Below are 56138 nucleotides of genomic sequence, written 5' to 3'. Positions count from 1 at the left end.
GTGAACCCTGCGCCGAAATCGCGGTGCCAGTGCCGAGCACTGCCCACATGCCGTAGTCGGCCAGCTTTTCAACGGGTACAAAACCCGTCGGGTGCTGGTGGTTGATAACGCCGTCGGGCAGGTTGCAACTCTTGGCAAAAACGCAGCCTGTGGGCGTGGGCCGGGCTTGCGACTCGTCGGCAAGGTCGGGGTATTGCGCCCAGTACAAGGCGTGGAGGTCGACAGGTTCTACACCGCTATTGCGGGTTGTGGTGCTCGCGTTGGGACGTGCCGGCTTGGGGACATAACCGCTCATGCGGCATCCTTGTTCGTTCTTTTTGGTGCAAGAACGCTACCGGGTAGTTACTGAGCTATCTGTCGGAAGGGTTGTTAGTTCAAGTGGGAAAGTTCGCGTTTTTTAAGCTGTTGCGGATCGAAACCCGTACTCTCCTGAGATGAATTTTCTTCAGACTGTGCTAAAAAGGCTCCCATGACACATAAGCCTATGCACCATGGGGTTTTTGCTGCACACCCGGTACAACATCAGGCAGTACACACCGAAAACCGATTCGCTGTGGCGATGGTAGAGCAGATATGGAACAGCATTCCAACGCCTTGAGAGTGATGGTGATCGACGATTCGAAAACCATCCGCCGCACGGCTGAAACCTTGTTGAAGAACGCAGGCTGCGATGTGATCACGGCCATCGACGGTTTCGATGCACTGGCGCGGATTGTTGATCATCACCCGCACATTATTTTTGTCGACATCATGATGCCGCGCCTTGATGGTTATCAGACGTGCGCGTTGGTGAAGAACAACCCGGCGTTCAAGTCGATTCCGGTGATCATGCTGTCTTCCAAAGACGGTTTGTTTGACAAGGCCAAGGGGCGCATCGTCGGTGTCGATCAGTTTTTGACCAAACCTTTCAGCAAGGAAGAACTGCTGAGCGCGATCAAGGCCTACGTGCCCGGCTTCGCCGCAGTAGAACAACAAGCACACTGACGGTGCCCCACAGGGGCCTGCGTCTACCAATGTAGTGGGGAAAACCATGGCACGCGTTCTGATCGTCGACGATTCGCCGACTGAAATGTACAAACTCACTGGCATGCTCGAAAAGCACGGCCACCAGGTTCTCAAGGCTGAAAACGGCGCGGACGGCGTGGCCCTGGCGCGCCAGGAAAAACCCGATGCGGTGCTGATGGACATTGTTATGCCGGGCCTTAACGGTTTTCAGGCGACCCGCCAGTTGTCCAAGGAGCCTGAAACCAACGGCATTCCAATCATCATCATCACCACCAAAGATCAGGAAACCGACAAAATCTGGGGCGCGCGCCAGGGCGCCAAGGACTACCTGACCAAACCTGTGGACGAAGAAACCCTGATCGCCACCCTGAACAAGGTGCTGGCCGGCTGACGGCACGCCATCATGACCGAGTCGCAAACCGCCTTCGAGCTGCTGCTGGGCATCGACAACCGCTGCCGCCTGTTGGCTGCCGACCTGCCGTCCCAGGAAGCCCGCTTGCAGCGTTGGAGCGGGATCGGCTTTCGCCTGGGGTCGCATGCGTACGTGGCGCCCATGGGTGAAGTCGCCGAGGTGCTGCATGAGCCGCGCTGCACTGTGATGCCGGGGGTAAAACCCTGGGTCAAGGGCGTGGCGAACCTGCGCGGGCGCCTGCTGCCGGTGATGGACTTGGGCGGTTTTCTCGGCCTTGAGCTGTCCAGGGCGCGCAAGCAACGGCGCGTGCTGGTGGTGGAATTCAATGACCTGTTTGTCGGGCTGCTGGTGGACGAGGTGGTGGGCATGCAGCATTTTGCACAAGACGCATTGTTAACGAGCGCCAGCCCCGGCGCGCCATTTATCCAGGGCCAGTTCGACAGCGACCGGCTCTGGCAGGTTTTCAGCCCGTTTGCTTTGGCTCAGGCGCCAGGCTTCATGGATGTCGCCGCATGAGCACCGCTACCACGCCCAAACCGCAAGCCGCGTCGCGCAGCCGTTCGCAGATCATCGTGCTGTTTATCGCGCTGATCGTGTTCATCATGCTGTTGTTCGCCAACTTCGCGTACCTCAACACCCAGTCCACCTACGACAAGCAGTACATCGGCCACGCCGGTGAGCTGCGCGTGTTGTCCCAACGCATCGCCAAAAACGCCACCGAAGCCGCTGCCGGCAAGGCTGCCGCGTTCAAACTGCTGGGCGATGCGCGCAACGACTTCGCCCAGCGCTGGGGCTACCTGAAAAAAGGTGACACCGAGACCGGGCTGCCCGCCGCGCCCAACGCGGTGCGCGCAGAAATGCGCGCGGTGCAGACCGACTGGGAAGCCCTGCTGAAAAACACCGACGCGATTCTTGCCAGCGAGCAGACCGTGTTGTCGTTGCACCAAGTGGCCGCAACCCTGGCCGAGACCGTGCCGCAATTGCAGATGGAGTCGGAAAAAGTCGTCGACATCCTGCTGCAACGCGGCGCCCCGGCCAGCCAAGTGGTACTGGCCCAGCGCCAATCGTTGCTCGCTGAGCGAATTCTGGGCGCGGTCAACACTGTGCTGGCCGGCGACGAAACCTCGGTGCAGGCCGCCGATGCGTTCGGCCGCGACGCCAACCGTTTTGGTCAGGTGCTTAACGGCATGCTGCAGGGTAACGCCGGGTTGCGCATCAGCCAGGTCGAAGACCGCGATGCGCGTGCGCGACTGGCCGAAATCGCCGAGCTGTTTGAGTTTGTCTCAGGCTCCGTGGATGAAATTCTCGAGACCTCGCCGCAGCTGTTTCAGGTGCGTGCGTCGGCGAGCAATATTTTCAACCTGTCGCAAACCTTGCTTGATGAAGCCTCGCACTTGGCCACCGGCTTCGAAAACCTCGCCAGCGGGCGCAGCTTCGACACCATCGGCGGCTACGTGCTGGGCCTGTTGGCGCTGACCTCGATCATCCTGATCGGTTTGGTGATGGTGCGCGAAACCAATCGCCAATTGCATGAAACCGCCGAGAAAAACGAGCGCAACCAGAACGCGATCATGCGCCTGCTGGATGAGATCGAAGACCTGGCCGACGGTGACCTCACCGTGACGGCCTCGGTGACCGAAGACTTCACCGGCACCATCGCCGACTCCATCAACTATTCCGTGGACCAGTTGCGCGACCTGGTCGCGACCATCAACCTGACGGCCGGGCAGGTCGCGGGTGCGGTGCAAGACACCCAGGCCACTGCGATGCATTTGGCCCAAGCCTCAGAGCATCAGGCCCAGCAAATTGCCGAGGCGTCGACCGCGATCAACCAGATGGCCCAGTCCATCGACCAAGTGTCGGCCAACGCTGCGGAGTCCTCGGCGGTGGCCGAGCGTTCGGTAGAAATTGCCAACAAGGGCAACGAGGTGGTGCACAACACCATCCACGGCATGGACAACATTCGCGAGCAGATTCAGGACACCGCTAAACGCATCAAGCGCTTGGGCGAGTCGTCTCAGGAAATCGGCGACATCGTCAGCCTGATCGACGACATTGCCGACCAAACCAACATCCTCGCCCTCAACGCCGCGATTCAGGCAAGCATGGCCGGTGACGCCGGGCGCGGCTTTGCCGTGGTGGCCGATGAAGTGCAGCGGCTGGCCGAGCGTTCGTCGGCCGCCACGCGGCAGATTGAAACGCTGGTGCGGGCGATTCAGACCGACACCAATGAAGCGGTTATCTCCATGGAGCAGACCACCACCGAAGTGGTGCGCGGCGCACGGCTGGCCCAGGATGCCGGGGTGGCGCTGGAAGAGATTGAAGGCGTGTCGAAAACCCTGGCAGCGTTGATTCAGAGTATTTCCAATGCGGCGCAGCAACAGACGTCGTCGGCCGGGCAGATCTCCCTGACCATGAACGTGATCCAGCAGATCACCACGCAAACGTCATCGGGCTCTACCGCCACCGCTGAAAGCATCGGCAACCTGGCAAAAATGGCCAGCCAGTTGCGCCGCTCGGTGTCGGGCTTCACCTTGCCGCCGGCGCGACCGGTGGATGAGTGAAATGCCATCCAAATGTGGCAGGGGGCTTGCTCCCGATGGCGGTGTATCAGCCAATCGATCAGGTGACTGACCCACTGCTATCGGGAGCAAGCCCCCTCCCAGAGTAGATCTGCGTTTACCTGGAAGTATCTGCAGGGCACGAACACACGCAACCCACGAATTTTAAGCGGAGCAGTTATGGTTGATCGGCACGACTACGTGGCCCTCGAATGGGTCAAGGGCGACATTGCCGAAACCCTGAAACAGGCCCGTTCGGCGCTCGACGCATCCGTTGAAACAGGCGACGGCGACGCCCTCGGCGAGTGCCTGGCTGGCATCCACCAGGTGCATGGCGCGTTGCAAATGGTCGAGTTCTACGGCGCGGCGCTGTTGGCCGAAGAGATCGAAGAGCTGGCCTTGGCCCTGCAGGCCGAGCGCGTCAGCCAGCGCGACGAAAGCATCCGCCTGTTGCAACAAGCCCTCAGCCAATTGCCGTTGTACCTGGACCGCGTGCACAGCGCCCGCCGCGACCTGCCGCTGGTGGTGTTGCCGCTGCTCAATGACCTGCGCAGCGCCCGCGGTGAAAGCCTGCTGTCGGAGACCAGCCTGTTCAGCCCGCAACTGCTGTCGATTGCGCCATTACCCGATGAGGCGCTGGCGCAACGCATGGCGCCCGACCTGAGCAGTCAACTGCGCCAGTGGCATCAATTGCTGCAACAGGCCTTGGCCGGTTTGCTGCGCGAAGACCACGGCCCGAGCAACCTGGAAGACATGGCGCGGGTTTTCGCGCGGCTGGAGGCGCTGTGCCAGGGCGCGCCGCTGTTGCCGCTGTGGCAAGTCACCTCGGCGCTGGTCGAAGGCATGCTCACCGGCGTGATCGCCAACAGCCCGGCGCTGCGCAGCCTGCTCAAGGCCTGCGACAAGCAACTCAAGCGCCTGCTGGCCCAAGGCATCGGCGGCATCAACCAACCGGCGCCGGATGAGTTACTCAAAAGCCTGTTGTTCTATGTGGCCAAGGTCACCCGGCCGACGCCGCGCATGCAAAGCCTCAAGGAGCGCTACGGCCTCGATGAGGCCTTGCCCGACAGCGCCGTGGTCGATGCCGAACGCGCGCGGCTGGCCGGGCCGGATCGCAATGCCATGAGCTCGGTGCTCGGCGCTTTGTGCGAGGAACTGGTGCGGGTCAAGGAGCGCCTCGACCTGTTCGTGCGCAGCGACCGCCAACACACCAGCGACCTTGAGGCGCTGCTGGCGCCGTTACGCCAAATCGCCGACACCCTGGCAGTACTCGGCTTCGGCCAGCCGCGCAAGGTCATCATCGACCAGCTTGCGGTGGTGCTGAGCCTGGCCCAGGGCCAGCGCGAACCCAACGATGCTGTGCTGATGGACGTCGCCGGCGCGTTGCTCTACGTCGAAGCCACGCTGGCGGGCATGGTCGGCACGGTGGAGCCGGAAAGCCGCGAAGAAAGCCGTTTGCCCACCACCGACCTGACCCAGATTCACCAGTTGGTGATCCGCGAATCCTGCCAATGCCTGCGCCAAGCCAAAGAGCTGGTGATTGATTGCGTTGAAGCCCACTGGGACCGCCAACGCCTGGAGTCGCTGCCGGAGCTGCTAAGCCAGGTGCGCGGTGCGTTGGCGATGATTCCGCTGCCGCGTGCAGCGAGCCTGATGCGCGGCTGCAGCGCTTACGTCGATGAACAATTAATGCTCAACGATGCCGCGCCTGCGCCGGCGCAGCTGGCGCATTTTGCCGACGTGGTCAGCGGTCTGGAGTATTACCTGGAACGCATGCTTCAAGACCCCGACGCCAGTGGCGAACGGGTGCTGGAACTGGCGACTCAAGGCTTGGCCGCCCTCGGCTACCTGCCCGCGCAAAAACCGTGGCGTCAGGCACTGGCCGCACCGGAGGGCGCGCTGGCAGCCGAGGGCGCACCGAGCCAATCGCAGTTCGACGCACTGGCCAGCCCCACGTCGCGCCTGAACCCACCGGCGTTGCAGCGCCCCGGTAGCCTGTTGCCGCCGCCAGCCGGTGAAGAACCGATTGACGATGAGCTGCGCGAAGTCTTCCTCGAAGAAACCGACGAAGTGCTTGAGGCGCTGCACCGCCATTTACCGAACAGCGCCGACAAAACCGCCCAAGGTGAAATGCGTCGCGCGTTCCACACCTTGAAAGGCAGTGGCCGCATGGTGCGCGCGCTGGTGCTGGCGGAGCTCGCCTGGGCCGTCGAGAACCTGCTCAACCGCGTGCTGGAGCGCAGCGTAACGCTGAGCCCCGAGGTGCAACGGGTGTTGGATGAAACGGTGGCCTTGCTGCCGGAATTGATCGCCGATTTTGCCACCGACGATCAGCGGCAACGCGACGAGGTCGATACCCTGGCCGCGCGCGCCCACGCTTTGGCCAGCGGCGCTGAACCCTCGGCTGGCGAAGCGCACGACCCGATGTTGCTGGAGATTTTTCGCAACGAAGCGCAGAGCCATCTCGATAGCCTCAACCACTTTTTGCAACAGGCCGCCGAACACGTACCGCTGCAAGTCAGTGATGAACTGCAACGCGCGCTGCACACGCTTAAGGGCAGCGCCTACATGGCGGGCGTGCTGCCGATTGCCGAGCTGACACGGCCGCTCGATCACCTCACCCGCGAGTACAAGGCCCACCGCTTGCCGCTGGACCTGGACGAAGTGGCGTTGCTGCTGGAAGCCGAAAACCTGTTCCAGCTCGGGCTGCGCCAACTGGGCAATGACCCGCTGGTGCCGATCAGGGGCGCTGCCGACCTGATCAACCGCACGCAGAGCCTGCTCGATCAAAAGCTTGAAGCGCTGCTCGATGCACCCAACACCGGGCTGCGCATCAAGCGCGACCCGCAGTTGATCACAGGCTTTTTGGCCCAAGGCATGGACATTTTGCTGGATGCTGAAAGCCTGCTGCGCCGCTGGCAACAACACCCCGGCGAGCGCCAGGAGCTGACCGCGCTGCTGGATGAGCTGACCACGTTGGGGCAGGGCGCGCACGTCGCCGACCTGCACGCCATCGACGAAGTGTGCGAGGCCTTGCTCGACCTCTATGGCGCCGTGGAAGAAAGCAGCCTGGCGGTCAGCGAACGGTTCTTTCAGGAAGCCGAACAGGCGCATGAAGCGCTGATCAACATGCTCGACCAACTCGCGGCCGGCCAGGAAATCAGCCCCGCGCCGGCGCGTGTGCGGGCCTTGCGTGAATTGCTCGATGAAGCCCTCGACCCGTCCGCCACCGGCCTGATCAAAAGCGACGGCAGCCGCGCGCTGAGCATCTCCGAACTGGGCGCTGCCACCGCGCAGTTGGACCAGAGCATGGCGATTGACGACGAGATCGTTGAGATCTTCCTGGAAGAGGCGGTCGACATCCTCGACAGCGCCGGGCAATCACTTAAACGCTGGTTGCTGGAGCCCGACAGCGTGGCGCCGTTGTCGTCGTTGCAACGCGATTTGCACACGCTCAAAGGCGGCGCGCGCATGGCTGAAATAGGCCCGGTGGGTGACCTGGCCCAAGAGCTGGAATGCCTGTATGAGGGCTTGGTCGACCGCCGCTTCAGCTACTCTGCAGAACTGTCCCAACTACTGATGGCCAGCCATGAGCGGCTGGCGTTGCAGTTGGACCAACTGCAAGACCACCAGGCCTTGAGCGACTCCAGCGAGTTGGTCGGCCAACTGCGCGCGTTCCGCCAGAGCAACACGCCGGTTGCTCCTGCGGTTGCCACTGAGGCGCCAGGGGCTGATCCCGAGCTGCTGGAAATTTTCCTGGAAGAAGCCGCCGATATTCTCGACAGCTCAAACAGCGCGTTGCTGCGCTGGCAGGCCGAGCCGAACAATCGCCAAGAGGTGGAAACCCTGCTGCGCGACCTGCACACCCTGAAAGGTGGCGCGCGCATGGTCGAGATCGGGCCGATTGGCGACCTGGCCCATGAGCTGGAGTTTCTGTACGAAGGCCTGTCTGCCGGTTTGCTCGCGCCCTCGCTTGAACTGTTCGCGTTGCTGCAAGATTGCCATGACCGCCTGGCGCAGATGATCGATGCGGTGGCGGGTGGTTTGCCGGTAGGCCCGGTGGATCAACTGATCGAGCGCATCAAAAGCCTGCTGCACCCGAGCGATGAGCCGTTAGCCCCGGTAGCGTTGCCGGCGGGCAAGGCCGAAGCGCCGGTTGATCCTGCGGCCGACATGGTAAAAATATCCGCCGACTTGCTCGATGACCTGGTCAACCTGGCCGGTGAAACGTCGATTTTTCGTGGCCGCATCGAGCAGCAGGTCAACGACGCGAGCACCGCCCTCAATGAGGTCGAAACCACCATCGAGCGCATGCGCGACCAACTGCGCCGCCTCGACACCGAAACCCAGGGGCGCATCCTCAGCCGCCAACAGGCCGAGGCCGAGCGCTTGGGTTATGAAGAATTCGACCCGCTGGAAATGGACCGCCACTCACAGTTGCAGCAGTTGTCGCGCGCACTGTCCGAGTCGGCCTCAGACCTTTTGGACCTCAAGGAAACCCTCGACCGGCGCAACGCGGACGCGCATAACCTGTTGCAGCAACAGGCGCGCATCAACACCCAATTGCAGGAAGGCCTGATGCGCACGCGCATGGTGCCGTTTGAGCGCATGGTGCCGCGCCTCAAGCGCATCGTGCGCCAAGTGGCGCAAGAGCTGGGCAAGGACGTGGATTTCGTGGTCGGCAACGCCGAGGGCGAGATGGACCGCAACGTGCTGGAACGCATGGTCGCGCCGCTCGAACATATGCTGCGCAACGCCGTCGACCATGGCCTGGAGCCTCGCGAGGCGCGGTTGCTGGCCGGTAAGCCGGCGAAGGGGCGCATCACGCTGGACCTGACCCACGAAGGCGGCGATATCGTTTTCGACATGCGCGACGACGGTGCCGGCGTGCCCCTCGACGCGGTGCGGCGCAAGGCGATCAAGCGCGGCTTGCTCAGCCCTGATCAAGAGATCAGTGACCGCGATGTGCTGCAGTTCATTCTGCAGCCGGGGTTTTCCACCGCCGAAAAAATTACGCAAATTTCCGGGCGCGGCGTGGGCATGGACGTGGTGCACGAAGAAGTGCGCCAGTTGGGTGGCTCAATGTTCATTGATTCGACATCGGGCGTGGGCGTGCACTTTCGCGTGCGCCTGCCGTTTACCGTGTCGGTCAACCGGGCGCTGATGGTGCACTGCGCAGACGATCAATACGCGATCCCGATCAACACCATCGAAGGCTTGGTGCGTGTGCTGCCCCACGAACTGGCCGGGCACTATCAGCAAGACCCGCCGCGTTATGAATACGCCGGCCAGCGCTACGAGTTGTTTTACCTCGGCGACCTGCTGCACACCGTCGCCCGCCCCACGCTACTCGGCCAATACCAGGCCGTGCCGGTGCTGCTGGTGCACTGCAATGAACGGCGTGTGGCGGTGCACGTGGACGCCATGGCCGATACCCGAGAAATCGTGGTCAAGGGCCTGGGGCCGCAGTTCGCAGGCGTGCAGGGGTTGTCCGGCGCGACCATTCTGGGTGATGGCCGCGTGGTGCTGATCATCGATTTGCTCGCGCACATTCGCGCGCGGCAACCGGCCTTGCCGGCCCAAACGGTCGACGCAGCGCTGGCGCTCAACGACCCGCTGAAAAAGCGCCCGCTGCTGGTGCTGGTGGTGGACGACTCGGTCACCGTGCGCAAAGTCACCAGCCGCCTGCTGGAGCGCAACGGCATGAACGTGCTCACCGCCAAAGACGGCATCGACGCCATCGCCCTGCTTGAAGAACACACGCCGGACCTGATGCTGCTCGACATCGAAATGCCGCGCATGGACGGTTTTGAGGTGGCGATCCAGGTGCGCAACGACCCGCGGCTGATGCGCCTGCCGATCATCATGATCACCTCGCGCACTGGCCAAAAACACCGCGACCGCGCCATGGCCATCGGCGTCAACGACTACCTTGGCAAGCCGTATCAAGAGTCGGTGCTGCTCGAAAGCATCGCCTATTGGAGCAAGGCCCATGCTTGACCACCGCTCCCGCCAACTCACCGGCCTGCTGCTGCCCCTGGCTGATCGCAACCTGGTACTGCCCAACGTCGCCATCGCCGAGCTGATCGACTTCCAGCGCGGCGAACCGGCCAGCGACGCGCCGCCATGGTATTTGCGGCAAGTGACCTGGCGCGATCGGCAATTGCCGCTGATCAGCTTTGAAGCGGCGTGCGGCGAAGCGATCATGACCGGCGAGCGCTCGCGCATCGTCGTGCTGAACGCTCTGGGCGGGCGGCCGACGCTGAAATTTATCGCGCTGGTGATACAAGGGATTCCACGCTCATACAAGCTCGACAGCCAGTTGAGTTACGTCGACGTGCCACTGTGCCCGCTGGAGCTTGCGGCAGTGCAAGTGGGCGAACACGTGGCGAAAATACCCGACCTCATGGGCTTGGAAGCGCTGCTGGTCGAGTCTGGCCTGGCCTGACCCGCCATTCTCTAGTGTGGGAGGGGGCTTGCTCCCGATAGCGACCTGTCAGTTGATACAGATGCAGCTGACCCACCTCCATCGGGAGCAAGCCCCCTCCCACATTTATTTCCTGTGCCTGGCAGACAATGCCCGCTACTCAATGCGCGCAAACCGCTCAATCACCGGCTGCTCCCGATGTTCGGCCTGCCATAAGTCATAGGCACTTTGCATGGCCAGCCACAACTGCCCAGTACTCACACCTGCGCGTTCAAGCCGCACAGCCAAGTCCGGGCTGACAGGCGCATGACCATGCAAGATCCGTGAAAACGTCTCACGGGCAAACCCAAGGCGTCGAGCCATTTCAGTGATGGTGATACCCAAAGCAGGGATCACATCCTCAAGCAAGATTTCGCCTGGATGGGGTGGGTTGTGCATACCCATATCGATACCTCTACTCAGTGGTAATCAAGATAATCAACCAGTTCGATCTGGTCGCCAAACATTCGAAAAATGATGCGCCAGTTACCACTAATGCTGACTGACCAGTAGTTGATCAGATCGCCTGTCAGGCGATGGAAGCGCCAACCGGGCAAGTTCAGTGCATCCGGGCGTTCAGCTTTATCCAGAATGAACAGAACGCGGCGCAAGCGCTTTGTATGGTTCGTGTTGATGCCTTTGGTTGACCCGGTCTCATAGAAGGCTCTTAGCCCCTTGTGTTTCCAGCTGACGATCATGGTGTGATTGTGATGTGATGCATCACGCTCTGCAATGGCCTTGCGTCCGGTTTAACGGTCGGATTCATGATGCTTACCCATGGCACGATTCGGACTGAAAAGGCTAGAGAGGTGGGTTCCGAGCAACAACCTGAAAAGGCTGTAAGAGCAGTCCTCGCTATCTGTCGGGATAATCATTGCGGGTAAGGCCATCGTTCCCACGCTCCGCGTGGGAATGCATCCCGTGACGCTCCGCGTCACCAGTGCGCAGGACTTGAACACAGCCTGGCTGGCGGGACGCAGAGCGTCCCAGACGGCATTCCCACGCAGAGCGTGGGAACGATCATGGTGGTTGGGCTATCGGAATTTTCCTGCAAGATTTTGGGCGGTGCATGAACTTGTTGTGGGTAGCCATGGCGGCTAGTCTTCGTTCCGTCATCGAAAAGCGGTGACACGGACGTGCAAGTCCGAAAATCTGTTTAGGCGCAAAAGACGCCTAGCTCTCCAGGCGTTCCTTTTTGATCAATTAGGAACCTTAGCCGATGTCAAAATTTTCCTCGTTCAATCTCTTCACCGTAAACCCCCATCAAAACACCGAAACCGTGCTGGTCAACGCCAGCGAGACCTTGTCTTCCCTCAACGCAATGACCTGCAATCTAGCCTTCAACCTGGACACCGCCCAGCGCGCGACGATGCTGGCGATTCAGCAAATGGCAGAGTTGGCGCAGTTACTGGTCGACAGAGCGCTTGAGCAAGTCAGCCCTTCACCCACATCAAAAAATGGTCCCCTATAGGGACTGATCGGTCGCTATAGGGGACTGATACCTGGCAAATGCCACAGATCAACATGTGGGAGGGGGCTTGCTCCCGATAGCGGTGGGTCAGCTGCACTGTATCAACTGGCAGCCTGCTATCGGGAGCAAGCCCCCTCCCACATTCATTTCCTGTTTCTGGCACACCGAGCCGGCTACTCGATCCGCGCAAATGGTTGATTGATCGTTCCCACGCTCCGCGTGGGAATGATCATGGTGGTTGGGCTATCGGAATTTTCCTGCAAGATTTTGGGCTGTGCATGAACTTGTTGTGGGTAGCCATGGCGGCTAGTCTTCGTCCCGTCATCGAAAAGCGGTGACACGGACGTGCAAGTCCGGTTACATATCGGCGCACAAGCGCCCATAGCCATTCAACGGGCGTTTTTTATGCCCGCTGTATTTGTTATGGCGGCTGTGCGTGGGAGATCCCTTGGGGTCTGCCGGGGTCCGATATGCCCGGTCTTGCACACCTGCGCACAGCTGCCACCTTATTTGCGTGCAAGCGGATGAGGGCAGCTTCCATCACATATCGGAGCTGTAAATCATGGTCAAACCCACTCCAAATCCGCCCGTCCAACTGTTCACCGTAAACCCCCATCAAAACACCGAAACCGTGCTGGTCAACGCCAGCGAAACCTTGTCTTCCCTCAACGCAATGACCTGCAATCTAGCCTTCAACCTGGACACCACCCAGCGCGCAACGATGCTGGCGATTCAGCAAATGGCAGAGCTGGCGCAGTTACTGGTCGACAGGGCGCTTGAGCAAGTCAGCCCTTCACCCACATCAAAAAATGGTCCCCTATAGGGACTGATCGGTCGCTATAGGGGACTGATACCTGGCAAATGCCACAGATCAACTGTGGGAGGGGGCTTGCTCCCGATGGCTACCTGGCCGTTGACACCATTCAACTGACCCACCTGATCGCACCGCGCGCGGTAAAGATCCTCGACACACTGCCGATAGCCAAGGGAGTTTTTCGATGGAAGTATCGACGCAATGTGGCTATTGGATGGGTTCGCCTGGCTGTACAACCTCAATCGGTTTACCGGTGCCTTGCTCATGTGGTTTGTGGTGCTGGTGCTGACGGCCGCCGTGACCATGAACGTTCAGTCCAACCGCGGCAAGCTGTGGGGGTTCATGGTTTCGTGCGCCGGCGCGGTGTTTATTCTGGTGTACCTGGAGAGCCTCAAGCTCATCGGTGCCGACAACGCGATCAAAGGGGTTGTGAGCAATTTTGTGGTCATGACGCTGGGTGGCCTCGGCTCGGGCTTGCTGGCGGTGGCTATATCCCAAGGCCCAAGCAACGATGAAGACGAGCAGGCGCGGGGTTTCATCCGTAACCGCCTGTTGGACGCCCTCGAATATGCCTTTGTGTTTGTCGGAATTTGCTCATTCACCGTGTTTGCGATCGGCCTGCCACTCAGTTTGCTGGAGTGGCCTCCCGTCGCAGAGCAGGACCTGTTAAGCCTGCTGATCGTGTGCCTGGGCGCTTTGCTTGGTTACGCGATCGTCTCCCGTCCAAGTCGCCTGCAACACTGGGAACAACTGGGTGCAGGCGCGCTGGTGGCATTGCTCGTGCTGCTGTTGCCGGTGTACGGCCAGGCACTGTCGGGCCTTTGGCAGTGGAGTGCGGCGGCGGTAGTGGGGCTGCACATCTTCGCCGCCGTGGCGTTGTTCAGGACGTTATGGTTCCATCGCACTGAATGGCGAAGAAGATAAAGCCCGTATTCATTGAGTTATCATTAACCCTGCCGTAACGATCCAGCGCTGAGCTTGATTGATAGCCCCGCCGTTCACTCCTAAGGTACAGCCCACGACAGCAAACCCGTGGAGCGACCATGACAACAACCCTCACCCCCGACTCGCGCTGGACGCGGCGGCGCGACGAGAAGCAGCGGCGCCTTGGGCTGGTCAAGCAGTTTGCCGACGGGGCGGTGTTGCCCAGTGACAAGATCGTCGAAGCCCTTGAGGCGCTGATCCTTCCCGGCGACCGCGTGGTGCTCGAAGGCAACAACCAGAAGCAGGCCGACTTTCTGTCGCGCTCTCTGGCCAAGGCCGACCCGGCCAAGCTCCACGATTTGCACATGATCATGCCCAGCGTGGGCCGTTCCGAGCACCTCGACCTGTTTGAAAAAGGCATCGCGCGCAAACTGGATTTCTCGTTTGCCGGCACCCAATCCCTGCGCATCAGCCAGTTGCTCGAAGACGGCTTGCTGGAAATCGGCGCGATCCACACGTACATTGAACTCTACGCACGGCTGGTAGTGGACCTGATCCCCAACGTGGTGCTTTCTGCCGGGTTCATGGCCGACCGCGCGGGCAATATCTACACCGGTGCCAGCACCGAAGACACGCCTGCGCTGATCGAGCCCGCCGCGTTCAGCGATGGCATCGTGATCGTGCAGGTTAACCAGTTGGTGGACGACGTCAGCGAGTTGCCGCGCGTCGACATCCCGGCCAGTTGGGTGGACTTTGTGGTGGTGGCCGACAAGCCGTTCTACATCGAACCGCTGTTTACCCGCGACCCGCGCCACATCAAGCCGGTGCATGTGCTGATGGCGATGATGGCTATCCGTGGCATCTACGAAAAACACAACGTGCAGTCGCTCAACCACGGCATCGGCTTCAACACCGCCGCGATCGAATTGATCCTGCCCACCTACGGCGAATCCCTCGGCCTGAAGGGCAAGATCTGCCGCAACTGGACACTCAACCCGCACCCGACGCTGATCCCCGCCATCGAAAGCGGTTGGGTGCACAGCGTGCATTGCTTCGGCACCGAACTGGGCATGGAAAACTACATCGCCGCGCGGCCGGATGTGTTCTTCACCGGGCGCGACGGCTCGATGCGCTCCAACCGGATGGTTTGCCAACTGGCCGGCCAATACGCGGTCGACCTGTTCATCGGCGCCACCCTGCAAGTCGACGGCGACGGCCATTCCTCCACGGTGACGCGGGGTCGCCTCGCAGGTTTTGGTGGCGCGCCGAACATGGGCCACGACCCGCGCGGCCGTCGCCACAGCACGCCGGCGTGGCTGGATATGCGCCACGACGACGCGCCTGAAGCCTTGCTTGAGCGCGGCAAAAAGCTCGTGGTGCAAATGGTCGAGACCTTCCAGGAAGGCGGCAAGCCGACCTTCGTCGACACCCTCGACGCGGTGGAAGTGGCGCGCAAAAGCGGCATGCCGCTGGCACCGATCATGATCTACGGCGACGACGTGACCCACCTGCTGACCGAAGAAGGCATCGCCTACCTTTACAAGGCGCGCTCGCTTGAAGAACGCCAGGCGATGATCGCCGCCGTCGCCGGGGTGACCGCCATCGGCATGCGCCATAACCCCAAAGACACCGCGCGCATGCGCCGCGAAGGCTTGATCGCGTTGCCGGAAGACTTGGGCATCCGCCGCACCGACGCCACCCGCGAACTGTTGGCCGCCAAAAGCGTGGCCGACTTGGTGGAGTGGTCCGGCGGCCTGTACAACCCACCCGCCAAGTTCAGGAGCTGGTAATGCGCGCGCTTAAACTGCACGAACTGAGCCTGGCGGATCGCCTGGCAGATAGGGCCGTGGAGGCGTTGATCGATGAGGCTGACTTATCGCCAAAACCTGCCTTGGTCGACCGTCGCGGTAACGGCGCGCACAGCGATTTGCACTTGGGGCTGATGCACGCCTCAGCGCTGTCGCTGTGGCCGATGTTCAAGGAAATGGCCGAAGCCGCGCTTGAATGCGGTGAAGTCGGCTTGCCCCTGCGCGAAGCCCTCGGGCGCATTGGTCGAGAAGGTGAGCAGGCGATGCTCGTCACCACCGGCGGCGTGAACACCCATCGCGGCGCCATCTGGGCCCTCGGGTTGCTCACTGCGGCGGCCGCTCTGGAGCCTCGCACCATCACCTTGAACGCCGCCAGGCTTGCCTTGCTCAACGACCGCTACGCCCCGCAACCTTTGAGCCACGGCGCTCAGGTTGCGCAACGCTACGGCGCACGCGGAGCGCGGGAAGAAGCGCAGCTCGGCTTCCCTGCGGTGATGCAACGCGGCCTGCCGCAACTGCACAAAAGCCGCCTGCAAAACGCTGGCGAACAGAACGCGCGCCTGGATGCGTTGCTCGCGATCATGACCGAGCTGGCCGACACCTGCGTGCTGTACCGCGCCGGCACCGAAGGCTTGCACGCCATGCAACGCGGCGCCCAGGCAGTGTTGGAGGCCGGCGGCAGCGCCAGCCTCGCCGGGCGCCGCCAACTGCACGAACTCGACCAACACCTGCTGGCCCTGAATGCCTCCCCCGGCGGCGCCGCTGACCTGTTGGCCGCCTGCCTGTTTATCGACCGCCTCGACGGAGCGTTTTGATGGAAACCCTAACCTTTGAATTCCCCGCCGGGCAGCCGCCAAAAGGCCGTGCGCTGGTAGGTTGCGTCGGTTCCGGCGACCTTGAAGTGCTGCTGGAACCGGGCACGCCTGGCACGCTGACGATTCAGGTGCAGACTTCGGTGAATGGCGCCGAACAGCGCTGGCAGCATCTGTTCGAGCGAATCTTTCAGGAGCAGACGCCCCCGGCATTGAAGATTGACATCCACGACTTCGGTGCGACGCCCGGCGTGGTGCGCTTGCGCTTGGAGCAGGGTTTCGAGGAGATCGGCCATGACTGACTTGCTGGCTAAACACAGCTTTGTCGAACTCGGCGCGCGGCAGCGAGCCAAGGCGTTACTCGACGCTGGCTCTTACCGTGAACTGATCGACCCGTTCCAGCGCGTGATGTCGCCGTGGCTGGGCCGCCAAGGCGTGGTGCCTCAGGCCGACGACGGCGTGGTGATCGCCAAAGGCAACATCGCCGGATTGCCGGTGGTGGTGGCCGCCATCGAAGGCAACTTTCAAGGCGGTAGCCTCGGTGAAGTCGGCGGCGCAAAAATCGCCGGTGCACTGGAACTCGCCGCCGAGGACAACCGCAAGGGCATCCCCACGCGTGCGGTGCTGTTGCTCGAAACCGGCGGCGTGCGCTTGCAGGAAGCCAACCTGGGCCTGGCCGCGATTGCCGATATTCACGCGGCGATTGTCGACCTGCGCCAGTATCAGCCGGTGATCGGTGTGGTGGCGGGCAGCGTCGGGTGTTTCGGCGGCATGTCCATCGCCGCCGGGTTATGCAGTTACCTCGTGGTCACCCGTGAAGCGCGCCTTGGCCTCAACGGCCCACAGGTGATCGAGCAGGAAGCGGGGCTGGAAGAATACGATTCGCGCGACCGCCCGTTTATCTGGAGCCTGACCGGCGGCGAGCAGCGTTTTAACAGCGGCCTGGCCGACCGTTATGTGGCCGACGATGTGGCGCAGGTTCAACACACCGTCAGCACATTGTTGCAACACGGTTTGCCCGCCGAACAACGCAGCCGCCGCGCCGGGTTTTACCTGGCGCGCCTGGCCGAGCTGGACGCCGCGCCGCAAATCGACCCGGCGACGGTGCGCGAGCTGTATCAAGGAGAACGCTCATGAGAGGGTTGCAGTGGTTCAATGCATTGAGCAATGGCGCCACGCCCGTGGACGGTTTGCCGGCGTCGCTGAAAGTCGCCGATGGCGTGTTGGGCGAACACGCGGTGCGCTTTATCGCCGTGGTCACCGATGAACATAACCGTTTCGCGCGGGCGCGTAATGGCGAGGTCGGCTTGCTCGAAGGTTGGGGCTTGGCCAAGGCGGTGGACGCCGCCATCGAGCGCGGCGACCAGCGCCCGATCATCGCCATCGTCGACGTGCCCAGCCAAGCCTATGGCCGCCGCGAAGAAGCCCTCGGTATTCACCAGGCGCTGGCCGCCGCTGCCGACAGCTATGCGCGCGCTCGGTTGGCCGGGCACCCGGTGATCGCGCTGTTGGTGGGCAAGGCCATGTCCGGCGCGTTTCTGGCCCACGGCTACCAGGCCAACCGCCTGATCGCCCTGCGTGACCCCGGCGTGATGGTGCACGCGATGGGCAAGGCGTCGGCGGCGCGGGTGACCTTGCGCAGCGTCGAAGAGCTGGAAGCGCTGGCCGCCAGTGTGCCGCCGATGGCCTATGACATCGACAGCTACGCCAGCCTCGGGTTGCTCTGGGAGACTTTGTCGGTCAGTCAAATTGAACAGCCCAGCGCCGATGATGTGGCGCGGGTCGGCGATTGTCTGGCGAATGCGATCAAGGATGTACAGGCCGGCGGCAGTGATTTGCGCGGCCGCCTCGGCGCAGCCAATCGCGCCGCCTCCAGCCACGTGCGCGAACTGTTGCGAGAGCAATGGTGAACGCCCACGATTTGCTCTGGGGCATGACCCTGGCGCATCTGCCCGCCGCTGTCCCGGCGTGGGTGACCGAGGTCATCGCGGCGGGCGAGCCCGTGGTGGTACGCCGCGCGCTCACCGCGCCGGGCACGGTGGCGGTGGGTGTGCGCGGGCGCCTGCGTGAGCAACGGTTTGCGGCCGTGATGCCCACCGCAGCGATTCAACGGCGAGTGACGCCGCAGGCGCTGCGCGAGGTGATCTCACCGCGCGATTTACCGGCATTGCGCGCACTTGATCAACTGCGGCCGGTGTTGGCGCAGGCGCCGTGGGGCGTCACCGGTAGCGCAGGGTTTGAGTTGGCCACCGGCATTCAAGCGCTGCATGCCGGCAGCGACCTGGATTTGATTGTGTGCGCGCCCGAGCGGCTTGAACGCAGCGATGCCGAGGCGTTGCTGGCGCTACTGGACACTGCGCCGTGCGCGGTAGACCTGCAACTGCAAAGCCCATTTGGCGCGTTTGCCCTGCGTGAATGGGCGGGCGGCTCACGCCGCGTGCTGCTGAAAACCGCCAGCGGTGCGCACTTGGTACTCGACCCATGGCAGGCCGTGGCATGAGCAGCCTGCTGGTGTTTCCAGGGCAGGGCGCCCAACGGCCCGGCATGCTCCAGCGGTTGCCGGCTGAGGTGTTGGAGGAAGCCAGCAATGCGTTAGGCGAAGACGTTCGTCAGCTCGATGTGGCGCACGCTCTGGAGTCCACGCGTGCTGTGCAGCTGTGTCTGTTGATCGCCGGTGTGGCGCATGCCCGCCTGCTGCAACACACGCCGGATTACGTGGCGGGCCTGTCGATTGGCGCCTACCCGGCAGCAGTCATCGCGGGCGCCCTGGACTTTGCCGATGCGCTGAAACTGGTCAGCCTGCGCGGCGAGTTGATGCAAAACGCTTATCCACAAGGCTACGGCATGACCGCGATCATCGGCGCCGAGTTATCCACAGTCGAACAGGTGTTGGCCGACATTCACAGCCGCGAAACCCCGGTGTATCTGGCAAACATCAACGCCGACAACCAAACCGTGATTGCCGGCAGCGATGCGGCCATGCAGCTGGTGGCCGAGCGCATCAAAGGCAATGGCGTCGCCAAGCGCCTGGCGGTCAGCGTGCCGTCGCATTGCGCGTTGCTGGATGAACCGGCGCAAGCGTTGGCACAAGCCTTCGTTACGCTCAAGACGCCGCGCATCACCTACTTGAGCAGCACCCGCGCGCGGCCGATTCACAACCCCGAACAGTTGCGCGACGACCTGGCCTTCAATATGTGCCGCGTCGTCGACTGGCGCGGCACCGTGCAAAGCGCTTATGAGCGTGGCGTGCGCCTGCAAATCGAACTGCCCCCCGGCAGCGTGCTGACCGGGCTGTCACGCCGCGTATTTGACCAAGGCACGGTGATCGCCTGTGAAGGCGCGCGCCTGGACACCTTGCAGGCCCTGCTGCAAGAGGAGGAGCGCCGCCACCGATAAAGCACGACCCAAGGCTTTCGAAGCACAAAAACAACAATTTCGATCGAGCACTTTGAGGACAACAACAATGATTATTTACGGTGTGGCCCTGCTGGCAATCTGCATGCTGGCGGGCGTGATACTGGGTGACATGCTCGGCGTGTTGCTCGGCGTTAAATCCAACGTGGGCGGGGTGGGCATCGCGATGATCCTGCTGATCTGCGCGCGCCTGTGGATGCAACAGCGCGGCGGCATGACCAAGGACTGCGAGATGGGCGTGGGCTTCTGGGGCGCGATGTATATCCCGGTGGTCGTCGCCATGGCCGCGCAACAAAACGTGGTCACCGCCTTGCACGGCGGCCCGGTGGCGGTGCTGGCGGCCATCGGTTCGGTGGTGGTGTGTGGCTGCACCATCGCCTTGATCAGCCGCACTCATAAAGGCGAGCCGTTGCCCGATGAAGAGCCGCTGATTGCGCCGACACCTGTCGCGGGGGGCCGCTGATATGTGGCCTCTGATTGAAAAAGGCTTGGTGAATAACGGCCTGGTCACCGCGTTCGCGTTCGTCGGCGTGGTGATGTGGGTGTCGGTGGTGCTGTCCAAGCGCCTGACCTTCGGGCGCATTCACGGCTCGGCGATTGCCATCGTGATCGGGCTGGTGCTGGCCTGGGTGGGCGGCACGCTGACCGGCGGGCAAAAAGGCCTGGCCGACGTGGCGTTGTTCTCGGGCATTGGCTTGATGGGCGGCGCGATGCTGCGTGACTTCGCCATCGTCGCCACGGCGTTTGAAGTGCAAGCCACCGAAGCGCGCAAAGCCGGGATGATCGGTGTGATTGCGCTGCTGCTGGGGACGATTCTGCCGTTTATTGTTGGCGCGAGCATGGCCTGGGCGTTTGGTTACCGTGATGCGATCAGCATGACCACCATCGGCGCGGGGGCGGTGACCTACATCGTCGGCCCGGTGACCGGTGCCGCGATAGGCGCGACCTCGGACGTGATGGCGCTGTCGATTGCCACCGGCTTGATCAAGGCGATCCTGGTGATGGTCGGCACGCCGGTGGCGGCGCGTTGGATGGGCCTGGATAACCCGCGTTCGGCCATGGTGTTTGGTGGCTTGGCTGGCACCGTAAGCGGCGTGACCGCAGGCTTGGCCGCGACGGATCGGCGGTTGGTGCCGTATGGCGCGTTGACCGCGACGTTCCACACCGGGCTCGGCTGTTTGCTCGGGCCATCGCTGCTGTACTTCATCGTGCGTGGGTTGGTTGGCTAAATGTGGGAATTTGGTTGCCTGGTCTGGCGCCATCGGGAGCAAGCCCCCTCCCACAGTTGATCGGGTTTGCAAGCCAGTATTTGGACTGCAGCCCAGTGTTGTAGGGAGCAAGCCCTATTGGACTGCAGCCCAGTGTTGTAGGGAGCAAACCAGTATTTGGACTGCAGCCCAGTGTTGGAGGGAGCAAGCCCTATTTGGACTGCAGCCCATTGTTGTAGGTAGCAAGCCCTTTTTGGAGTGCAGTCCAGAGTTGTAGGGAGCAAGCCCTTTTTGGACTGCAGCCCAGTGTTGTAGGGAGAAAACCCCTCTTTGGAATGCAGCCCAGTGTTGTAGGCAGAAAACCCCTGTTTGGACTGCAGTCCAGTGTTGTAGGGAGCAAGCCCTATTTGGACTGTAGCCCAGTGTTGTAGGTAGCAAGCCCTATTTGGAGTGCAGTCCAGAGTTGTAGGGAGCAAACTAGTATTTGGACTGCAGCCCAGAGTTGTAGGGAGCAAGTCCCTGTTTGGACTGCAGCCCAGAGTTGTAGGGAGCAAGCCCCTGTTTGGACTGCAGCCCAGAGTTGTAGGGAGCAAGCCCCTGTTTGGACTGCAGCCCAGTGTTGTAGGCAGCAAGCCCTGTTTGGACTGCAGCCCAGAGTTGTAGGGAGCAAGCCCTGTTTGGACTGCAGCCCAGAGTTGTAGGGAGCAAGCCCTATTTGGACTGCAGCCCAGTGTTGTAGGGAGCAAGCCATTATTTGGACTGCAGCCCAGTGTTGTAGGTAGCAAGTCCTGTTTGGACTGCAGCCCAGTGTTGTAGGGAGCAAGCCCCTGTTTGGACTGCAGCCCAGAGTTGTAGGGAGCAAGCCCTATTTGGAATGCAGCCCAGTGTTGTAGGTAGCAAACCAGTATTTGGAGTGCAGCCCAGAGTTGTAGGGAGCAAGCCCCTGTTTGGACTGCAGCCCAGAGTTGTAGGGAGCAAGCCCCTGTTTGGACTGCAGCCCAGAGTTGTAGGGAGCAAGCCCCTGTTTGGACTGCAGCCCAGAGTTGTAGGGAGCAAGTCCCTGTTTGGACTGCAGCCCAGTGTTGTAGGCAGCAAGCCCTGTTTGGACTGCAGCCCAGTGTTGTAGGCAGCAAGCCCTGTTTGGACTGCAGCCCAGAGTTGTAGGGAGCAAGCCCTGTTTGGACTGCAGCCCAGAGTTGTAGGGAGCAAGCCCTATTTGGACTGCAGCCCAGTGTTGTAGGGAGAAAACCCCTGTTCGGAATGCAGTCCAGTGTTGTAGGGAGCAAGCCCCTGTTTGGACTGCAGCCCAGAGTTGTAGGGAGCAAGCCCTATTTGGACTGCAGCCCAGAGTTGTAGGGAGCAAGCCCTATTTGGACTGCAGCCCAGTGTTGTAGGGAGAAAACCCCCGTTTGGAATGCAGTCCAGTGTTGTAGGCAGCAAGCCCTATTTGGACTGCAGCCCAGTGTTGTAGGTAGCAAGCCAGTATTTGGACTGCAGCCCAGAGTTGTAGGCAGCAAGCCCCTGTTTGGAGTGCAGCCCAGTGTTGTAGGTAGCAAGCCCCTGTTTGGAGTGCAGTCCAGAGTTGTAGGCAGCAAATCCCTGTTTGGAATGCAGCCCAGTGTTGTAGGTAACAAGCCCCTATTTGGACTGCAGCCCAATGTTGTAGGCAGCAAGCCCTATTTGGACTGCAGCCCAGTGTTGTAGGGAGCAAACCCCTGTTTGGAATGCAGTCCAATGTGGGAGGGGGCTTGCTCCCGATGGCTTTGTGTCAGGCTGGCATCTGCCGATTGGCGTACATCCGGCATTCTGCCAACAGCGCGAGCAAGTTCGGGTCGCGTTCTTTGGCTTTCAAGAACACCACGCCAATGTGCTGCTGCAACCGATACCGGGGTTGCAACGGTATCAGCTTCACGCGGTTCTCATACACCGCCGCAATCCTTCCCGGCAGCAACGCATAACCCACCCCCGAGCTGACCATGCTCAACAGCGTGAAGATGTCGTTCACCTGCATCGCCACCTTCGGCTCGAACCCCGCTTGCTTGAACACACGGTTGCCATCCTGGTGGGTGGCGAACCCTTGTGTGAGGGTGATAAACGTGGCGTCGCGCACGTCGGCGAGGTCGATTTGCTGCTCGCGGTCGAACGGCGAGTCCGCCGGGGTGGCCAAAAAGATGTCGTCGGTAAACAGCGCAATCTGTTCGCAGTCGGGGTCGTTTGCACGCTCGTCGAGGGAGATCAGGATAGCGTCCACTTCCATGTTCTTGAGCTTGTACAGCAGGTCGAAATTGGAACCCAGGATCAGGTCGATGTTGAGTTCGCTGCGGCGTATTTTCAGGCCCATGATCAGTTGCGGCACGGTCTTCACCGTCAGCGAATACAGCGAGCCGAGCTTGAAGCGCTCGGCGGAAAAACCGGCGGCTTCGCGGGTCAGGCGCACGCTGTCGACCACTTCGGCCACCAGCTTTTGCGCGCGCTCTTCCAGCACATAGGCGCTTTCCAGCGGGGTGAGGTTGCGCCCCTCGTGTTTGAACAATGGGCAGCGCAGCGCGTTTTCCAGTGAATGGATGGCGCGGTGCACGCTGACGTTGCTGGTTTGCAGCTCGGCGGCGGCGCGGGCCAGGTTGCCGGTGCGCATGAACGCCAGGAAGATCTCGAGCTTCTTGAGGGTGAATTCTTCGTCGATCAGCATGGCCGTGGCTCTTGTTCGAATGCGCTCGATTGTGCCCCGAACACAAGGGTCTTGCACTCTGCTGCGCAACGCTGGACCCTTATATATGAATCAATCACGAGAGCGGGAGGTCAGTGGCGCATGTATCACGGGGAACGATTCAACGCCTGGAGCCATTTGCTCGGGGCGGTTGCAGCCTTTGTTGGCGCCGTGTGGATGTTGGTGGTGGCGAGCCTGGATGGCAGCCCCTGGAAGATTGTCAGCGTGGCGATTTATGGCTTTACGCTGCTGGTGCTGTACAGCGCGTCGACGGTTTACCACAGCGTGCGCGGGCGACGAAAAGAGATCATGCAGAAGGTCGATCACTTCTCGATCTACCTGCTGATCGCCGGCAGCTACACGCCGTTCTGCCTGGTCACGCTAAGAGGCCCGTGGGGGTGGACGCTGTTCGGTATCGTCTGGGGGCTGGCGGTGATCGGCATCCTGCAAGAGATCAAACCGCGCTCCGAGGCACGCATTCTGTCGATCGTGATTTACGCGGTGATGGGCTGGATCGTGCTGGTGGCGGTCAAACCGCTGATCGCTGCGCTGGGGACGGCGGGGTTTGCGTGGCTGGCGTCGGGCGGGGTGTTGTACACCGTGGGCATTATCTTTTTTGCCCTGGAGGATCGCCTGCGGCATTCCCATGGGATCTGGCATCTGTTTGTGATCGGCGGGAGTTTGCTGCATTTCGTGGCGATCATGCATTACGTGCTTTAACTGGCAGCCCGTGCAAAAGGTGGGAGGGAGCAAGCCCTCTCCCACATTTCACTGGGTACCACTGAGCTACCGAGTCGCCTGCACAATGCTGCTCCCAGCTTTTTGATTGGGTTTGCACCGCAAGGTTAGAAGTCGCCCCACAGTTGTTGCGCCACGGCCAGCGCCACCACTGGCGCGGTTTCGGTGCGCAGCACGCGCGGGCCGAGGCGCGCGGCATGGAAGCCGGCGCGTTGGGCGGTGTCGACTTCAAGGTCGGTCAAACCGCCTTCAGGGCCGATCAAGAAGGCCAGGCTGGCAGGCTTGGCATGGCTGACCAGCGGCTCGGCCACCGGGTGTAGCACCAGCTTCAAATCCGCCTCGGCCTGCTTCAACCAGTCCGCCAGCAACAGTGGCGGGTGAATCACCGGCACTGTCGAGCGACCGCATTGCTCGCATGCGCTGATCGCCACCTGGCGCCAGTGCAACAGGCGTTTGTCGGCGCGTTCGTCCTTGAGGCGCACTTCACAGCGGTCGCTGAAAATCGGGGTTATTGCATTCACGCCCAGTTCGGTGGCTTTCTGAATCGCCCAGTCCATGCGCTCACCCCGCGACAGGCCTTGGCCGAGGTGGATAAGCAACGGCGATTCAGCCTGGCCGGCGAAGTGTTCGGTGAGTTGCACGCTGACGCGCTTTTTACCGACTTCCAGCAACGTGCCCAAAAACTCCTGGCCGGAGCCGTCGAACAGTTGCACGGCGTCGCCTTCGCTCATGCGCAACACGCGGCTGATGTAATGCGCCTGGGCTTCCGGTAATTCGAACTCGCCGAGGCTCAGCGGGATGTCGGTGAAAAAGCGGGACAGTCTCATTTCTGTTCTCTGAAAAATGTACGAAGCCTAAGGGCGGCAGTGTTCAGTGTTGCGGGCATGCTTATTGTGGCAAACAGGCCTGTTGTGGAAACAGGCCCGCTCACCACGCTAGCCGGTTCGCCTTCGATTACCGATTAGCCCGGATCACGGAAGCCTGGGTGAAAGTCCTTGGGCACGGCCACGCTGACGTTGCTGTTGGTCGCAATATCAATCCCTTCGCTGGCCACTTCCGCCAAGAAGTCGATCTGCTCCGGCGTGATCACATAAGGCGGCAAGAAGTACACCACGCTGCCCAATGGCCGCAACAGCGCGCCGCGCTCCAGGGCGTGTTCGAACACCTTCAAGCCACGGCGTTCCTGCCATGGGTAGGCGGTCTTGGTGGCTTTATCCTGGACCATCTCGATCGCCAGCACCATGCCGGTCTGGCGCACTTCCGACACGTGCGGGTGGTCCACCAGGTGCGCGGTGGCGGTGGCCATGCGCTGGGCCAGGGCCTTGTTGTTCTCGATGACGTTGTCTTCTTCAAAAATATCCAGCGTCGCCAGCGCCGCCGCACACGCCAGCGGGTTGCCGGTGTAGCTGTGCGAGTGCAGGAAGGCGCGCAGGGTTGGGTAGTCGTCGTAGAACGCGTCGTACACATCGTCGGTGGTGACCACCGCCGCCAACGGCAGGTAACCGCCGGTGAGGGCTTTGGACAGGCACAAAAAATCCGGGCGGATACCGGCTTGTTCACAGGCGAACATAGTGCCGGTGCGGCCGAAACCCACGGCGATTTCGTCGTGAATCAGGTGCACACCGTAACGGTCGCAGGCTTCACGCAGCAGCTTGAGGTACACCGGATGGTACATGCGCATGCCGCCGGCGCCCTGAATCAGCGGTTCTACGATCACCGCGGCGACGCTGTCGTGATTCTCGGCAAGGGTCTGTTCCATGGCCTGGAACATCGTGCGCGAGTGTTCTTCCCAGCTCACGCCCTCTGGGCGCAGGTAGCAATCCGGGCTCGGCACTTTAATAGTGTCGAGCAGCAGCGCCTTGTAGGTTTCGGTAAACAGCGGCACGTCGCCCACCGACATCGCGGCAATGGTTTCGCCGTGGTAGCTGTTGGTCAGGGTGACGAAGCGCTTTTTGTTCGGCTGGCCACGGTTGAGCCAGTAGTGAAAGCTCATCTTCAACGCGACTTCGATGCACGACGAACCGTTATCGGCGTAGAAGCAGCGGGTCAGGCCTTCGGGCGTCATCTTGACCAGGCGCTCGGACAACTCGATCACTGGCTGGTGGCTGAAACCCGCGAGGATCACGTGCTCCAACTGGTCCACCTGATCTTTGATGCGCTGGTTGATACGCGGGTTGGCGTGGCCGAACACATTGACCCACCAGGAACTGACAGCATCGAGGTAGCGCTTGCCTTCAAAGTCTTCCAGCCAAACGCCTTCACCGCGCTTGATCGGGATCAGTGGCAGTTGCTGGTGGTCTTTCATCTGGGTGCAGGGATGCCACAGCACCGCGAGGTCGCGTTGCATCCACTGGTTATTCAAGCCCATCGTCTATCTCCTCGAAGCGGTCCTGCGGCTGGCGCAGGCGAAACAATCGCGCAAGCCTATGCAATGCCAGGCTGTGCTACAACCCATTGCAGGCCTGATGAACGAATTCGCCGTAAACGCAGGACGATCTGTCACGTTTCTTGGGAATAGTCCTTAATCCATTGTTAACGTACTGTGCATAATCTCATGATCGTATTTCTCGATATTTCAAAGCGAAATTTTCGGCTTTAATCCGATAGGTAAATCGCTAGTCTTTGGCACAGCTAATACGGAAGTTGGGACATGCAGTTACGTAATTCATCGGCCCGCTATGGTTGGGTCAGTATCGTTTTGCACTGGGGCGTAGCCTTGGTAGTGTTCAGTATGTTCGCGCTGGGTTTGTGGATGGTCGGCCTCGACTACTACAGCGCCTGGCGCAAAGAGGCACCCGACCTGCATAAAAGCATTGGCATCACGTTGTTCGCCATCATGCTGATACGCATCGTTTGGCGCCTGCTTAGCCCGCCGCCGCCCGCGCTGGCCAGCTACAGCCGTTTGACGCGTATCGGGGCTGCGTTCGGCCATGCGTTCCTGTATGTCGGGCTGTTTGCCGTGATGATTGCCGGTTACCTGATTTCCACCGCAGACGGTGTCGGTATTCCGGTGTTTGGCCTGTTTGAGATTCCTGCCGTGGTTTCCGGGCTACCGGACCAGGCAGACACCGCTGGTGTGGTGCATTTGTACCTCGCCTGGGTGTTGGTGGTCTTCGCCGGCTTGCACGGCGTGGCTGCCTTGAAACACCACTTTATCGATCGTGATGCGACCCTCACGCGAATGCTGGGGCGCAAAGCCTGATGTTCAACCTCGACTCACAAGGAATAGAAAGCATGTTGAAAAAGACACTCGTTGCTCTGGCACTCGGTTCTGCCCTGCTGTCCGCAGGCTCGGCAATGGCCGCTGACTACAAGATCGACAAAGAAGGCCAACACGCCTTCATCGACTGGAAAATCAGCCACCTGGGTTACAGCTACATCCACGGTACTTTCAAGGATTGGGACGGTACGTTCAGCTGGGATGCCGCCAAGCCTGAGGCCAGCAAAATCGCAGTCGACGTGAAAACCGCCAGCCTGTGGTCCAACCACGCAGAACGTGACAAGCACATCGCCAGCAAAGATTTCCTGGACGTTGCCAAGTTCGCCGACGCCAAGTTCGTGTCTACTGCAGTTAAATCCACCGGCGAGAAAACCGCTGACGTGACCGGCGACCTGACCTTTCACGGCGTGACCAAGCCTGTCACCTTCAAGGCCACCTTCAACGGTGAAGGCAAAGACCCATGGGGCGGCGAACGTGCTGGCTTCAACGCCACCACCACGCTGAACCTGAACGACTTCGGCATCAAAGGCCCGGGCCCGTCTTCGCAGACACTGGACCTGGACATCTCGCTGGAAGGCGTCAAAGCGAAGTAATTATTTCGCTGTTTAGCACGCACAGCGCCGGCCCCAGGGTCGGCGTTTTGCTGCCTGGCGTTCTATAAATCAGCTTGATAGGCCGCCACCTGTTCTTTCAGCCAGGTGTGCAGCAAGGTTAACTGCGCTGAATGTTTACTGCCCACCGGCCAGACCAGAAAGTAACGTGAAGGGTGCGCCGGTTCGATGTCGGTGAGTCTGACCAGGTCCCCGCGTTGAATCAGTGAATGGGCAATGGAGCGGCGGGTCAACGCGATTCCGTGCCCCAGCCTGACCGCTTCGAGCATCAACGTAGACTCGGTAAACTCCAGTGAGGCTTGAGGGCGTTGGCCTTCCAGGCCCGCAGCGCCGAGCCAGATCGGCCAGCTTTCACTGGCGTGCAGCAGGGGCTGCTGCAGGATCGCTTGCGCGGTGCCTGGCGGAACGCCGTGGTTGAAGTCGCGCGCCGCGACCACCAGCAATGAGTCGCCCATCAGCGTTTCGCAATGCACATCGGGCCATTGCCCATGGCCGAAGCGGATGGCGCAATCCAGCGGGCCCTGCTCGAAGCTGGCAAACGCCATGCTCGACGCCAACCTCAGGTGCACCTCTGGGTGGGCGCTCCTGAAATCATGCAAGCGCGGCAGTAACCAATGCATGGCGTAGGAGGGCAGCACTGAAAGGCTCAATTGCGCGTGTTTGGTTTTCGCCAGCAGTTTTTCCGTGACGCTGGCGATCTCGCCCAGCGCTTGCCTGATCTGGTAGGCATACACACGGCCCTCATCGGTCAGCGCCAGGGAGCGTTTGTCGCGCAGCACCAGCGCAATCTCCACATACTCTTCAAGAGACCGAATTTGATGGCTGACGGCACTGTGGGTGACGTGCAGTTCGGCGGCGGCCAGGTTCACCTTGCCTAGCCGGGCCAACGCTTCGAAGGCGCGAAGTGCGGCGAGTGGAGGAAGTTTCAATGTATGAATTCCTTTCACATAAAAGCCCAATAATAGCCGCTATACGTGAAATCAGTGCTCTGTCGATAATGCGCGCCTGGTTATTTATTTAAATAACCCCGTGCTGAACCTCGGGAGTTGTGGGCCGTGATAGATGAAATTCAAGCGTTTCTGAACGACTACTTTAATGTGTTGCAAACCCAGGATTTGAGCACATTCGATAAAGTCTTTCACCGTGGCTGCGTACTTTATAGCGCGCAGAATGCGCAGGTGGTTGTGCGACCTTTTGCCGAGTATCGGAGCATGGTTCAAGGCCGAGCGTCGCCACAAGAAGGCGGTTTTCCGCAACTTGATGAAGTGCTGATGATTGACGTGATGTCCGCAGAAATGGCCATCGTGAAAGTGCGCCTGCGCTTGTTCAATAATGTAATGGTCGATTATTTGAATCTGATGAAAGTTGAGGGGCGCTGGATGATCTTCGCCAAACTATTTCATAAAGCGGGCGAGGCGGCTGATCAATAAATTAACCGCCGGATGCAAAAACGCCCCGATTAATCGGGGCGTTTTTTTTGCCGTTTAAAACTCAGCGGTTGCGGGTCAGCAACGCTGGTTTTTCACCACGAGGGCGGCCTGGCAGTTGGTCCAACTGCTCAGGTGTCGGGAAGCGGTCAGCTTTCGACTCCTTGTGGATGATCTTCGGCGCCGGGCCACCGCGCGGGTTTTGCACGGCGGGCTCGGACAAACGAGGCTGCTCGTCACGGGCTGGGCGACGGTTGTTGCTGCGCGAGTCTTCACGACGCGCCTGGCCGTCACGCGGTGCGCCATTACGCGGGCCGCTGCGCTTGGCAGGTGGTGTGCCGGTGGTGCCGCCGCTGCTGTTGCGCGGACCATTCTGACGACCGCCCTGTGGCTGGCCGCCACGTGGCGCGCCGCTGGCTGCACCTGCACCGGCGCCTTGTGCCGGAGCACCTGGGCGACGGCCACGGCCTTGGGCTGGTTTGGCCTGGGGCACGTAATCAACGCGGTTACCGAAGTTGTCCACATCGTCGTCAAGGAACTCGTCCGGCGCGCGGTCGGCGGCGGCGCGTGGTGTTTGGCTCGGCTGGCGCTGTTCGCGGGCCGGGGTGCCTTCACGCGGTTTTTGCTCGCGGGCCGGGCGTTCGCCACGGCCATTGACCGGCGCTTTTTCTTTGCCGCCCTTGTCTTTGCCCTTGTCGCGACGACCACCGCCACCACCGCCGCCGTTCGGGCCATCGCCCTTCGGACCGCGTGGGTTGCGCGGGTTACGCACGTCCGGGCGCTCGCGCACTTCAGGCTTTTCGGCCTCTACGGCGCTGGAATCGAAGCCCATCAGGTCGCCATCGGCGATTTTCTGCTTGGTCATGCGTTCGATGCTTTTCAGCAGTTTTTCTTCGTCCGGCGCAACCAGCGAGATGGCTTCACCCGAACGCCCGGCACGGCCGGTACGGCCGATACGGTGCACATAGTCTTCGTCGACGTTTGGCAGCTCGAAGTTGACGACGTGCGGCAGTTGGTCGATGTCCAGGCCGCGCGCGGCGATGTCGGTGGCGACCAGGATGCGCACTTCACCGGCCTTGAAGTCGGCCAGCGCTTTGGTGCGCGCGTTCTGGCTTTTGTTGCCGTGGATGGCAACGGCGGTGAGGCCGTGCTTGTCCAGGTACTCGGCCAGGCGGTTGGCGCCGTGCTTGGTACGCGTGAACACCAGCACTTGTTCCCAGGCGCCGGCGGTGATCAGGTGCGCCAGCAGCGAACGTTTGTGGCTGGCGGCCAGGCGGAATACGCGTTGCTCGATACGCTCGACCGTGGTGTTCGGCGGCGTGACTTCGATGCGCTCCGGGTTGTGCAGCAGCTTGCCCGCCAAGGCGGTGATGTCGTTGGAGAACGTTGCCGAAAACAGCAGGTTCTGACGTTTGGCCGGCAGGCGGGCGAGGACCTTTTTCACGTCATGGACAAAGCCCATGTCGAGCATGCGGTCAGCTTCGTCCAGCACGAGGATTTCCACGTGGGACAAGTCGACGCTGCCTTGGCCGCATAGGTCGAGCAAACGACCGGGGCAGGCGACCAGCACGTCAACACCACGCGACATGGCCTGAACCTGTGGGTTCATGCCGACGCCGCCGAAGATGCAGGCGCTGACGAACTTCAAGTCGCGGGCATACAGCTTGAAGCTGTCGTGCACCTGGGCGGCGAGTTCGCGGGTAGGGGTCAGGACCAGTACGCGCGGTTGGCGCGGGCCGTGACGCTGGGATTTGTCCGGGTGACCGTTAGGGAACAACCGCTCCAGAATCGGGAGGGCGAAACCACCGGTTTTACCAGTACCTGTCTGCGCCGCAACCATCAGGTCGCGGCCTTGCAACACGGCGGGAATGGCCCGCTGTTGCACCGGAGTAGGCTCGGTATAGCCCGCTGCCTCGATGGCGCGGACTAAAGCCTCGGAGAGACCGAGGGAAGCAAAGGACATGAGTAATCCTGTTTTAGTTAGGGCTTGGCCCAAAGGGATAATCTTACCGGGCGTGAATGGCGCTTAGGGGAGCGCAATCCCGTCCGGTCCTGCTGCGTCTGGCGGGCACTCCACCGGCGGTCGCGCGCTATAAGCTGCGTTCGTCGCGGGGTTAGGTGCCTTTTTCAAGACCTCAGCGGCCGGGCGTGAGCCTGGCGGAAAGGCCGGAGTATAACAGAGCAATCACTCTGCGCTGCTTTCCTGCTGCTCAACGGTGTGCGCAGGCGGGAGTAATGCGTTGGTTTGGGGGCTCATGCCGGCATATTTGGCACTTAAGGCCGCATACGCGGGCTCTTGCTTGAAGCGTTTAAGCTCGGCGGCAAAGCGTTGCACCAGCAAATCCATGCCTGCGCCACGGCGCACCGCCAAAAATTGTGGCTGGCGGCTGATGACTTCGGGTGCCTGGGTAATCTGCTCGTTCAGCCCGAGCGCCTTGATCACATGCTGGCCGACCCGGCGGTCGGTGATCACCAAATCGACCCGGCCCAGCGCGAGTTTGCCGAAGTTGGCTTCATGGCTGGCGGCTGGCTCCTGATTGAACAGGGTGGACTCGCTGAATTGAGCGCCATAGAGGTAGCCCGGCGAGGTGCCGATGGTCAGGCCGCGCAGGTCGTCGAAGGTGTGAAACGGATGCGGGCGCGCAGTGGCGTAGAACAGCACGAACTCCACGTCGGACAGCGGCTCGCTGGGGTAGAGCAGCAGATTGGCGCGCTCGCGGCTGTGAAAAATATCCAGCGCGCCATCCGCCAAGCCCTGGTCGAGCATCGCCAGGCAACGCTTCCAGGGCAGGAATTGCCATTCCACCTCGATGCCCAGGCGCTGGAACACAACCACCGTGGTTTCATAGTCGAGCCCGCGCATCGTGCCGTTATCGTCGTACACGTAAGGCGCCCACGGCTCGGTGACGATGCGCAGTTTCTCGCCTTGGGCGCTCAGGCTCAGGCAAGTGAAAAGAACCGCGGTCAACCACTGGAAAAATACGCGCATGCCCCGAGGTTACGACTGTCTCGGGCTAAAAAGAAGCGCTGGTATCGTTATCGACGGGCAGCAGCGGGTTTTTATTTGCCGGGGGACTTCATCAGGTGTTCATAGATGGCCTCGCGCCGCTCACCCAGAATCAGCCGCACCACCGGGTTGGCGAACCAGTGCTCAAGCAGGTGCGCGTCAATCGGGCGCTTCTGGCGTTCTTCCTGATTTTGTCGGGCCTTGTCCCACCAAACCGGGGCGCACGCCTGGTCGAATTCGTTTTCGTGCTCATAGCAGCCGTAGAGAATTTCGCGGATAAATTGCTGCTGGTTTTTGGGCAGCACCAGCGTCACCAGCTTGTACATCAAGCGTTGCAGGCGCGGCGGGCGTGGCAAGTGGGCGGACACCTGGCGAGTGTCGTCCAGGGCCAGTGCGCTGGTGGGGTTGGCCGCGTGCTTGGCGATCCATGCCTTGACCTTGGCCCGGAACAGCTGCTTGCGGCTCCAATAGTGGTGGATCAGGTCTGGGCATTCACGCACGTTGAGGGTTCGGTAAGCCGCGATCGACAGGCAGAACTCTTCGAGGGTGTAGGCGCCTTGGGCATGCGGGAACAGTTCGTCCATTAACTCGATCGAACGATCAAGCACGTGCGCGTCTTGCTGGTGCAGGCCCATGACCCCGGAATTAAGCGTCATCATGTCGTCATCGGCCACGCCCATGTCTCGCAGGCGCTGGTGCAGGGCGCTGTACAGGATGCTTTCGCGGTTGTCGCCGTACTTGGTGTAGAAGGCGTTGCACAACAGCGTGCCCGGTTGCACGCGTTCAAACAGCGCCGTGGGCGAGTGATGAAAAAACGTGTCGGTGTCGATCAACAGCGCCACTTCGGACTCTTGCAGCACCTGGCGCAGCACCACGTGTTTGGTGCGGAAATGGTAGCCATGCGGCTCACACCAGCGTTTACGCGTGGCTTCATCCAGCGGGCGCACACGCACCGGCAACAGGCGATAAGGCTCGGGGTTATCGCTGAACACCTGAATATCGATGGCGGCGTCTTGCGCATCACGCAGCAAGGCCAAGGCGCTGGCGATACTGAATACCGCTTCCTGATGGTAAGTCTCTGCCCCGAATACCAGGTAGACCAGTTGCGGGCGGGGCGTCGGGGCTGCTGTATTCATGGACTGCACAATTCCGTGGGCGTTTAAAACCGCAAAGGCCCTCTTTATGAGGGCCTGGGCACTTTGGAAGAAACCTTAGCGTGGCAGCTTCAGGTTGTTCCAGACAGCGAGGCTCGGTTCAGCCTGGTTAAGCGTATAGAAGTGCAACCCTGGCGCACCACCTTGCAACAATCTCTCACACATCTCGCTGATGACCTGCTCGCCAAACGCCTGGATGCTCTTGACGTCATCGCCATAAGCTTCCAGTTGCTTGCGCACCCAGCGTGGGATCTCTGCGCCGCACGCGTCGGAGAAACGCGCCAGTTTGCTGTAATTGGTGATCGGCATGATGCCCGGCACGATCGGGATGTGGACGCCCATCGCCCGTACACGCTCGACAAAGTAGAAGTAGCTGTCGGCGTTGAAGAAGTACTGGGTGATCGCGCTGTCGGCGCCAGCGTTGGCCTTGCGCACGAAATTTTGCAGGTCGTCTTCGAAATTACGCGCCTGAGGGTGCATCTCCGGGTAAGCCGCCACTTCGATGTGGAAGTGATCGCCGCTTTCTTCGCGGATAAAGCTCACCAGGTCATTGGCGTAGCGCAGCTCACCGCTGGCCATGCCCATGCCGGACGGCAGGTCGCCGCGCAGGGCGACGATACGCTTGATGCCGGCTTGCTTGTATTGGGTCAGCAGGCTGCGCAGGTCGGCCTTGCTGTCGCCCACGCAAGACAAATGCGGTGCGGCAGGAACCTTGGCTTCGCTTTCCAGCTGCAGCACGGTGTTGATCGTGCGGTCACGGGTCGAACCGCCCGCGCCGTAGGTGCACGAGAAGAAGTCGGGGTGGTAGCTGGCCAACTGCTTGGCCGTGGCCATCAGTTTTTCATGCCCAGCATCGGTCTTGGTCGGGAAGAACTCGAAGCTGTAGCGACGGTCTTGGGACATGGGGAGTCTCCAGCTGTAAGTTGCAAGCTTCAAGCGGCAAGAGGGCGGTGCGCCTGTTGCTGTTGCTTGAAGCTCACATCTCTCAACTGCTTAAGGAGCAATAAAGTAGCAAGCTCTCAACCACCAGATGCAAGTAAACAACCCGCTTTTACTTGCCGCTTGAAGCTAAAAGCTTGCAGCTGCTATCAGTAGCGGTAAGCGTGTGGCTTGAACGGGCCTTCAACAGCCACGCCGATGTAGTCGGCCTGGGTTTTGGTCAGTTGAGTCACTACGCCGCCGAAGCCGCGGACCATTTCCAGGGCCACTTCTTCGTCGAGTTTCTTCGGCAGCACTTCCACGGTCAGGCGCTCGGCTTTCTGGGCTGGCGACAGGTCGGCGTATTTCTGGCCGAACAGGAAGATTTGCGCCAGTACCTGGTTGGCGAACGAGCCGTCCATGATGCGGCTTGGGTGGCCGGTGGCGTTACCCAGGTTTACCAAGCGGCCTTCGGCCAGCAGAATCAGGTAGTCGTCGTTCTGTGGGTCAAAAGTGCCGGCGCCGGTACGGTGAACCTTGTGTACCTGCGGCTTGACCTCTTCCCATGCCCAGTTCTTGCGCATGAAAGCAGTGTCGATTTCGTTGTCAAAGTGGCCGATGTTGCAGACAACGGCGCGCTTTTTCAGGGCTTTGAGCATGTTCGAGTCGCACACATTGACGTTGCCGGTGGTGGTCACGATCAGGTCGATCTTGCCCAGCAGTGCTTTGTCGATGCTGGCTTCGGTGCCGGTGTTGATACCGTCGATGAACGGCGACACCAGTTCAAAACCGTCCATGCAGGCTTGCATGGCGCAGATCGGGTCGACTTCGGAAACGCGAACGATCATGCCTTCCTGACGCAGCGACTGAGCGGAGCCCTTGCCCACGTCACCGTAACCGATGACCAGCGCTTGCTTGCCGGACAGCAGGTGGTCGGTACCGCGCTTGATCGCGTCGTTCAGGCTGTGACGGCAGCCGTACTTGTTGTCGTTCTTGCTCTTGGTCACCGAGTCATTGACGTTGATGGCCGGGATTTTCAGCTCGCCCTTGGCCAGCATGTCCAGCAGGCGGTGCACGCCAGTGGTGGTTTCTTCGGTCACGCCGTGAACGCGATCCAGAATCTGCGGGTACTTCTTGTGCAGCAGCTCGGTCAGGTCGCCGCCATCGTCGAGGATCATGTTGGCATCCCATGGCGCGCCATCTTTAAGGATGGTTTGCTCCAGGCACCACTCGTACTCTTCTTCGGTTTCGCCTTTCCAGGCATACACCGCGATACCGGCAGCGGCGATAGCAGCGGCGGCCTGGTCTTGAGTCGAGAAAATGTTGCAGGACGACCAACGTACTTCGGCACCCAGGGCAACCAGGGTTTCGATCAGCACGGCAGTCTGGATGGTCATGTGGATGCAGCCGAGAATCTTCGCGCCCTTGAGCGGCTGCTCACCGGCGTACTTGCGGCGCAGACCCATCAGGGCAGGCATTTCGGATTCGGCGATAAACGTTTCGCGACGGCCCCAGGCAGCGAGGGACATGTCGGCGACTTTGTAGTCGGTGAAATCTGCAGGCGTAATTACAGCGCTCATGAAGAGCCTCCATTCGTAGTGTGCGAATGGGCGCCGTTGTGCGTTTAGTACCAGGCCAGGTAATACCTGGCCCGACAACGCCCCATCCGAGCCTGACAGGTTGAACCTGCTGCAGCGCCCCTCGGACAGGTGGCGGGAGAACGGATAGCCGTTCGAAATCGGGGGCGATTATAGCTTTCTTTGAGCTGCGAGTTGCAAGCCGCAAGCGACAAGTTGCAAGCGGATCTGCTTTTACTTGCGGCTTGCAGCTTAAAACTTGAAGCTTGGGCCCTAACCCTATTTCCCAAACACCTCAGACCCGGAGCCCCGCCATGAACTTCCACACCCGCAAATGGGTAAAACCCGAAGACCTCAACCCCAACGGCACCCTGTTCGGTGGCAGCTTGCTGCGCTGGATCGACGAAGAAGCGGCGATTTACGCGATTGTTCAACTGGGCAACCAGCGCGTGGTGACCAAGTACATCTCTGAAATCAATTTCGTCAGCGCCTCGCGCCAGGGCGACATCATCGAGTTGGGCATCACCGCCACCGAGTTCGGTCGCACCTCGATCACCCTGACCTGTGAAGTGCGCAACAAGATCACGCGCAAAAGCATCCTCACCGTGGAAAAAATGGTCTTCGTCAACCTCGGTGAAGACGGCTTGCCGGCGCCGCACGGGCGTACCGAGATCAAGTACGTGAAGGATCAGTTCCAGGAAGACAGCCTTCCCGAGTAACCACTGCCTGGGTTGATTTCTTTACCAAATCATTCCGGGTGGACCTTTCTTAAGTTCTCGCGTCACTCAGGACTACATCCTGTAGAGAGAGCATTGTATGAAAGTGTCCAGTTCCAATACTCATATTCCGCTGCCACGCTCTGAAGACGTTGATAAAGCAGTAAAGGCATCGCTGGTCAAAAATGTCGGCGAGCGCAAGGTGAGCGTTTTTCGTTCCAGCGATGGCCGGGTGGAAGTGGTCTTGTCACCGCCACCGCTCACACATCTGGTGTTGAGTGGTGGGGGTGCCAAGGGGGTTGCATTCCCGGGCATGGTCCAAGCGCTTGAAGACAACAAGGCATTGGCCGGCGTGAAGGTTATTTCCGGCTCATCCGCGGGCGCTATCTCGGCGGCGTTGCTGGCCAGTGGCATGGATGCCAAGGCCTTTGAAACGCTTTCAAACAGTCTCAACCTTCCTGAGTTGCTGAACAGCAAAAATCCTTTGATTGAAAACTTGCAGAATGCCAGTGCTGAAATAGGCAAGTTGGCCGGACGCGTGCCAGGCAAGGCCGGCAGCATTGCGCAATTGCTGTTAACCATGCTGCCACGTCTGCAAACCGAAGCGCAGCCCCTTGAAGACGTGATCGGCAGTGAGTCGCGCAAGTCGCTGCTGGCGAAGATCGCCGGGACCTCGCGTGAAAAACGACCTGCCGAGGTCATGAAGATTGCAGACCGGCTGAGTGCAGGCAAAGGGCCGACTTTTCGTGACCTTGAGGTGTTGAGCCGTCACATTCCAGCGGTCAAGCAGCTCAACGTCACCGGCACTGGTATGTTCGATGAGCGACCGCAGTTGGTGGTCTTCAACGCAAGCACCACCCCGGACATGGACATTGCCCGGGCAGCGCATATATCTGGCTCGTTGCCTGGGTTATTCAAGAGCCCGACGGAGCAAGGTCATGCCTTTCAAGAGCATGCCGAGCAAACTGCATTTCAGGACGGTGGGCTGCTGGTCAATACACCGTCTTCTGCGGTGATCGATCCGCCTTTCGCAGAAAGCCCGCTGAGCCAGACCGAATCACTGGTGGTCAAGTTCGAATCCGCACGTTCGGCGCCTGCAACGGGAGGCAGCGTTGGCAGCAGCCTGGGCGATACGATTATCGGCGTGCCGCATGCGGCTGCCGATGGGTATCAGGAAGACAAACTCAAGGCGCAAGTGGACCAGACCGTCGTGCTGCCGCTTAAATCTGAACAGGGCGACTTTCGTGGCCTGCTCGAAGGCACGGTGAATTTCACCATGACCGACGATCAGAAAAAGCATTTGCAGGCGTCGGCGCGTGCGGCGGTAAGTACGCACCTGGAAGCGCGTGCCGGGTTACGCGAGCGCTACACATTCGAGTCCCTGGACGACGCTGTGTTAGCGATGGACGATAAAATGCTGGCCCGCGTGGAGAGCGATCTGAACAAGCACCCCGCCGCCAAGGATGTGCTGATGTTTCGCACGAGCGCGCAGCAAGCGTTGCGCGCGCTGGGTGTGGCCATCACCGAGGCCAATCAGGCGAGTGACAAGCTTGCGGTAACACCGAAGTTGGCGGCGGCCTTGCGTAACCTCGATGCACTGGCGCGTCGTCCCGAGCATGTCGACTGGCTGGGGCGGCGTCTCAACGCGGCCGGCAAAGCGAATTTTCAGCAGCTCCTGCAAATGATGAGCAAGCAGCCACCGAACAAAGCGCCAATGTCCAAAGTCATGACAAGCGCGGTTGCGCAGATGAAACGCCGTGATATCGAAGTGAAAGCTGCAAACTTCACGCGGGAAGTCATCTACCCGTCGCTCTATCGGCCGGGCCAGCCAGCGTCCAACGTCGAGTTGCTGCGGCGTGCGGCGCGTGATTTGGCGGATGCCGAAACGCCACAAACGTTCAACAACTTGCTCGACGGCATCGTCAAGTATTACAAGGCGCGCAATAAACCCTGGAGTACTCCATTTAGCTCCACCACTGTGGCAGCGGCCAAGGCCTGGCGCATCCCGGTTTAATTGGTGGGCCACTGAACAGCCATCGTTGCGGCGTGTCGTAGCTACAAGCACCCCAAACTCTGGTACATCATGGCCACTCAAGAAGACGGTAAAACCCCCAACCTGTCGCAGGAAGAGCAGCAGGACGTGGACGAAAACCAGCCGCCGCGTGCGGCGGTATTGCACGAAATTATCCGCACCCAGGGCGACCAGGAGCTGGAGCGCAACGTCGCGGCACTGTGGTGGTCGGCGCTGGCCGCCGGCCTGACCATGGGCCTGTCGCTGATGGGCATGGGCCTGCTCAACTCGCGCCTGCCGGACGGCGAAGCATTTAAAGTCATCGCCAGCTTCGGTTACTGCGCAGGTTTCCTCGCGGTCATCCTCGCGCGCCAGCAACTGTTCACCGAAAACACCCTGACCGCCGTGCTGCCGGTAATGAGCAAACCTACCCTGGCAAATGCCGGGCGGCTGTTGCGCCTGTGGTCGGTGGTGCTGGTGGGCAACCTCTGCGGCACGTTGCTGGTGGCCTATGTGATGCTGCATTTGCCGATTTTCGACACCAAGACCGACCAGGCCTTCCTTGAAATCGGCCGCAAAGTCATGGAAAACGACCCCGGCCAGATGTTCGCCAAAGGCATTATTTCCGGTTGGATGATTGCCACCATGGTGTGGATGATCCCGTCGATGGAAAACGCCAAGATGTTCATCATCATCTTGATCACCTACCTGATGGCGCTGGGGGATTTCACCCACATTGTCGTCGGCTCGGCGGAAGTCTCGTACCTGGTGTTTGCCGGTGAATTGCCGTGGAAGGACTTCTGGCTGGTGTTCGCCGGGCCGACCCTGGCGGGCAACATCATCGGCGGCAGCTTTATCTTTGCGCTGATCAGCCACGCGCAGATTCGCAGCGAAAGCAGCCTGCCGGGTAAAACGGCTGCGGACCCGAGGCACCCGCAGCAGATCAAAAAGGGTCAGTGATGTTCGGGCGTGGCTTGGGGGTCGCCCTTGGTCACGCGCTTGACCAGTTTGCCGATGCTTAAACCCTGCAACAGGATCGACAACAACACCACGATGTAGGTGATGCTCAGCAGCAGGTCGCGCTCCGGGCCGAGCGGCAAGGCCAGCGCCAATGCCACCGACACCCCGCCGCGCAGGCCGCCCCACGTGAGGATGCGAATAGTGCCGCGCGGCACTGTGCGCCAGCGGCGTAGCAGCAGGATAGCCGGCGCCACGGTCAGCAAGCGCGACAGCAGAATCGCCACGGCGAGCAAACTGGCGGCAAAAATGTGCAGCCAGTTGAACGGCAACAGCAACAGCTCCATGCCGATCAGCGCAAACAGCAGGGCGTTGAGCATGTCATCGAGCAGTTCCCAAAAGCCGTCCAGGTAACGCCGGGTCATGTCGTTCATGGCAAGCTTGCGCCCCAAATTGCCGATGATCAGCCCGGCCACCACCATCGCAATCGGTGCAGAAACGTGCAGCTCGGTGGCCATGGCCGAGCCGCCGATGACCAGCGCCAGGGTCAGCATCACTTCGATCTGGTGTTGCTCGATGCTCTTGATCATCAGGTACACCAGGTAGCCGATGAGGCCGCCGAACACCACGCCGCCAATCGCCTCATGGGCGAACAGCATGGCGGTGGCGCCCACGGTCGGCGTTTCGCCCAACTGTGCGATGCCCAGCAGCACGGTAAACACCACCACTGCGGTGCCGTCGTTGAACAGCGACTCGCCGACGATGGTGGTTTTCAGCGGTTTGGAGGCGTTCGCCGTGCGCAGCACGCCCAGCACTGCAATCGGGTCGGTGGGCGAAATCAGCGCGCCGAACAACAGGCAGTAGAGGAAGCTCACGTGCCAGCCAAACAAGGCAAAGATGTAGTACGCCAGGCTGCCGATCACCACGGTGGCAATCAACACGCCGAAGGTCGCCAGCAGGCCGATGGGCCAGCGGTAACTGCGTAAATCATTCAAGTTGACGTGCAAGGCGCCAGCGAACAGCAGGAACGACAGCATCCAGTTCATCAGCAAGTCGCCGAAGTCGATCTGGCCGATCAATTGCTGAATATGTTCTTCGAGGCCGGGAAAGCCGATAACGCTGAGGCCTTGCAGGATCAATGAAAACAGCAAGGCGGTGACCATCACGCCGATGGTGGGTGGCAGGCCGATAAAACGAAAGTTCACATAGGTGAGCAGCGTGGTGAGGCAAATGAAGGCGGCGACAAGTTCAAGCATCCGGGGTCCCTGGAAGTGAGTGGGTAGAGCGTTAATGGGTGCATGGACCGCACTGGCGGCGTGAGGTTGCACAGTGTTGGGTAAAAGCGCGATAGAACCTTTGGCTGCTTTATGCGCTCATAGCGGGTAAGTGCGGTTCGGCAGGTTTAATGCTAAAACCCCAATTGCTGTTTAAAACGACAAAAGGAGTGTGTGATGACGGTCGCTTTCTGGTGTGTGTTAATCGCAATTTTTCTGCCGTACCTGTGCACGGGTGTGGCCAAGTTCAGCGGCGGCAAGTTCGGGCCGCGCAATAACCACGACCCTCGCGCTTTCCTGGACACGCTCGAAGGCTTTGCCAAACGCGCCCACAGTGCTCAGCTCAACAGCTTTGAAGTAACGCCTGCGTTTGCCGCCGCCGTGATCATTGCGCACTTGGCCGGTACGGCGTCGCTGGTGACCATCAATGTGTTGGCGGTGTTGTTTATCACCAGCCGGTTGCTGTACATCATTTGCTACCTGGCGGACTGGGCGATGCTGCGTTCGGTGGTGTGGCTGGTGGGCATGGCGTTGATTGCAAGTTTCTTTTTTGTCTCGATCTGAGGCATGACGCAATGCCAGTGTGGGCGGCAGCAAGTCCCTCCCACATTTGGCCTCCAGTGTTTGTCAGGTGCCGGCCGGTGCGTCGGGCACGTGCGGTAACGCGGCGCCTTTTGGCCAGAGCATCCAGATTTGCCCTTGCTGCTTCATGCTGCCCGCCAGCTCACCGGCGGCCTCACCGGTGCCCCAGAACAAGTCGGCACGCACTTCGCCGGTGATTGCGCCGCCGGTGTCCTGCGCGGCAACTGGCCGGGCAATCGGCGAGCCATCGGGTTTGGTGGTCGACAGCCACAGCAGGCTACCCAGCGGAATTACCTTGCGATCAACCGCCACACTGTAGCCGGCCGTCAACGGCACGTTCAGCGAACCGCGCGGGCCTTCATTGCTGTCGGGGCGGGCGCTGAAAAATACGTAGCTGGGGTTGCTCGCCAGCAACTCCGGGATGCGCTGCGGGTTCGCCTTGGCCCAGGCGCTGATGGCGCCCATGGTCACGTCGTCTTTTTTCAGCGCGCCTTGCTCCACCAGCCAGCGGCCAATAGGGCGGTAGGGGTAGCCGTTCTGGTCGGCGTAACCGACGCGCAGTTGGCGCCCATCCAACAGTTGAATGCGGCCCGAACCCTGGATTTGCAGAAATTGCAGGTCCATCGGGTTGGTCAGCCAGGCAATCGGCTTGGCCGTGGAGCCTTGCCCGTTGATAGTGCTGGCATCGTCATACGGCTTGAGCACGCGGCCTTCGAGCCGACCGCGCAGGCGCTTGCCCTTGAGTTCCGGGTAGATGCTTTCGAGGTTGACGATGATCAGGTCATCCGGCACGCCGTACACCGGCACATGCGCGGTGGCGGTTTCGGTCAGGCTGCCGGGGTACACCGGTTCGTAGTAGCCGGTGATCAAACCGTTGGGTGTGTTGTCGGCCGAGCGCAGGCCGAACACGTCAAGGCGCTCCTTGAGAAAACCGCGAACCGCCAGCGCATCTGCGGGCACGCTGGCCGCTGCGGCACAGGTGGCGCCCCATACCGGGTCGGCCTTGAGGCGTTGGCAGGCGCTGCGCCAGGATTCAAACCCGGCCAGCAAATCGCTGTCCGAGACTGTCGGCAGCGCTTCCCACGGTGCGCTCACGTAAGTGGCGACGGCATGCGGTTTGGCCGCTTCATCTTTTTTGCCGGCGTCTTTACCCGTATCGCAACCGGCCAGCAGCGCGAACAGCGGTAGAGCCCACGCCAGGCGGCGGCTCCAGGTGTTAAAGGTGATATTCATGCGCACAATTCCTGAAGCGATTGCCCGCGCCGTAGCGCTTTTCGGCAACCCTTATTATTAATAGGGCTATTGGCCTTTACGGGCGGGGCGAGGATACTGGCCGCCGTTTCCCGTGACCCTGAGCCACCATGACTTTTAACCAATTGACGGTTGCATTGCTGGCCTGCCTGGCCTTGACCGCCTGCGGCGGTGTCGATCCAAATTCGCCGCTGGGCCAGCGCAAAGCGATCTTCAAGCAGATGCTCAAGACCAGCGAAGACTTGGGCGGCATGTTGCGTGGGCGCATCCCGTTCGACGGCGCCCGGTTCGCCGACGGTGCGGTCAAGCTCAATGCCTTGTCCTTTGAGCCGTGGCAGCATTTTCCGAGTGTGCGTGAAGAAGATCACACCAGCGCCAAGGATAACGTGTGGCAGCAACAAGCACGCTTCCAGGCGTTGGCCCGAAACCTTGAAGCAGTCACTGGTGAATTGGTGCTCGCAAGCCAGGTGCAGCCTTACACGGCCGCCAACCTTGGGCCTGCGGTGCAGAAGGTCGAAGAGGCCTGCACGGCGTGTCATAAACAGTTTCGAGACCATTGACCGGTTTTACTGGTCGAGTTCTTCGACGGCGTCCTGCAGGTCTTTGCGCGCTTGGGCAAGCTTGTCCTTGCGCTTGTTGATGCGGTCCGCGTCACCCTTTTTCATGGCTTTGTCGAGGTCGGCCTGACGGCGGCTGACCTCGTGTTTGGCGTCGAGTACTTTGTTTTCACGCTCTTTGCGCAAGGAGGCGTCGGTGCAATTGGCGGTGACTTCGCTCAGGGCTTTTTCCAGGCCGGCTTGTTGTTCGCTGTTGTTGTGCGCCTTGGCTTGTTCGATCTGGGTGCTGATGGCTTGGCGTTTGGCGGCGCAACCGGTGAGTTCTGGCGCTGTTTGGGCGGCCAGCAGTGGCGTGGTGAGGAAGCTTGCGACGGTTAAAAAGGCAAGTGGGGCGAGGTATTTCATGTGGGGCTCCAGGGTCGCAATCGGTGGGCAGGGTGAATTCTGCCAAGGTTCAATAATGGGCCGGGGCGTGCTTAAAACCCGTCGATTCCGGCCAAACGTAATGTTTCAGCCATGGCCTGTACCTGCGGGTCGCGAAAAAAAGCGCTCAGTTGCGCCGCGCGGCCCGGGCCGATGCCGTCGGTAGCCAGCCAGGCTTGGGTGTCTTTGGCAGCCAGGGTTTGCCAGCCACCGTCCAGCTCGTTGCGCGCTGAGGGCGGAACGCCCAGGGCTTTAAGCCATTGTGCGAAGGGTCGTTGCCGAGCGCTTTGAAGGCTGTCGAGCAGCCGCGCACGGCTGCGATCACCGAAGCCATCAATATTAGCAAGCTCTGCGGCATCCAGGGTCAACCAATCGAGAATGCCTGCGATTAGACCGGCCTGGATCAATACGTTCCAGGTTTCGCGCCCCACGTGCGGCAATGACAGGCCCTGGTTGCCGCTTAGCCACGTCAGGCGCGCGAGCAATTGCTCCTCGCAACCCGGGTCGAGTTGCCAACAGCTCAGGGCATGGAAGTTCCGAGGGTCAGGCACTGGCACCTGCACGCGGGTCTCGTTGCGCAGGACCACTTGGTCCAGGCGCGGAATCACCTGCCCCGCCAGGCTGATCGACACCTGGTCGCCGGCGCGAATATCCAGTGCTTGCCAGCGTTTCAGCGAACCTACGCTGACGCGGGTGATTTGCCGATCATCCAGCCGCACCGGTGCAAGCTCCAAAATGGGCGTAATGCGCCCGGTGCGGCCGATCTTGAAGCGCACCTCGCGTACCAGTGCCAACGCCTTGGTCACCGGGTACTTCCAGGCCACCGCCCAGTAAGGCGCGCTGGCCTGCCAGCGTTTGGCGGGCGCGTGCAAGGCTTGGTGCAACACCACGCCATCACTGGCAAAGGGCAGCGGATGGTTGTACCAAAAAGTGCGCCAATGCGCGGCATCACTGAGGGTGTGGATGGGCTGGCTGTAAAGGCCGGTTTCGGTAAAACCCCAGCGCGTCAATGTGGCCAGGCGCTCGCTGAAGTCTGCTGGGCCGTCAGGCCACCCCCAGATGAACAAGCCAATGCCGGCGGCATCGGTGTCGCTCAACTGTCGGCGGTTCATCAGGCCTGCCACTTTGCTGCGCGCATTCAGCCCGCCGTGGGTTGATTGCACATGCTCGTCGAGGCGCCAATAGAGTTCGCCCTGCAACACCAGATCGAGCGGCTCCGGCAGTTGCTGAACAATGCCGGGGATCTTGCGCGCGGCGGCTGACCAATCCTGGCCGAGCCGGCCATTGCCCCGGCTGATCAGTTGGCTTAGGCGGCCCTGGCGATACACCAATGTCACGGCCACGCCGTCGACCTTGGGTTGAATCCATACGTCCTGGCGTGTGCTGAGCCAGTCACCGACAGCCTGCTCATCCAGCAGTTTTTTCAGGCCGGTGTGCGCGACCGGGTGAGGCCGGGTGCCCCGTGAACTCGCCAGTGGGTTATCCGCCGCCTGGCTGGGTGCGGGGAAACATTCGCGCCACTGCGCCAGGCGCTGGCGGGCCTGGTCATACAGCTCATCACTGACCGGCGAGTGGCCAAGGCGGTGGTAGCTGTCATCCCACAGCTCGACCTGTATGGCCAGGGTGCCGACCTGTGATCGGGCCTCTTCGGGGCACGCTTCGGCCCACGTCAAAAAGGGCAGGGCGCTGAGTAAAAGAGCAGTCAGTAAGCGCATATGAGCATCCATGCTCGCAAAGGGTGCCCAGCCTAAGTGATCCATGCAGCGATAAAAAAGCCCCGAGCGGGCGGGGCTGTTTACCGCGTGTTTCTGCTTGCCTGAACAGGCTTGCCAAGGCTTCGCCCGCCGCGTTTTTAGCGGGCGTGGCAAATGTGTTGCAACCTTTGTTGAGCGGGCGCTGCACCGCTTGAAAGACGTTTGCCAAGGCAATAAAAAGCCCCGCAGGGTAAACCCTGCGGGGCCTTGTGTACCGCGAGTGCCTACAGGCCGGCAGCGGTGCGCAGGTCGTTGGCGCGGTCGGTTTTTTCCCAGGTGAAGGTGGTGAAGGTGTCGTCACCGACGGTCTTCTGCGCAGGTGTACGACCGAAGTGGCCGTAGGCTGCGGTTTCCTGGTACATCGGGTGCAGCAGGTCGAGCATGGTGGTGATCGCGTACGGGCGCAGGTCGAAAATCTCACGCACCAGCTTGACGATTTTGTCATCGCTGATCTTGCCAGTGCCGAAGGTATTCAGCGAGATCGACGTAGGCTGAGCCACGCCGATAGCGTAGGAAACCTGAATTTCGCAACGTTCGGCCAGGCCGGCGGCAACGATGTTTTTGGCCACATAACGACCGGCGTAGGCCGCCGAACGGTCAACCTTGGACGGGTCTTTACCCGAGAACGCGCCGCCGCCGTGACGGGCCATGCCGCCGTAGCTGTCGACGATGATTTTACGGCCGGTAAGGCCGCAGTCGCCCACCGGGCCACCGATGATGAACTGGCCGGTCGGGTTGATGTGGAACTGCGTGTCCTTGGTCAGCAATTCGGCTGGCAGCACGTGCTTGACGATCAGCTCCATCACGCCTTCGCGCAGGTCGGCGTAGGACACGTCCGGGTTGTGCTGGGTCGACAGCACAACCGCGTCGATACCCACGACTTTGCCGCCTTCGTAACGGCAGGTCACCTGGGATTTGGCATCCGGACGCAGCCACGGCAGCAGGCCGTTTTTGCGGGCCTCGGCTTGCCGTTGCACAAGCTGGTGCGAGAAGGTGATCGGCGCCGGCATCAGCACCTCGGTTTCGTTGCTGGCGTAGCCGAACATCAGGCCCTGGTCGCCGGCGCCCTGATCTTCAGGCTTGGCGCGGTCCACACCCTGGTTAATGTCGGGCGACTGCTTGCCGATGATGTTCATCACGCCGCAGGTCGCGCCGTCGAAGCCGACGTCGGAACTGTTGTAGCCAATCTTGGTGATCACGTCACGCACGATCTGTTCCAGATCGACCCACGCGGTGGTGGTGACTTCACCGGCGATGATCGCCACGCCCGTTTTCACCAGAGTCTCGCACGCCACTCGGGCGAACTTGTCTTCAGCAATGATGGCGTCCAGCACCGCGTCAGAAATCTGGTCGGCGATTTTGTCCGGATGCCCTTCAGACACGGACTCGGAGGTGAAAAGGGAGTATTCGCTCATCTCGATGTTTTCCTGATATTTACCGATGGTGAGTGTCGCCAGCCGGCCGCTGAAAATGGCGGACCTGAATCTGGAAACCATTACGTAAACCTACATAGAGGCTTTCCCCGGGAACGAGTCCCGCAGCGGTGGCCCAACGGGCCAGATCGTCCTGTTCAAAACCCAACCAGAGATCACCGCAGGCCTCCTTGGCCCAACTCTGGTTGTGGCTGCATAAATCTGTGACCAGCAGGCTACCGCCGGGTTGCAGCAAATTGGCCATCTGCTTGAGGGCGTCGGCGGGGGCGGCAAAATGGTGCAAGACCATGTTCAGCACCACGCAATCGGCCCGCAGGCTGGTGTCGTTCAACGCGTCTGCGAGCTGCAGGCTGACATTGCCCAGCGCTTCGCGCTCGCACAATTGGCGCGCCAGTTCGAGCATCGCCGGGCTGTTGTCCAGCGCCGTGACCTGTTGAAAGCGCCGCGCCAGTTCCGGCAAAAAACCGCCGTCGCCGGGGCCAACTTCCAGCGCGGTCGCCCCTTCACTGAAGCTCAGCTTGTCCAACAGCGCCAGTACGCTCTCGCGGTATTGGGGCAGGCCGGCGATCAGGTCTTGTTGGGCGCGAAACTTCTCGGCCACGCGTGAGAAAAAGTCCTGGCTGGCCGCCGCGCGTTGCCCGTGGACCTGGCCGATGCGCGATTGCACGTCGCCGGGCAGGCCCAGGTTGTCGACTTCTTCGAGCAAGGCCGCGTGCAATTTGCCGCCAAGCAACTCGGTGTGGGGCAGGGCGCGGCGGTAAAAAATCGCATTGCCTTCGCGGCGCGTGGCCACCAGGTCTGCCTGTGACAGCACCTTCAAGTGGTGGCTCATGCCCGACTGGCCGATGGCGAAGATCTGCGCCAGTTCAAGTACGCCGAACGAGTTGTTGGCCAGTGCGCGCAATACGTTCAGGCGCAACGGATCACCAGCGGCCTTGCACAAGGCTGCAAGTTCATCGCCGTCGTCGGGACGCAGGGAGGGTACGGGTAAGTTCATAAGGCCGCAGTCTAGTGACGGCTGGAAATCCCTGCAAGGCCAATATCAAAAAGTTTTGATATTGGTCGATAATCGGCGGTTATAAGCAGCGGCTATAAGCTTTAGACGAAGCGGCGCACGGTTTCTGCAGGCGATTGCCGGGCCAACCACAGGAAAAACACCCACAAGTGACTATCTTTCATTGCCCGAAGGCGGTGGCTGAGGGAAAATGCGGGTCCTTTTTTCCGTTTCTTTTATTCACTATCCTCAGGAGAACAGCGATGCCCAGCCGTCGTGAGCGTGCCAACGCCATTCGTGCCCTCAGCATGGATGCCGTGCAAAAAGCCAACAGCGGCCATCCCGGTGCCCCGATGGGCATGGCGGATATCGCCGAGGTACTTTGGCGTGACTACCTGAAACACAACCCAGGCAACCCGCTGTTCGCTGACCGTGACCGCTTCGTGCTGTCCAACGGCCACGGCTCGATGCTGATTTATTCGCTGCTGCACTTGACCGGCTACGACGTCACCATCGATGACCTCAAGAGCTTCCGCCAACTGCACAGCCGCACCCCGGGCCACCCGGAATTCGGCTACACCCCAGGCGTCGAGACCACCACCGGTCCCTTGGGCCAGGGCCTGGCCAACGCTGTTGGCTTCGCACTGGCTGAAAAAGTATTGGCGGCGCAATTCAACCGCCCTGGCCACAACATTGTTGACCACCACACCTACGTGTTCCTGGGTGATGGCTGCATGATGGAAGGCATTTCCCACGAAGTTTCCTCGCTGGCCGGCACCTTGGGCCTGGGCAAGCTGATTGCTTTCTACGATGACAACGGCATCTCCATCGACGGCGAAGTCGAAGGCTGGTTCACCGACGACACCCCGAAGCGTTTCGAAGCCTACAACTGGCAGGTGATCCGCAACGTCGACGGCCACGACCCGGAAGAAATCAAAACCGCCATCGAAACCGCGCGCAAGAGCGAGCAGCCGACGTTGATCTGCTGCAAGACCACCATCGGTTTCGGCTCGCCGAACAAGCAAGGTAAAGAAGACTGCCACGGCGCCCCACTGGGTGACGCGGAAATCGCCCTGACCCGCGCTGCGCTGAAGTGGAACCACGGCCCGTTCGAAATTCCGGCCGACATCTATGCCGAGTGGAACGCCAAGGAAAAAGGCCTGGCCGCCGAAGCCGAGTGGGACCAGCGTTTTGCTGCCTACTCCGCCGAATTCCCGGAACAGGCCAACGAGCTGGTGCGCCGCCTGGCCGGTGACCTGCCTGCCGATTTCTCGGAAAAAGCCTCGGCCTACATCGCCGAAGTCGCGGCCAAAGGCGAAACCATCGCCAGCCGTAAAGCCAGCCAGAACGCGCTGAACGCTTATGGCCCGCTGCTGCCGGAAATTCTCGGCGGTTCGGCTGACCTGGCCGGTTCCAACCTGACCCTGTGGAAAGGCTGCAAAGGCGTGACGGCTGAAGACGCCAGCGGCAACTACATGTACTACGGCGTGCGCGAGTTCGGCATGAGCGCCATCATGAACGGCGTGTCGTTGCACGGCGGCCTGGTGCCTTACGGCGCGACCTTCCTGATGTTCATGGAATACGCGCGCAACGCCGTGCGTATGGCCGCGCTGATGAAGAAGCGTGTGATCCATGTGTACACGCACGACTCCATCGGCCTCGGCGAAGACGGCCCGACGCACCAGCCGGTCGAGCAACTGACCAGCCTGCGTACCACGCCGAACCTGGATTGCTGGCGCCCAGCCGACGCGGTTGAATCCGCGGTGGCCTGGAAGCACGCCATCGAGCGCAAGGACGGCCCTTCGGCGCTGATTTTCTCGCGTCAGAACCTGCAACACCAAGTGCGTACCGACGCGCAAATCGCCGACATCAGCCGTGGCGGTTATGTGCTCAAGGACTGCGAGGGCGAGCCGGAGCTGATCCTGATCTCGACCGGTTCCGAAGTGGGCCTGACCGTTCAGGCGTACGACAAGCTGACCGAGCAAGGCCGCAAGGTGCGTGTGGTGTCGATCCCGTGCACCAGCGTGTTCGAAACGCAGGACGCTGGCTACAAGCAATCGGTATTGCCACTGCAAGTCAGCGCGCGTATCGCCATCGAAGCGGCTCACGCCGACTACTGGTACAAGTACGTGGGCCTGGAAGGCCGCGTGATCGGCATGACCACCTACGGTGAGTCGGCGCCGGCGCCAGCGTTGTTCGAAGAGTTCGGCTTTACCCTGGAAAACATTCTGGGTCAGGCTGAAGAACTGCTGGAAGACTAAGGCTGTAGATTGGGGTGGTTGTTCTGGCCTCATCGTCGGAATGCCGCCCAGAGCAAGCCCGCTCCCACATTAGAATGGGTTCACAATTCAACCTGTGTGAACCCGCTCAAATGTGGGAGCGGGCTTGCTCGCGATAGCGGTCTACCCGCCACCCCATCACCCGAGGTAATCGAGAACCCCATGCCCCAACCGCGTCCCTACAAAGTTGCACTCAACGGCTACGGCCGCATTGGTCGTTGCGTCTTGCGTGCGCTGTTCGAACGAGGTGCAGCGGCCGGGTTTGAGATTGTCGCGATCAACGATTTGGCCGACATGGCCAGCATCGAATACCTGACACGCTTTGACTCCACCCACGGCCGCTTCCCCGGCGAAGTGCGGGTAGAAGGCGATTGTCTGCATATCAACGGCGACTGCGTAAAAGTCTTGCGCAGTGCCACCCCCGAGGGCATCGACTGGGCGGCGCTGGGCGTCGACCTGGTGTTGGAATGCTCCGGTGCTTACCACACGCGTGCCGATGGCCAGCGTTTTCTCGACGCCGGCGCACCGCGTGTGCTGTTTTCCCAGCCGATGGCCAGCGAGGCGGATGTCGACGCCACCATCGTCTACGGCATCAACCAGGATTGCCTGACCGGCAACGAGCTGCTGGTGTCCAACGCCTCGTGCACCACCAATTGCAGTGTGCCGCTGTTGCGCTTGCTGGATCAGGCGATTGGCCTGGATTACGTGTCGATCACCACGATTCACTCGGCGATGAACGACCAGCCGGTCATCGATGCTTATCACCACGAAGACCTGCGCCGCACGCGCTCGGCGTTCCAGTCGGTGATTCCGGTGTCCACCGGCCTGGCCCGTGGCATCGAACGATTGTTGCCGGAACTTGCCGGGCGTATACAGGCCAAAGCCGTACGGGTGCCGACGGTGAACGTGTCCTGCCTGGACATCACCATGCAAACCGTCAGCGACACCAATGCCACCGAGGTCAACCGGATCTTGCGCGACGCCGCCACCAGCGGCCCGCTCAAAGGCCTGCTGGCCTATACCGAGTTGCCGCACGCCAGTTGTGATTTCAACCATGACCCGCATTCGGCAATTGTCGATGCCAGCCAAACGCGTGTTTCCGGCCCAAGGCTGGTGAATATTCTGGCCTGGTTCGACAACGAATGGGGCTTTGCCAACCGCATGCTGGATGTTGCCGAACATTATCTGCACATCGCTTCTAAACAACCTCAACAGTAATTCAGGAACTGCGACCCATGACCGTGTTGAAGATGACCGACCTCGATCTGCAAGGTAAGCGCGTGCTGATTCGCGAAGACCTCAACGTCCCAGTCAAGGACGGTGTTGTCACCAGCGATGCGCGAATCCTGGCCTCGCTGCCGACCATCAAGCTGGCCCTGGAAAAAGGCGCGGCCGTGATGGTCTGCTCGCACCTGGGTCGCCCGACCGAAGGTGAGTTTTCCGCCGAAAACAGCCTCAAGCCAGTTGCCGCGTACCTCAGCAAAGCCTTGGGCCGTGACGTGCCACTGGTGGCGGATTACCTGGGTGGCGTCGACGTAAAAGCCGGCGACATCGTGTTGTTCGAAAACGTGCGCTTCAACAAGGGCGAGAAAAGCAACAGCGACGAGCTGGCGCAGCAATACGCGGCGCTGTGCGACGTGTTTGTGATGGACGCCTTCGGCACCGCGCACCGCGCTGAAGGCTCGACCCACGGCGTGGCCAAATTCGCCAAAGTGGCCGCGGCAGGCCCGTTGCTGGCCGCTGAGCTGGACGCACTGGGCAAAGCGTTGGGCGCCCCGGCGCAGCCGATGGCCGCCATTGTTGCCGGCTCCAAAGTGTCGACCAAGCTGGACGTGCTCAACAGCCTCAGCCAAATCTGCAATCAACTGATCGTCGGCGGCGGCATCGCCAACACCTTTTTGGCCGCCGCCGGCCACCCGGTGGGCAAGTCGTTGTACGAGCCGGACCTGCTCGACACCGCCCGCGCCATCGCGGCAAAAGTCAGCGTGCCACTGCCGGTCGACGTCGTAGTTGCCAAGGAATTCGCCGAAAGCGCCGAAGCCACCGTCAAGCTCATCGCTGACGTGGCCGCTGACGACATGATCCTCGACATCGGCCCGCAAACCGCGGCCAACTTCGCTGAACTGCTGAAGTCTTCCAAGACCATTCTGTGGAACGGCCCGGTCGGCGTATTTGAATTCGACCAGTTCGGCAACGGCACCAAAGTGCTGGCCAAGGCCATCGCTGAAAGCTCGGCATTCTCCATCGCTGGCGGCGGCGACACGCTGGCGGCCATCGATAAATATGGCGTTAGCGATCAGATCTCCTACATTTCTACCGGTGGCGGCGCGTTTCTTGAATTCGTCGAAGGCAAGGTACTGCCCGCCGTTGAAGTTCTGGAAACCCGAGCCAAAGGCTAAGGCGCATGATCCGGAAAAGGAGCATTCCCATGATCAAGTCGTTGGCACTGGTCATCGCGGCGGGCCTGTTGGCCGGCTGCGGTAGCACGCCAAGCGCGGCGCCGTCACCGGCTGGCAAGCCTGCGCCAGCGCCGAGAAACACCTGCTACCAGGCTGACTGGCAAGCCGAAACCATGCCGGTGATCAACAAGCGCATCGGCAATGAGCGGCTGGAGAAATACGACTCCGCGCCCAACGGTCAGGAACAGGGTTGCCCTTGATGGGTCTGATCAACTAACCGACAGCAGTGGCGGCCCTTGGGCCGTCGTTCGAGGATTGGCAATGAAAGGCGTTTTCGCCCTGGCAGCACTGGCCTTGTTGGCCGGTTGCAGCAGCATGAACCTGTTCAATAAGGCAGAGCCGCAAGGCACGTGGACCACCTGGACCTGTGACAGCAAGGCCGAAGTTAACTGGCGCTTTGCCAACGCGGCCCACAGCGAGGTGGATGTACGCCTCGGCGGGGCTGACCCGGTGTATCGCCTTAAACAAGACGTTGCCGCCTCGGGCGTGCTGTACAGCAACGACCAGTTGGCGTTCCACACCAAAGGTGAAGAAGGCCTGATTTACTGGGTCGCCACCGATGATTTGATTGGGCGCGGGTGTAAGGCTCAGTAATACCCAGCACGATCTCTGATGTCATTGAGATTTGACGGTGGGAGGGGGCTTGCTCCCGAGGGTATCTACCTGTCAATGAAGGTGTTGGCTGACCCACCGCCATCGGGAGCAAGCCCCCTCCCACATTAAATCCGGTTCCAAAATTGGCATAAGCGTGAGCCGGACACAGAAAAAACGATTCAGCAGGCCAAGCCTTAACCCCTTGATCTGCAATAACTTGAATAGCAGCCGCCGCTACGGCAGGCTTGCACGATTAACGACCCTCGATCGGGAGAGACAACACAATGGCACTTATCAGCATGCGTCAAATGCTGGACCACGCAGCCGAGTTCGGCTACGGCGTCCCAGCCTTTAACGTCAACAACCTTGAGCAGATGCGCGCCATCATGGAAGCCGCTGACAAGACCGACTCCCCCGTGATCGTCCAGGCTTCGGCCGGCGCGCGTAAATACGCCGGTGCCCCGTTCCTGCGTCACCTTATCCTCGCTGCCATCGAAGAATTCCCGCACATCCCGGTGTGCATGCACCAGGACCACGGCACCAGCCCTGACGTGTGCCAGCGCTCCATCCAACTGGGCTTCAGCTCGGTGATGATGGACGGCTCGCTCGGCGAAGACGGCAAGACCCCAACCGATTACGAATACAACGTACGCGTCACCCAACAAACCGTGGCCATGGCTCACGCCTGCGGCGTTTCGGTTGAAGGCGAGCTGGGCTGCCTGGGTTCGCTGGAAACCGGCATGGCCGGTGAAGAAGATGGCATCGGCGCCGAAGGCGTGCTCGATCACAGCCAAATGCTGACCGACCCGGAAGAAGCCGCGGACTTCGTCAAGAAGACCCAGGTTGACGCCTTGGCTATCGCCATCGGCACCAGCCACGGCGCCTACAAGTTCACCAAGCCGCCGACCGGCGACGTGCTGGCTATCGACCGCATCAAGGAAATCCACAAACGCATCCCTAACACCCACCTGGTGATGCACGGTTCTTCCTCGGTGCCACAAGAGTGGCTGGCGATCATCAACCAGTACGGCGGCGACATCAAAGAAACCTACGGCGTGCCGGTTGAAGAAATCGTTGAAGGCATCAAGTATGGCGTGCGCAAGGTCAACATCGACACCGACCTGCGTTTGGCGTCCACCGGCGCAATGCGTCGCCTGATGGCCACTAACCCAAGCGAATTCGACCCGCGTAAATTCTTCGGCGCCACCGTCACCGCCATGCGCGACGTGTGTATCGCACGTTACGAAGCGTTTGGTACGGCGGGCAATGCGTCGAAGATCAAGCCGATCTCGCTGGAAGCGATGTACCAGCGTTACCTGAAAGGTGAGTTGAACGCCAAGGTGAACTAAGCCTTAGGTGTTTAAAAAAAGCCCGCAGCGATGCGGGCTTTTTTTGATTTTAAGTAGCTGGAAATAGATCTGCTCTTTTAGCAGTCTTTTAGCCCCTAACCGTATACAGATACCGGCAGACTCCAGTCTGCATTTGAGATCGGAGCGTTTCGATCGGCGTAGCATCGAGCTTGAACCTGAATCCACCTGCCTGTATCGATTGTTAACTCGACTCTCCATTGACCACCGGGCTCGACACGACCTGTTCCTAACACTATGGCGGTGTTGGACTCAGCAACGTCAACAAAATAATTAGCTTCTCCTGTTCCGTAAAGTGCGGGGTTTGGGCCAAGGGGCGGTGCATATTGAAGAGGGGCGATAGTTGCCTTTTGTGCCATGTTAATTATCTCCAAGTGTTTGAATTAAAACCGACTTGTAAGCGACACGACGTGTGCTTTTTCCGCTGATGTTTAACGCTACGGGAGGTTTAAGTTCGCGTCACCTGTGAGAAATGACAGCATTTAATATTGATTGTGAATGAGGGTTAGGTCGTTTGGCTTTAAGGGGAGGTCGGAATGGAGATCGTTAAAATAAAAACATGGCCTGGCGAGGGGAGCAGTCTTATTCACTTTTTTGATGAAAACCGCATTGATCGGGCTGGTTTCTCCAGTCCCTGAGGAATGCGGTTTTTTTGTGGCGGGGAGTTGATCAGCTTACGGGTGGCGTATCCAAACCACGCTGTTCGATCACGCGGAACACATCGCTCACGTCCTGCACCAGAATGCGTGCGGTGTTGGTCACGTTGTTCAGGTCGCGCTCGGCGAAGTCCGGCAGGCTGGAGCAGGCCATCAGGTTGAGGTGTTCAACGGCTGCGTTGAGGCGTTCACGCAGGCAGGCGTGCAGGTCCGGCAATGGGGCTTCGCTGTCGATTAACAGCACGGCGGAGTCGGTGGCGGTTTGCGCGCAGGGATAGAAGCGGCGGGGTGGCAGTTGGGTTGTCATGGCAAATATTCCTCGTATCTAAAAGGACTACCGCCGTTCGCTGCGAAACGAATGGGTGGCAGCTGTGTGCGGGTTCGCAGACCGAGGATACGAGGAACCCGGCAGATCCGAAGATCTCCCACACACAGCCACCATAAAGTAAACGCCGAACGCAGAAGCGCCGTCGTTGGATTCATGATGCTTGGTTACACACGTATCGTTAGGGCTGCGAAACCCTGTCGCTGGTGAATGCCAGCGACGGCGCGAACTATAAGCGCCGACCCGATCCGC

General features: G+C 60.6%; 52 protein-coding genes and 1 riboswitch (1 of these 53 running past the window's edge). Of the genes, 33 read left to right on the top strand and 19 right to left on the bottom strand.

Features of this window, described 5'->3' with window-relative positions; translation table 11 throughout:
• A protein-coding gene (locus AO240_RS01040) for an S-type pyocin domain-containing protein (RefSeq protein ID WP_099234829.1) crosses the window boundary here: on the bottom strand, positions 1-295 show its start. It extends 914 nt beyond the left edge of the window; the window shows 295 of its 1209 coding nt (coding positions 1-295); it begins with the start codon at positions 293-295; its stop codon lies off the left edge, out of view.
• A gap of 278 nt (positions 296-573) precedes the next feature.
• Between AO240_RS01040 and pilG the strand changes: the two genes are divergently transcribed.
• From pilG to AO240_RS01010, 6 genes are all read left to right on the top strand, one after another.
• Positions 574-984 (top strand): twitching motility response regulator PilG, encoded by a 411-nt coding sequence (gene pilG, locus AO240_RS01035; RefSeq protein WP_099234828.1) that lies wholly within the window; start codon positions 574-576, stop codon positions 982-984.
• A gap of 46 nt (positions 985-1030) precedes the next feature.
• Positions 1031-1396 (top strand): twitching motility response regulator PilH, encoded by a 366-nt coding sequence (gene pilH, locus AO240_RS01030; protein WP_014720320.1) that lies wholly within the window; start codon positions 1031-1033, stop codon positions 1394-1396.
• Between the two features lie 12 nt (positions 1397-1408).
• Entirely contained in the window at positions 1409-1933 is a 525-nt protein-coding gene (locus AO240_RS01025) for a chemotaxis protein CheW (RefSeq protein WP_099234827.1), read from the top strand.
• Entirely contained in the window at positions 1930-3981 is a 2052-nt protein-coding gene (locus AO240_RS01020) for a methyl-accepting chemotaxis protein (RefSeq protein WP_099234826.1), read from the top strand. The genes AO240_RS01025 and AO240_RS01020 overlap by 4 nt, the downstream gene beginning before the upstream one ends.
• 177 nt (positions 3982-4158) lie before the next feature.
• Positions 4159-9978: an Hpt domain-containing protein gene (locus AO240_RS01015; RefSeq protein WP_099234825.1), complete on the top strand. Its 5820-nt coding sequence runs from the start codon at positions 4159-4161 to the stop codon at positions 9976-9978.
• Positions 9971-10426 (top strand): chemotaxis protein CheW, encoded by a 456-nt coding sequence (locus AO240_RS01010; RefSeq protein ID WP_099234824.1) that lies wholly within the window; start codon positions 9971-9973, stop codon positions 10424-10426. The genes AO240_RS01015 and AO240_RS01010 overlap by 8 nt, the downstream gene beginning before the upstream one ends.
• Before the next feature lie 135 nt (positions 10427-10561).
• Here AO240_RS01010 and AO240_RS01005 read toward each other — a convergent pair whose 3' ends face one another.
• Together AO240_RS01005 and AO240_RS01000 are read right to left on the bottom strand one after the other, a co-directional pair.
• Positions 10562-10849, bottom strand: a complete 288-nt coding sequence (locus tag AO240_RS01005; protein WP_099234823.1) for a HigA family addiction module antitoxin — start codon at positions 10847-10849, stop codon at positions 10562-10564.
• Positions 10850-10863: 14 nt separating this feature from the next.
• Complete coding sequence (locus tag AO240_RS01000; RefSeq protein ID WP_099234822.1) at positions 10864-11142, bottom strand: type II toxin-antitoxin system RelE/ParE family toxin; 279 nt, start codon at positions 11140-11142, stop codon at positions 10864-10866.
• Positions 11143-11663: 521 nt separating this feature from the next.
• Here AO240_RS01000 and AO240_RS00995 point away from each other — a divergent pair.
• From AO240_RS00995 to madM, 12 genes are all read left to right on the top strand, one after another.
• Positions 11664-11915 carry a DUF6124 family protein gene (locus tag AO240_RS00995; protein WP_099234821.1) on the top strand — a complete coding sequence of 84 codons (252 nt, stop codon included), beginning with the start codon at positions 11664-11666 and terminating at the stop codon, positions 11913-11915.
• Positions 11916-12477: 562 nt separating this feature from the next.
• Positions 12478-12738: a DUF6124 family protein gene (locus AO240_RS00990; RefSeq protein WP_099234820.1), complete on the top strand. Its 261-nt coding sequence runs from the start codon at positions 12478-12480 to the stop codon at positions 12736-12738.
• A 192-nt stretch (positions 12739-12930) separates the two neighbouring features.
• Positions 12931-13653: a hypothetical protein gene (locus AO240_RS00985; protein WP_099234819.1), complete on the top strand. Its 723-nt coding sequence runs from the start codon at positions 12931-12933 to the stop codon at positions 13651-13653.
• 119 nt (positions 13654-13772) lie between these two features.
• Positions 13773-15443 carry a malonate decarboxylase subunit alpha gene (gene mdcA / locus AO240_RS00980; RefSeq protein ID WP_099234818.1) on the top strand — a complete coding sequence of 557 codons (1671 nt, stop codon included), beginning with the start codon at positions 13773-13775 and terminating at the stop codon, positions 15441-15443.
• The gene (locus AO240_RS00975) at positions 15443-16276 is read left to right on the top strand and encodes a triphosphoribosyl-dephospho-CoA synthase (RefSeq protein WP_099234817.1); all 834 of its coding nucleotides are present in this window, start codon (positions 15443-15445) and stop codon (positions 16274-16276) included. Before mdcA ends, AO240_RS00975 begins: the two co-directional genes overlap by 1 nt.
• On the top strand, positions 16276-16575 hold the full coding sequence (locus AO240_RS00970) for a malonate decarboxylase subunit delta (RefSeq protein WP_058414529.1): 300 nt from the start codon (positions 16276-16278) through the stop codon (positions 16573-16575). Before AO240_RS00975 ends, AO240_RS00970 begins: the two co-directional genes overlap by 1 nt.
• Positions 16568-17410: a biotin-independent malonate decarboxylase subunit beta gene (locus tag AO240_RS00965; RefSeq protein ID WP_099234816.1), complete on the top strand. Its 843-nt coding sequence runs from the start codon at positions 16568-16570 to the stop codon at positions 17408-17410. The genes AO240_RS00970 and AO240_RS00965 overlap by 8 nt, the downstream gene beginning before the upstream one ends.
• Positions 17407-18183, top strand: a complete 777-nt coding sequence (gene mdcE, locus AO240_RS00960; RefSeq protein WP_099234815.1) for a biotin-independent malonate decarboxylase subunit gamma — start codon at positions 17407-17409, stop codon at positions 18181-18183. Before AO240_RS00965 ends, mdcE begins: the two co-directional genes overlap by 4 nt.
• Positions 18177-18773, top strand: a complete 597-nt coding sequence (locus tag AO240_RS00955) for a malonate decarboxylase holo-ACP synthase (RefSeq protein ID WP_099234814.1) — start codon at positions 18177-18179, stop codon at positions 18771-18773. The genes mdcE and AO240_RS00955 overlap by 7 nt, the downstream gene beginning before the upstream one ends.
• The gene (mdcH, locus tag AO240_RS00950; protein ID WP_099234813.1) at positions 18770-19669 is read left to right on the top strand and encodes a malonate decarboxylase subunit epsilon; all 900 of its coding nucleotides are present in this window, start codon (positions 18770-18772) and stop codon (positions 19667-19669) included. Before AO240_RS00955 ends, mdcH begins: the two co-directional genes overlap by 4 nt.
• Positions 19670-19736: 67 nt before the next feature.
• Complete coding sequence (gene madL, locus AO240_RS00945; RefSeq protein ID WP_099234812.1) at positions 19737-20150, top strand: malonate transporter subunit MadL; 414 nt, start codon at positions 19737-19739, stop codon at positions 20148-20150.
• Between the two features lies 1 nt (position 20151).
• Positions 20152-20916, top strand: a complete 765-nt coding sequence (madM, locus tag AO240_RS00940; protein ID WP_058414523.1) for a malonate transporter subunit MadM — start codon at positions 20152-20154, stop codon at positions 20914-20916.
• Between the two features lie 1747 nt (positions 20917-22663).
• Here the strand turns inward: madM and AO240_RS00935 are convergent.
• Positions 22664-23584, bottom strand: coding sequence for a LysR substrate-binding domain-containing protein (locus AO240_RS00935; protein WP_099234811.1), 921 nt, complete (start codon positions 23582-23584; stop codon positions 22664-22666).
• A 120-nt stretch (positions 23585-23704) separates the two neighbouring features.
• Between AO240_RS00935 and AO240_RS00930 the strand changes: the two genes are divergently transcribed.
• A complete protein-coding gene (locus AO240_RS00930; protein ID WP_099234810.1) occupies positions 23705-24322 on the top strand; it encodes a hemolysin III family protein in 618 nt (205 codons plus the stop codon).
• 125 nt (positions 24323-24447) lie between these two features.
• On the opposite strand, the gene AO240_RS00925 is transcribed toward AO240_RS00930, so the two are convergent.
• A complete protein-coding gene (locus tag AO240_RS00925) occupies positions 24448-25167 on the bottom strand; it encodes a 16S rRNA (uracil(1498)-N(3))-methyltransferase (protein ID WP_099234809.1) in 720 nt (239 codons plus the stop codon).
• A 134-nt stretch (positions 25168-25301) separates the two neighbouring features.
• Positions 25302-26708 carry an adenosylmethionine--8-amino-7-oxononanoate transaminase gene (locus AO240_RS00920; RefSeq protein ID WP_099234808.1) on the bottom strand — a complete coding sequence of 469 codons (1407 nt, stop codon included), beginning with the start codon at positions 26706-26708 and terminating at the stop codon, positions 25302-25304.
• Positions 26709-26990: 282 nt separating this feature from the next.
• Between AO240_RS00920 and AO240_RS00915 the strand changes: the two genes are divergently transcribed.
• Together AO240_RS00915 and AO240_RS00910 are read left to right on the top strand one after the other, a co-directional pair.
• Positions 26991-27542 (top strand): cytochrome b, encoded by a 552-nt coding sequence (locus tag AO240_RS00915; RefSeq protein WP_099234807.1) that lies wholly within the window; start codon positions 26991-26993, stop codon positions 27540-27542.
• Positions 27543-27574: 32 nt separating this feature from the next.
• Positions 27575-28153 carry a YceI family protein gene (locus AO240_RS00910; RefSeq protein ID WP_099234806.1) on the top strand — a complete coding sequence of 193 codons (579 nt, stop codon included), beginning with the start codon at positions 27575-27577 and terminating at the stop codon, positions 28151-28153.
• 62 nt (positions 28154-28215) lie between these two features.
• Here the strand turns inward: AO240_RS00910 and AO240_RS00905 are convergent, their stop codons facing one another.
• Complete coding sequence (locus AO240_RS00905) at positions 28216-29100, bottom strand: LysR substrate-binding domain-containing protein (protein ID WP_099234805.1); 885 nt, start codon at positions 29098-29100, stop codon at positions 28216-28218.
• 126 nt (positions 29101-29226) lie between these two features.
• Here AO240_RS00905 and AO240_RS00900 point away from each other — a divergent pair, with 126 nt between their 5' ends.
• On the top strand, positions 29227-29601 hold the full coding sequence (locus AO240_RS00900) for a nuclear transport factor 2 family protein (protein ID WP_099234804.1): 375 nt from the start codon (positions 29227-29229) through the stop codon (positions 29599-29601).
• Between the two features lie 61 nt (positions 29602-29662).
• Here the strand turns inward: AO240_RS00900 and AO240_RS00895 are convergent, their stop codons facing one another.
• The 5 genes from AO240_RS00895 to ahcY form a co-directional block, all read right to left on the bottom strand.
• Positions 29663-31561, bottom strand: a complete 1899-nt coding sequence (locus AO240_RS00895; protein ID WP_099234803.1) for a DEAD/DEAH box helicase — start codon at positions 31559-31561, stop codon at positions 29663-29665.
• Between the two features lie 222 nt (positions 31562-31783).
• Positions 31784-32587 carry an ABC transporter substrate-binding protein gene (locus tag AO240_RS00890; protein ID WP_099234802.1) on the bottom strand — a complete coding sequence of 268 codons (804 nt, stop codon included), beginning with the start codon at positions 32585-32587 and terminating at the stop codon, positions 31784-31786.
• Positions 32588-32658: 71 nt separating this feature from the next.
• Positions 32659-33741: a hypothetical protein gene (locus tag AO240_RS00885; RefSeq protein ID WP_099234801.1), complete on the bottom strand. Its 1083-nt coding sequence runs from the start codon at positions 33739-33741 to the stop codon at positions 32659-32661.
• Between the two features lie 75 nt (positions 33742-33816).
• Entirely contained in the window at positions 33817-34662 is an 846-nt protein-coding gene (gene metF, locus AO240_RS00880; RefSeq protein ID WP_099234800.1) for a methylenetetrahydrofolate reductase [NAD(P)H], read from the bottom strand.
• A 185-nt stretch (positions 34663-34847) separates the two neighbouring features.
• Entirely contained in the window at positions 34848-36257 is a 1410-nt protein-coding gene (gene ahcY, locus AO240_RS00875) for an adenosylhomocysteinase (RefSeq protein WP_058415136.1), read from the bottom strand.
• A 21-nt stretch (positions 36258-36278) separates the two neighbouring features.
• A riboswitch (S-adenosyl-L-homocysteine riboswitch) is annotated at positions 36279-36386 on the bottom strand.
• 182 nt (positions 36387-36568) lie between these two features.
• Here ahcY and AO240_RS00870 point away from each other — a divergent pair.
• The 3 genes from AO240_RS00870 (at position 36569) to AO240_RS00860 (ending at position 39941) form a co-directional block, all read left to right on the top strand.
• Complete coding sequence (locus AO240_RS00870) at positions 36569-36973, top strand: acyl-CoA thioesterase (RefSeq protein ID WP_058415137.1); 405 nt, start codon at positions 36569-36571, stop codon at positions 36971-36973.
• 97 nt (positions 36974-37070) lie between these two features.
• Entirely contained in the window at positions 37071-38984 is a 1914-nt protein-coding gene (locus AO240_RS00865; protein ID WP_099234799.1) for a patatin-like phospholipase family protein, read from the top strand.
• 69 nt (positions 38985-39053) lie between these two features.
• Positions 39054-39941, top strand: a complete 888-nt coding sequence (locus tag AO240_RS00860) for a formate/nitrite transporter family protein (protein WP_099234798.1) — start codon at positions 39054-39056, stop codon at positions 39939-39941.
• Here AO240_RS00860 and AO240_RS00855 read toward each other — a convergent pair.
• A complete protein-coding gene (locus AO240_RS00855) occupies positions 39935-41194 on the bottom strand; it encodes a sodium:proton antiporter (RefSeq protein ID WP_099234797.1) in 1260 nt (419 codons plus the stop codon). The two genes, AO240_RS00860 and AO240_RS00855, sit on opposite strands and share 7 nt — an antisense overlap.
• Positions 41195-41389: 195 nt before the next feature.
• On the opposite strand from AO240_RS00855, the gene AO240_RS00850 reads away from it, so the two are divergent.
• Complete coding sequence (locus AO240_RS00850) at positions 41390-41776, top strand: MAPEG family protein (RefSeq protein WP_058415141.1); 387 nt, start codon at positions 41390-41392, stop codon at positions 41774-41776.
• A gap of 63 nt (positions 41777-41839) precedes the next feature.
• On the opposite strand, the gene AO240_RS00845 is transcribed toward AO240_RS00850, so the two are convergent.
• On the bottom strand, positions 41840-43027 hold the full coding sequence (locus AO240_RS00845) for a murein transglycosylase A (protein WP_099234796.1): 1188 nt from the start codon (positions 43025-43027) through the stop codon (positions 41840-41842).
• Positions 43028-43155: 128 nt separating this feature from the next.
• On the opposite strand from AO240_RS00845, the gene AO240_RS00840 reads away from it, so the two are divergent.
• Positions 43156-43605 carry a cytochrome c gene (locus AO240_RS00840; RefSeq protein WP_099234795.1) on the top strand — a complete coding sequence of 150 codons (450 nt, stop codon included), beginning with the start codon at positions 43156-43158 and terminating at the stop codon, positions 43603-43605.
• A 6-nt stretch (positions 43606-43611) separates the two neighbouring features.
• Here AO240_RS00840 and AO240_RS00835 read toward each other — a convergent pair whose 3' ends face one another.
• The 4 genes from AO240_RS00835 to AO240_RS00820 all read right to left on the bottom strand — a co-directional run bounded on the left by AO240_RS00835 (position 43612) and on the right by AO240_RS00820 (position 48209).
• Entirely contained in the window at positions 43612-44007 is a 396-nt protein-coding gene (locus AO240_RS00835; RefSeq protein WP_099234794.1) for a DUF1090 domain-containing protein, read from the bottom strand.
• 71 nt (positions 44008-44078) lie between these two features.
• Positions 44079-45740, bottom strand: a complete 1662-nt coding sequence (ligB, locus tag AO240_RS00830) for an NAD-dependent DNA ligase LigB (RefSeq protein WP_099234793.1) — start codon at positions 45738-45740, stop codon at positions 44079-44081.
• 263 nt (positions 45741-46003) lie between these two features.
• On the bottom strand, positions 46004-47194 hold the full coding sequence (metK, locus tag AO240_RS00825; protein WP_099234792.1) for a methionine adenosyltransferase: 1191 nt from the start codon (positions 47192-47194) through the stop codon (positions 46004-46006).
• Positions 47195-47213: 19 nt separating this feature from the next.
• Entirely contained in the window at positions 47214-48209 is a 996-nt protein-coding gene (locus AO240_RS00820; RefSeq protein ID WP_058415147.1) for a metalloregulator ArsR/SmtB family transcription factor, read from the bottom strand.
• Between the two features lie 260 nt (positions 48210-48469).
• Here AO240_RS00820 and tkt point away from each other — a divergent pair, with 260 nt between their 5' ends.
• From tkt to fba, 6 genes are all read left to right on the top strand, one after another.
• On the top strand, positions 48470-50467 hold the full coding sequence (tkt, locus tag AO240_RS00815; RefSeq protein ID WP_099234791.1) for a transketolase: 1998 nt from the start codon (positions 48470-48472) through the stop codon (positions 50465-50467).
• 180 nt (positions 50468-50647) lie between these two features.
• On the top strand, positions 50648-51703 hold the full coding sequence (gene epd, locus AO240_RS00810) for an erythrose-4-phosphate dehydrogenase (protein WP_099234790.1): 1056 nt from the start codon (positions 50648-50650) through the stop codon (positions 51701-51703).
• A gap of 17 nt (positions 51704-51720) precedes the next feature.
• Positions 51721-52884, top strand: coding sequence for a phosphoglycerate kinase (locus AO240_RS00805; protein ID WP_099234789.1), 1164 nt, complete (start codon positions 51721-51723; stop codon positions 52882-52884).
• Positions 52885-52913: 29 nt separating this feature from the next.
• The gene (locus AO240_RS00800) at positions 52914-53144 is read left to right on the top strand and encodes a hypothetical protein (protein WP_099234788.1); all 231 of its coding nucleotides are present in this window, start codon (positions 52914-52916) and stop codon (positions 53142-53144) included.
• 61 nt (positions 53145-53205) lie between these two features.
• Positions 53206-53538 (top strand): MliC family protein, encoded by a 333-nt coding sequence (locus tag AO240_RS00795; RefSeq protein WP_099234787.1) that lies wholly within the window; start codon positions 53206-53208, stop codon positions 53536-53538.
• A gap of 284 nt (positions 53539-53822) precedes the next feature.
• Entirely contained in the window at positions 53823-54887 is a 1065-nt protein-coding gene (fba, locus tag AO240_RS00790) for a class II fructose-bisphosphate aldolase (protein ID WP_003177554.1), read from the top strand.
• Between the two features lie 687 nt (positions 54888-55574).
• Here the strand turns inward: fba and AO240_RS00785 are convergent.
• Positions 55575-55868, bottom strand: coding sequence for a fructose-bisphosphate aldolase (locus tag AO240_RS00785; protein WP_099234786.1), 294 nt, complete (start codon positions 55866-55868; stop codon positions 55575-55577).
• Positions 55869-56138: the final 270 nt, after the last annotated feature.

It is taken from the genome of Pseudomonas sp. ICMP 460 (assembly GCF_002723595.1).
GTDB classification, from domain to species: Bacteria; Pseudomonadota; Gammaproteobacteria; order Pseudomonadales; family Pseudomonadaceae; genus Aquipseudomonas; species Aquipseudomonas kitaguniensis.
Note: the sequence above shows the minus strand (reverse complement) of the source record. Positions and strands in the feature narration are given on the sequence as shown.

What these genes read in the sequence shown, in the direction of transcription:
- pilG (WP_099234828.1), top strand. Translation starts at nt 574, where the DNA reads ATGGAACAGCATTCCAACGCCTTGAGAGTGATGGTGATCGACGATTCG.
- pilH (WP_014720320.1), top strand. Translation starts at nt 1,031, where the DNA reads ATGGCACGCGTTCTGATCGTCGACGATTCGCCGACTGAAATGTACAAA.
- AO240_RS01025 (WP_099234827.1), top strand. Translation starts at nt 1,409, where the DNA reads ATGACCGAGTCGCAAACCGCCTTCGAGCTGCTGCTGGGCATCGACAAC.
- AO240_RS01020 (WP_099234826.1), top strand. Translation starts at nt 1,930, where the DNA reads ATGAGCACCGCTACCACGCCCAAACCGCAAGCCGCGTCGCGCAGCCGT.
- AO240_RS01015 (WP_099234825.1), top strand. Translation starts at nt 4,159, where the DNA reads ATGGTTGATCGGCACGACTACGTGGCCCTCGAATGGGTCAAGGGCGAC.
- AO240_RS01010 (WP_099234824.1), top strand. Translation starts at nt 9,971, where the DNA reads ATGCTTGACCACCGCTCCCGCCAACTCACCGGCCTGCTGCTGCCCCTG.
- AO240_RS01005 (WP_099234823.1), bottom strand. Translation starts at nt 10,849, where the DNA reads ATGGGTATGCACAACCCACCCCATCCAGGCGAAATCTTGCTTGAGGAT.
- AO240_RS01000 (WP_099234822.1), bottom strand. Translation starts at nt 11,142, where the DNA reads ATGATCGTCAGCTGGAAACACAAGGGGCTAAGAGCCTTCTATGAGACC.
- AO240_RS00995 (WP_099234821.1), top strand. Translation starts at nt 11,664, where the DNA reads ATGTCAAAATTTTCCTCGTTCAATCTCTTCACCGTAAACCCCCATCAA.
- AO240_RS00990 (WP_099234820.1), top strand. Translation starts at nt 12,478, where the DNA reads ATGGTCAAACCCACTCCAAATCCGCCCGTCCAACTGTTCACCGTAAAC.
- AO240_RS00985 (WP_099234819.1), top strand. Translation starts at nt 12,931, where the DNA reads ATGTGGCTATTGGATGGGTTCGCCTGGCTGTACAACCTCAATCGGTTT.
- mdcA (WP_099234818.1), top strand. Translation starts at nt 13,773, where the DNA reads ATGACAACAACCCTCACCCCCGACTCGCGCTGGACGCGGCGGCGCGAC.
- AO240_RS00975 (WP_099234817.1), top strand. Translation starts at nt 15,443, where the DNA reads ATGCGCGCGCTTAAACTGCACGAACTGAGCCTGGCGGATCGCCTGGCA.
- AO240_RS00970 (WP_058414529.1), top strand. Translation starts at nt 16,276, where the DNA reads ATGGAAACCCTAACCTTTGAATTCCCCGCCGGGCAGCCGCCAAAAGGC.
- AO240_RS00965 (WP_099234816.1), top strand. Translation starts at nt 16,568, where the DNA reads ATGACTGACTTGCTGGCTAAACACAGCTTTGTCGAACTCGGCGCGCGG.
- mdcE (WP_099234815.1), top strand. Translation starts at nt 17,407, where the DNA reads ATGAGAGGGTTGCAGTGGTTCAATGCATTGAGCAATGGCGCCACGCCC.
- AO240_RS00955 (WP_099234814.1), top strand. Translation starts at nt 18,177, where the DNA reads ATGGTGAACGCCCACGATTTGCTCTGGGGCATGACCCTGGCGCATCTG.
- mdcH (WP_099234813.1), top strand. Translation starts at nt 18,770, where the DNA reads ATGAGCAGCCTGCTGGTGTTTCCAGGGCAGGGCGCCCAACGGCCCGGC.
- madL (WP_099234812.1), top strand. Translation starts at nt 19,737, where the DNA reads ATGATTATTTACGGTGTGGCCCTGCTGGCAATCTGCATGCTGGCGGGC.
- madM (WP_058414523.1), top strand. Translation starts at nt 20,152, where the DNA reads ATGTGGCCTCTGATTGAAAAAGGCTTGGTGAATAACGGCCTGGTCACC.
- AO240_RS00935 (WP_099234811.1), bottom strand. Translation starts at nt 23,584, where the DNA reads ATGCTGATCGACGAAGAATTCACCCTCAAGAAGCTCGAGATCTTCCTG.
- AO240_RS00930 (WP_099234810.1), top strand. Translation starts at nt 23,705, where the DNA reads ATGTATCACGGGGAACGATTCAACGCCTGGAGCCATTTGCTCGGGGCG.
- AO240_RS00925 (WP_099234809.1), bottom strand. Translation starts at nt 25,167, where the DNA reads ATGAGACTGTCCCGCTTTTTCACCGACATCCCGCTGAGCCTCGGCGAG.
- AO240_RS00920 (WP_099234808.1), bottom strand. Translation starts at nt 26,708, where the DNA reads ATGGGCTTGAATAACCAGTGGATGCAACGCGACCTCGCGGTGCTGTGG.
- AO240_RS00915 (WP_099234807.1), top strand. Translation starts at nt 26,991, where the DNA reads ATGCAGTTACGTAATTCATCGGCCCGCTATGGTTGGGTCAGTATCGTT.
- AO240_RS00910 (WP_099234806.1), top strand. Translation starts at nt 27,575, where the DNA reads ATGTTGAAAAAGACACTCGTTGCTCTGGCACTCGGTTCTGCCCTGCTG.
- AO240_RS00895 (WP_099234803.1), bottom strand. Translation starts at nt 31,561, where the DNA reads ATGTCCTTTGCTTCCCTCGGTCTCTCCGAGGCTTTAGTCCGCGCCATC.
- AO240_RS00890 (WP_099234802.1), bottom strand. Translation starts at nt 32,587, where the DNA reads ATGCGCGTATTTTTCCAGTGGTTGACCGCGGTTCTTTTCACTTGCCTG.
- AO240_RS00885 (WP_099234801.1), bottom strand. Translation starts at nt 33,741, where the DNA reads ATGAATACAGCAGCCCCGACGCCCCGCCCGCAACTGGTCTACCTGGTA.
- metF (WP_099234800.1), bottom strand. Translation starts at nt 34,662, where the DNA reads ATGTCCCAAGACCGTCGCTACAGCTTCGAGTTCTTCCCGACCAAGACC.
- ahcY (WP_058415136.1), bottom strand. Translation starts at nt 36,257, where the DNA reads ATGAGCGCTGTAATTACGCCTGCAGATTTCACCGACTACAAAGTCGCC.
- AO240_RS00870 (WP_058415137.1), top strand. Translation starts at nt 36,569, where the DNA reads ATGAACTTCCACACCCGCAAATGGGTAAAACCCGAAGACCTCAACCCC.
- AO240_RS00865 (WP_099234799.1), top strand. Translation starts at nt 37,071, where the DNA reads ATGAAAGTGTCCAGTTCCAATACTCATATTCCGCTGCCACGCTCTGAA.
- AO240_RS00860 (WP_099234798.1), top strand. Translation starts at nt 39,054, where the DNA reads ATGGCCACTCAAGAAGACGGTAAAACCCCCAACCTGTCGCAGGAAGAG.
- AO240_RS00855 (WP_099234797.1), bottom strand. Translation starts at nt 41,194, where the DNA reads ATGCTTGAACTTGTCGCCGCCTTCATTTGCCTCACCACGCTGCTCACC.
- AO240_RS00850 (WP_058415141.1), top strand. Translation starts at nt 41,390, where the DNA reads ATGACGGTCGCTTTCTGGTGTGTGTTAATCGCAATTTTTCTGCCGTAC.
- AO240_RS00845 (WP_099234796.1), bottom strand. Translation starts at nt 43,027, where the DNA reads ATGAATATCACCTTTAACACCTGGAGCCGCCGCCTGGCGTGGGCTCTA.
- AO240_RS00840 (WP_099234795.1), top strand. Translation starts at nt 43,156, where the DNA reads ATGACTTTTAACCAATTGACGGTTGCATTGCTGGCCTGCCTGGCCTTG.
- AO240_RS00835 (WP_099234794.1), bottom strand. Translation starts at nt 44,007, where the DNA reads ATGAAATACCTCGCCCCACTTGCCTTTTTAACCGTCGCAAGCTTCCTC.
- ligB (WP_099234793.1), bottom strand. Translation starts at nt 45,740, where the DNA reads ATGCGCTTACTGACTGCTCTTTTACTCAGCGCCCTGCCCTTTTTGACG.
- metK (WP_099234792.1), bottom strand. Translation starts at nt 47,194, where the DNA reads ATGAGCGAATACTCCCTTTTCACCTCCGAGTCCGTGTCTGAAGGGCAT.
- AO240_RS00820 (WP_058415147.1), bottom strand. Translation starts at nt 48,209, where the DNA reads ATGAACTTACCCGTACCCTCCCTGCGTCCCGACGACGGCGATGAACTT.
- tkt (WP_099234791.1), top strand. Translation starts at nt 48,470, where the DNA reads ATGCCCAGCCGTCGTGAGCGTGCCAACGCCATTCGTGCCCTCAGCATG.
- epd (WP_099234790.1), top strand. Translation starts at nt 50,648, where the DNA reads ATGCCCCAACCGCGTCCCTACAAAGTTGCACTCAACGGCTACGGCCGC.
- AO240_RS00805 (WP_099234789.1), top strand. Translation starts at nt 51,721, where the DNA reads ATGACCGTGTTGAAGATGACCGACCTCGATCTGCAAGGTAAGCGCGTG.
- AO240_RS00800 (WP_099234788.1), top strand. Translation starts at nt 52,914, where the DNA reads ATGATCAAGTCGTTGGCACTGGTCATCGCGGCGGGCCTGTTGGCCGGC.
- AO240_RS00795 (WP_099234787.1), top strand. Translation starts at nt 53,206, where the DNA reads ATGAAAGGCGTTTTCGCCCTGGCAGCACTGGCCTTGTTGGCCGGTTGC.
- fba (WP_003177554.1), top strand. Translation starts at nt 53,823, where the DNA reads ATGGCACTTATCAGCATGCGTCAAATGCTGGACCACGCAGCCGAGTTC.
- AO240_RS00785 (WP_099234786.1), bottom strand. Translation starts at nt 55,868, where the DNA reads ATGACAACCCAACTGCCACCCCGCCGCTTCTATCCCTGCGCGCAAACC.